Origin of the sequence: Megasphaera sp. An286 (assembly GCF_002163455.1) — a bacterium.
Lineage (GTDB): Bacteria > Bacillota > Negativicutes > Veillonellales > Megasphaeraceae > Megasphaera > Megasphaera stantonii.
The window spans coordinates 1-57,671 of sequence record NZ_NFIY01000012.1 but is presented as its reverse complement, the minus strand read 5'-3'; the positions used below and the strand labels follow the sequence as shown (position 1 = coordinate 57,671).

Below are 57,671 nucleotides of genomic sequence, written 5' to 3'. Positions count from 1 at the left end.
AAATAAAAAAACGTATAATATAATTTATTGCTACGGTTATCATCGATGTATTTTTGCCTAAAGGGGGCTGTTTCATGCATAGCATATCTTATTTCTGGCGATTGTCCCGTACCATTTACGGTCCGCGCAATTTTCAAGAAAATAAGCGGGCCGTCGTTTTTTTTGTCCGCGCCGTGACGAACCGCTCTTTATTTGAGGAACTATATTCTTTTTTTGACGCCTACGAGCCGATGAAGGGCTTTTTCGACAGGCAGGACCCGGATTTTCAGGAAGTCATGACCCGCGTGTTCCTGTTTAAAAATTCGACGATGCGCCAGCGCCTGGACGCGCTGCTTCATCATTTTACGATTTTGCGGACTATGTTTTCCGACGAAGTCATTCATGAGCTGTATTGGGGCAAGGGCTATACGCTGTGGAAATCGCCTGACGCGTCGCTGCCGCTGGAGGCACGCCTGATTTTCGATACGGGGCAGCGCAAGGAAGGCTTTTTGTCCTTGTACTTGTATCATGAAGGCGAAATGATTTACCATTTTAACTTCCGCTTTGATTACAATGCCGACGGCGCTCCGTCTATGTACATCGGCACGATTCAGGGCTCAAAGCACGGCCTGGAAACGACAAAGGCGCTGACGAAAAAGCTTTTCGGCTACCGGCCGAAGAATTTTATCCTGTATCTTATGCGCATCTTCGTCCAGACCTTGGGCATCCGCGATATGTATGCCATTACCGACGAGGGATTTTATACGAACAGCCACCTGCTGCGGGGCAACCGTTCGAAGAAGACGAATTTCGACGACTTCTGGAACGATGAAGGGGCTGTAGCTGACGGGAAGGAACAGTGGTATATTCGCCTGCCTATCGAAGAAAAGCGGCGCAAGTACGACGAAATCAAGTCGCAGAAGCGCAATCTGTTTCGGAAGCGGTATCTGCTCATGGATACGATCGTACCGGCCTATATCGAGGCGATTCGCGGCCTGTTCCGCGAAGGGTTCGCGCCCGTTCCGTCCGCCGTGGATGAGGCGGCCATCGTCGATAAGCCCGCCGATTACGACCCTATCGAAGCGCCGAAAGAATAATATATGTATATATGCTGCAAGTCGTCTGCCCAGCGGCAGAGGCTTGCAGTATTTTTTTGTCATAGCAGGCCGTAGCGGCTTGCAAAAAGTCAAAAAGACGAATATAATAAAGTCAAAAAGATGAACTAATAGACGTCTTTTGTACGACAATCAATAGAGCAGGTGATTATAATGAGTATATTAGCTGATAAGATTGAACAATTTATTTTGCATAAGCTGCTGGAAGAAGAGGAAGAAAACATCGTGCTGCGCCGCAATGAATTGGCCGACGAGCTCAACTGCGCGCCGTCGCAGATCAGCTACGTCCTGAGCACCCGCTTTTCCAACGACAAGGGATTTTTAGTCGAATCGCGGCGCGGTTCGGGCGGCTTCGTCCGCATCGTCCGCCTGCGTCCGAAACAGCAGGACCGCACGCCGGTGCTGCTGGAAGAACGGCTGCCGGCGGTGAGCATTACCTTGGACGATTTGGACGGATTTTTGTTCCAGCTCATCAAGCAGCACCGCATGACGAACCGAGAAGCTATTCTCATGCATCAGACCTTTGACGCATTGTATAAGGAAATCGATGACGAGGCGAAGCGGCTGGCTGTCATCAGCCGGATTCTCCGTCATCTGAATACCCATTAGCCCATTTTCGGAAGGAGGGTGATACCGATGCTGTGCGATATTTGCAAAAAGAGAGAGGCTGTCGTCCATATTGCGTCCTTTGAAAATGGGCGGCGCACAGATCTGCATTTGTGCGCGGCGTGTGCAAAGACACATAGCAAGTTAGCTCTGTTTCAGGACTTAAATATTATTAATAATGATTTTTTCCGCAAGATGGCTTATCCCGATTATACGGGGCAGTCGGAAGAAGAGCCGCGCTGCGCCAGCTGCGGCATGACGTACGGCGAGTTTAACCGGTCGGGGCTCTTTGGCTGCCCCGATTGCTACGAAGCGTTTAAGGAAGAGCTGCCGCCGCTGCTGCGCCGCATTCACGGCCACACGAAACACGACGGCAAGGTGCCTAACCGCGGCACGGGCGTCTTCCGCACGATGACGCATATCAAGCGCCTCCGCCAGCATCTGCAGAAGCTGGTGCAGGAAGAGCGGTACGAAGAAGCGGCGAAGGTCCGCGACGAAATACGGGCCCTGCAGAGGATGCAGCCTGACGCCGGCGGAAGGGAGGGCTGACCGATGCCGTATGACTTTCTACGCAAGCCCCTCAGTCCCTGGCAGGAACAGATTGGCGATTATGGCGACGTCGTCGTCGACAGCCGCATCCGCCTGTCCCGGAATTTAAAGAACTACGTCTTTCCCCAGCGGGCGTCCGACGCCGAATTGGCGGCTGTCTTTGCCGAAGGGCGGCGCATGACGCCTCTTTTAAGCGTTATGGGACGGGGGAGATATGCCTTTATTGATTTGGACGAGTTGACGCCTCTGCAGCGGGAGCTGATGGCAGCCAAGCATTTCGTCTCAGCCGCCCATATTACAAAGCCTGTTTCCCGGGCGGTTATCGTGCGGGACGACGGCGCTGCGGCCGTCATGGTCAACGAAACGGATCATTTCTGCATCCAGACGGCGGCGGCCGGTTTCGACCTGCAAAAGGCTTGGGACGACGCGTCTCAAATCGACGACTGCCTGGAACAGAAGCTGAATTTTGCCTATCGCGACGACTTCGGCTATTTGACGGCCAGCCCGTCGATTACTGGTACAGGACTCATTGCCGGCGTCACGGTTCACATACCGGCGCTGGTATTGATGAAGAGGCTGAACCGCATCGTCCAGGGAATTACGAAATTCGGCTTCGCCGTGTGCGGTATGTACGGCGAACGGGACGAATATATCGGCAACATATTCCAAATCAGCAACCAGATTACCCTGGGCGTGTCGGAAGAAGATATTTTAGGACAGCTGCGCAAGCTCGTCGCCCAGGTCGTGCAGGAAGAACGAAACTGCCGTCAGATTTTGTGGACCCATGATGGTGACACGATGAAGGATAAATTCTGCCGGGCCTACGGCACGCTGTCGCAGGCCTGGCTGATGAGCGAACAGGAAGGGCTGTCGCTGTTGAGCGATCTGCGCTTCGGCATCGACGCCGGCGTCATTGCAAAGCCGGCCCAGCTGTACGAGGGACTGCTGACGGCTATTACGCCGGCGTACTTGCAGGCCGAAGCCGGGCGGGAACTCGGAGACACGGAGATGGAACGAGAACGGGCGGCCGTTATCCGCCGCATGGTATCGGCAGGCGACGGAGCGGCGTCTCTTCCAGAGTCCCTATAAAAGGAAGTGAGACACATGAATAATCGATTTACGAGCGACGCGAAGAAGGTACTGCGCTATGCTCAGGAATCGGCAAAATCGTTCCGCCATGATTATGTCGGGACAGAACATATACTGCTGGGCCTGGTGCTCCATACGGACAGCATGGCCGGACAGTTTTTGGCACAGCAGGGGCTGACGTCGGAGCACGTTACCCGGGCGATTCAAAACGCCGTCGGCGTCGGCGAGAAAGCGACGTCGGCCCTGCGGCTCACGCCGCGGACGAAGCGGACCATGGAGCTGGCCGTGCGGACAGCGAACCAGCTGGGGCAGCAATATATCAGCACGGAGCACATGCTGGCCGGCGTGCTGCAGGAACAGGGCTGCATGGCCCGGCGGATTTTGGAACAGATGGACGTCAATCCAGACGAACTGCTGCAGAAAATCGTCCAGCTCATGAATAACGGCGCTGCCGGAGGCGAAGCCGACGGGCAGGCCATCGATTTATCCGAATTTGGCCGCGATTTGAACGAACTGGCCCGGGAGGATAAGATCGACCCGGTCATCGGCCGGAGCCGGGAAATCGAACGGGTCGTTCAGATTTTGTGCCGCCGTACGAAAAACAACCCCGTCCTCATCGGTGAGCCCGGCGTAGGCAAGACGGCTATTGCTGAAGGGCTGGCCCAGCGCATCGTAACGGGCGACGTGCCCGACGTACTGGCCCATAAGCGTATCTTTTCCCTAGACATGGGAAGCCTCGTCGCCGGGACGAAATACCGCGGCGAATTTGAAGACCGTATTAAGCAGGTCATCGAAGCCGTCCAGCAGGACGACGACATGATCCTATTCATCGACGAGCTTCACCAGCTCATCGGCGCCGGAGCCGTAGAGGGCTCGATGGATGCGGCCAATATCCTCAAGCCGGCCTTGTCGCGGGGCGAGCTGCAGTGCATCGGTGCGACGACGATCGACGAATATAAGAAAAATCTGGAAAAGGACGCGGCCCTGGCCCGCCGCTTTCAGACCGTCCTCGTCGGCGAGCCGTCGGAAGACGAGGCCGAACAGATCGTATTCGGCCTGCGGGATCGGTACGAAGCCTTTCACAAGGCGCGCATTACCGACGAAGCAGTCCGGGCTGCCGTCAAATTGTCGGCCCGGTACATTTCGGACCGCTATCTGCCTGACAAGGCCATCGACGTCGTCGACGAAGCGGCGGCCCGCGTGCGCATGAAGGTCTACGCGCCGTCGCAGGACGTGCAGGCCCTGGAACAGCGGCTGGCGGCGATTCGTCAGGAAAAGGACGCGGCCCTGGCTAGTGAAGAGTTTGAACGGTGCGCGTCGCTGCGTGACGAAGGCAAGAAAATCGCCGATGAAATCGCCGCGCTGAAGCAGGAAAAGAAGCGCCATGACGATGCGAAGCTCATCGTGACGGAAGAAGACGTGGCCGACGTCGTTTCGCAGTGGACCGGCGTCCCCGTACAGCAGCTGACGGAAACAGAAGCCCGTCGTCTGCTCCATCTGGAAGAAGAGCTGCATAAGCGGGTTATCAGCCAGGACGAAGCGGTGACGGCGGTGGCCAAGGCCATCCGGCGGGCCCGCGCCGGCCTGAAAGACGTCAATCGTCCCATCGGCTCGTTCTTATTCCTGGGGCCGAGCGGCGTCGGGAAGACGGAGCTGGCCCGCACGCTGGCCCGTCAGCTTTTCGGCAGCCAGGACGCGATGATACGCATCGACATGAGCGAATTCATGGAACGGTACAGCGTATCCCGCCTCGTCGGCGCGCCGCCGGGATACGTCGGGTATGAAGAAGGCGGCGAGCTGACCGACGCCGTGCGGGAAAAGCCGTACAGCGTCGTCTTATTCGACGAAGTCGAAAAAGCCAGCGGCGATTTCTTCAACCTGCTCCTGCAGGTGCTCGACGAAGGGCGGCTGACCGATTCCAAGGGCCGCACAGTCGATTTCCGCAATACGGTCATCATTATGACCAGCAATCTCGGCGCGTCCCATTTGAAGCCGAGCGCGCCGGTCATGGGCTTTGCAGCCGGGACGGGAACCGACAAGGACAAGGCGGCGTCTTTTGCTATAGCTAAGAAGGAAATCCTCGACGACGTGAAGAAGTTTTTCCGTCCGGAATTCCTCAACCGCATCGACGAAATGCTCGTCTTCAAGCCACTGGAAACAGAGGACCTGCGGCGCATCGTGGCCCTCATGCTGGAAGACCTGGGCAGACGGCTTCAGGAAAAGGGCGTGCAGATGACCTGGACGACCGAAGCCGACGACGTGCTGGTACAGGAAGGGACCGACTTTGCCTACGGCGCAAGGCCGCTGAAGCGGGCTATCCAGAAGCTGGTAGAAGATCCCATTGCCGAGATGCTGCTGGGCGGCAGCTTGAAGGAGGGCAACGTCCTTCAGGTGGACAGCCTCGATAAAAAGGAGCTCGTCTTTACGACAACATAATAGACAACATAATACATTATATATAAGAAGCCCCTTGCCGGTTCTGTGTCGGCAAGGGGCTTTGCGTCTTACGGAGTTTCCGCTTTTGAATCTAACTTCCACGTATTCTGCAATACGCGGAAATGCAGGTCGTGCCATTTTTTTTCAATATCCTGCATGGTGATTTCCGTAGAATACAGCAAGTTATTGTGTTTTTTTACAGATTGTTCCAGCTGGGCGATTCGCGTCTGCTGAATACGGGCCTGTTCCGTCAGCGTATAAAGGTTGTACTGCAGGACGGCAATCCAGACGAATTGTACGATAACCAACAGCAGGAGGACTGCCGCCGCGCCGGCGAGAAACTTTTCCGTTCCTAACAAATCGTCCCAACGCCGGCGAAGCGACCGTTTCTGTAAGTCGAATTCCGTGGCTGCATCGGTATCGCCGCCTAAGCGGCGGGAAGACAGGGAGACGACACGGCGGATGAATTTTTCCCGTACGGACAAGGAGAACACGACCTTTCGCGCTGCAATGCGCCTGAGTTATAAATTGGAAATGACGCGGGCTTTGTTGCGGACGAAGTCGAGCCACAACTGGGCTGCGTGGGAGAGGTAATGTCCCCGTTTCCAGATAACGTACAATACGTGCATGATTTCCGGCTCTACTAACGGACGGACGACGACCGATTCGGACACGCGCGGATTCGTTTCCTTCGTCGGGCAGAGGCGGCTCGGCAGGAGCGCTACGCCCAGGTTGGCCACGACGGTCTGAATCATGAGGTCGCGCTGGCTCGTTTCAAATACGATTTTCGGCTGGAAGCCGATTTTCTTGCAGTGCTGGATGATTTCGTCGTGCAGGTTGAAGTCGTCGCGATATAATACCAGCGATTCGTTGGCCAGCTTTTTCAGGGGAATGGTCTTTTCCTTGCTCAGGATGTTGTCCCGGTGGATGATGACGTTCATCGGGTCCTGGGTCAGGAAGAACGATTCGAAATCCTTTTCCTTCGGCTGGGTACAGACGATGCCCAGGTCGATGAGGCCTTCCTGCACGCTGATTTCGACCTTTTTCGAGCCGTGCTCGTACAGGTCGAGCTCAATCTGCGGGTATTCCTGCTTAAAGGCCCCTAAGAGATTGGCGAAAATCGGCGCGCCCGTAATAGGCGGCAGGCCGATGAGGACCGTCCCTTGCTCCAGCTTGAATTCGTTTTCAAAGTCGGTCTTCAAATGCTCGAACATGAAGACGACGCGCTTGGCGTGGGAGAGGAATATCGTGCCGGCGTCGGTTAATTCCACGGCCTTGGCGTTGCGCATAAACAAGACGACGCCTAATTCTTCTTCCAGGGCCTTGATCGTGCGGCTGATTGCAGATTGGGAAATATGCAGCGTCCGGGCCGCTTTGCTGAAGGATTTTTTATCGGCGACTTCTACAAAATATTTGAGATGATGAAAATCCATAATGCCACCTCCCTATAATAATACCTAAACAGTATACGTTTACAAAATGGCACAAACCAATGTTCAAAATCGCATCGCAATCCGGCATAATCCTATTGAATTTCAATTTGCTTAGGCATATAATTAACTCGTAAGGAAAAGTTACAAAGTCGTTCGGATGTGATGGTCAGAAAATACATAAAAAAGGCGTGAGTGTGCAAAACTGTAATACTATCATTATAGTATTACAAATTTGCAATAATATCAATACCTTTTTTGAATATTATCCGTACCTTCCTGTTTTTATTTTTGAAGCGGGACGCGTGTGCCTGCCTTGTGAATGGAATCACAGACTGGAAGCTGCGATGCATGCAACGCAAGGGACGCGCGAGTAAATTCGGAATGTCTTTTAACTTTGTCTGCAATATAGGAAAACCTATATTGAGGTATATATTTTTATAAGGAGCGTGTTTTATCTATGAGCAAATTCAAAACCATGGATGGCAACGAAGCAGCTGCATGGGTGTCCTATGCATTTACTGAAGTTGCCGCAATTTATCCGATCACGCCGTCTTCGCCTATGGCCGAACATGTCGATGATTGGGCTGCAGCAGGCATGAAGAACCTCTTTGGCCATCCGGTCAAAGTTTTCGAAATGCAGTCTGAAGCTGGTGCAGCTGGCGCATTCCACGGTTCTTTGCAGGCAGGCGCTTTGACGACTACATATACGGCATCCCAGGGCTTCTTGCTGATGATCCCGAATATGTACAAAGTTGCCGGCGAACTTCTCCCGGGCGTATTCCACGTTTCCGCTCGTGCGTTGGCTAACCATGCCCTGAGCATTTTCGGCGACCACCAGGACGTTATGTCCGCTCGTGCTTCCGGCTGCTGTCTCTTGGCTGAATCCAACGTACAGGAAGTTATGGACCTCGGCGGCGTAGCTCACTTATCCGCTTTGAAAGGTTCCTTGCCGTTCATCAACTTCTTCGACGGTTTCCGTACGTCTCACGAAATCCAAAAGGTTGAAGTTATGGACTTCGAAAACTTCCGTAACCTCATCGACTGGGACGCTGTAAAAGCTTTCCGCAAACGCGCTTTGAACCCGGATCATCCGGAAATCCGCGGCACTGCAGAAAACCCGGACGTTTACTTCCAGCACACAGAAGCCAGCAACAAATACTACGAAGCTATGCCTGATATCGTAGCTGGCTACATGGATGAAATCTCCAAGATCACGGGCCGCACCTACAAACCGTTCAACTACTACGGCGCTGAAGACGCTGAATATGTCGTAGTTTCCATGGGCTCCTTGTCCGACGTAGCTAAACAGGCTGTCGAATACTTGCAGAGCCAGGGCGAAAAAGTCGGCGCTATCAACGTTCACCTCTATCGTCCGTTCTCCAATAAATACCTCCTCAACGTATTGCCGAAGACGGTTAAGAAGATTGCCGTTATCGACCGTACGAAGGAACCGGGCTCCCTCGGCGAACCCCTGTACCTCGATATCGTCGGCTTCGTAAAAGAAGAAGGCCTCAATATCGACGTTATCGGCGGCCGCGCCGGCTTGGGCTCCAAAGACGTTCTGCCGGAAGACATCTTGTCCGTATTCACAGAACTCAAGAAAGAACATCCGCTCAACGGCTTCACCCTCAGCATCGAAGACGACGTTACGAACCTGTCCCTTCCGCGCGCACCGAAGATGCCGCTTGACACGACGGGCCTTACGGCTTGCAAATTCTGGGGCTTCGGCTCTGACGGCACGGTCGGCGCTAACAAGTCGGCTATCAAGATCATCGGCGACCACACGGATATGTATGCTCAGGCATACTTCGCTTATGACTCCAAGAAATCCGGCGGCGTAACGATTTCTCACCTGCGTTTCGGCACGAAACCTATCGACATGCCGTACCTCATCGACGCAGCTGACTACATCGCTTGCCATCGTCAGTCCTATGTAAAACGCTTCGACCTGCTCCGCGGCATTAAAGACGGCGGCACGTTCATGCTGAACTGCACGTGGACCGACGAAGAACTGGACAAAGAACTGCCGGCTAAGATCAAACGCGACATCGCTAAGAACCACGTTAAATTCTATACGTTGAACGGCGACGCTATCGGCCAGAAACTTGGCCTCGGCACCCGCATCAACATGGTAATGCAGGCTGCGTTCTTCGCATTGGCAAAAGTTATTCCTCTGGAAGACGCTGTTAAATACCTGAAAGACTCCATCGTTAAGAGCTACGGCAAGAAAGGCCAGAATGTCGTCGACATGAACTGGGCTGCTGTTGACGCCGGCGTAAGCGAATTCCATGAAGTCAACTATCCGGCTTCCTGGGCTGACGCTGTCGACGAAGTAGTAGAAAGCCGTCCGGCTCCGGAATACTTCACGAACGTTGCAGCTCCGATGCTCGGCCAGGTTGGCGACGACCTCGCTGTATCGGCATTCATCGGCCGTGAAGACGGCACGATGCCTTCCGGCACGTCCAAATTTGAAAAAGCAGGCCCGGCTCTCCATGTTCCGTCCTGGGATGCTGAAAAATGTATCGGCTGCATGCAGTGCTCCTTCGTCTGCCCGCACGCTACGATTCGTCCGGTATTGACGACGAAAGAAGAAACGGCTGCTGCTCCGGCTGGCTACAAAGTAGCTGCTAAAGCTAAATCCGGCAAAGAATACGACGTTGCTATCATCGTCGACCAGCTCGACTGCCTCGAATGCGGCAGCTGCGTAAACGTCTGCCCGGTTAAAGCCCTCACCATGGTTCCGAACACGGACGAAGAACGTGCTAAGATGGACTTCTGGTACTATGGCACGGAAAAGGTTGCTCCGAAAGCTAACCCGCAGAACAAATACAGCGTTATCGGCTCCCAGTTCGAAACGCCGCTCCTCGAATTCTCCGGCGCATGCGCAGGCTGCGGTGAAACACCGTATGTCAAACTCGTTACGCAGCTCTTCGGCGACCGCATGATGATCGCCAACGCTACAGGCTGCTCCTCCATTTGGGGTGCATCTGCTCCGGTTGCTCCGTACACGACGAACGCTGCCGGCCATGGTCCTGCATGGGCTAACAGCTTGTTCGAAGACGCTGCTGAATTCGGCCTCGGCATGTTCATGGGCGTCGACAAAGTCCGCATGGATTTGGTCGCTAAACTCGACGAAGCAAAAGCTGTCGCTTCGGAAGAACTCCAGGCTGCTTTGAGCGACTGGGCTGCTAACGTACACGAAGGCGAAGGCTCCCGTGAACGTGCTGACAAGCTGACGGCTCTCCTCGAAGCTGAAGCTGCAGGCAAACCGGTTCTCGAAGACTTCCTCGACAAGAAACAGTTCTTCGTAAAACGTTCTCAGTGGATCATCGGCGGCGACGGCTGGTCCTATGATATCGGTTACGGCGGCGTTGACCACGTCCTCGCTTCTGACAACGACGTAAACGTCCTCGTACTCGATACGGAAGTTTACTCCAATACGGGCGGCCAGTCCTCCAAGGCTACTCCGACGGCTGCTATCGCACAGTTCGCTGCTGCCGGCAAACGCACGAAGAAGAAGGACCTCGGCATGATGGCTATTTCCTACGGCTATGTATACGTAGCTCAGGTAGCTATGGGCGCCGACAAGAACCAGCTCATCAAAGCTCTGAAAGAAGCTGAAGCTTACCATGGCCCGTCCCTCGTCATCTGCTACGCTCCTTGCATCAACCACGGTATCCGCAAAGGCATGAGCAAGAGCCAGACAGAAGAAAAACTCGCTGTCGAATGCGGTTATTGGGATCTGTTCCGCTACAACCCGGCTCTCAAAGAAGAAGGCAAGAATCCGTTCAGCCTCGACTCCAAAGAACCGGATTACAGCAAATTCCAGGAATTCCTCCAGGGCGAAGTTCGTTATGCTTCCCTCCAGAAGGCACTCCCCGAAAAAGCTGCTGAATTGTATGCGAAGACAGAAGCCGACGCTAAGAACCGCCGCGAAACCTATGTACGTTTCCAGAAAGGTTTTGAAGCTTAATCTGCAATGTCTGAACGCTGCATAGCGTACGTATAAAGAAAACTGCTGCACCATACGGTGCGGCAGTTTTTTTTCATGAAAATAACAGTTTTTTTCATCAATGTCTTTATTTTGAGAATATAACGTGGTAGAATAAGAATATGATTATTGATAGTGATTATTTATGAGAATGCGTTGTGATGTCATGAAAAAAAGATGGCGCGTCATTCCGGCAGACGAAGGCTGCGCGCGCTCATTGTCTGAACAACTCCATATATCACCTATACTGGCGCAGCTTCTGGTACATAGAGGTATCACCTCGGCAGAATGTGGGCGCCATTTTCTCTATGATTCGCTGGAACAGAGCTGCGACCCTTTTTTGATGAAAGGGATGGAAAAGGCAGTGCAGCGCATCTGCCGGGCCATAGAAGGGAAAGAGAAGATTATCATTTACGGGGATTATGACGTAGACGGCATTACGGCTACGTCGCTTCTGTATTGGGTCTTGTCGGATTTGGGCGCCGAGCCCTCTTTTTATATACCGGAACGGCAGAGCGAAGGGTACGGCCTCAACCGGGATGCCGTACAGCATTTGAAGGACGAGCATACGAATGTGCTGATTACGGTGGACTGCGGTATTTCCTCCTACGATATTGTCGATTCCTTCCGCGGCGACATGGATATCATCGTGACGGATCACCACGAGCCGCCGGCAGACATACCGCCGGCCTACGCCGTGCTGAATCCCAAGCAGGAAGGCTGCGCCTATCCGTTTAAGGAGCTGGCCGGCGCCGGCGTGGCTTACAAGCTGTGCCAGGCCTTGTGGCTCCGCCTGTGCGGCGAGGCCCTGGCCGGGTATACGGAAATCGCCGCCTTAGGGACTATCGCCGATTTAGTTCCCTTGACGGGGGAAAACCGCATCATCGTTCGCGACGGACTGCAGCGGATGAAAGAAGGCTATAATACGGGCCTTCAGGCGCTGCTGGCCGTATCGGGCCTGACGCCAGATTCGATCAGCGCCGGCCGCATCGCCTTTACGGCGGCGCCGCGCCTCAACGCTGCCGGCCGCATCAGCCACGCCGAAAAGGGCGTGCGCCTTTTGCTGGAAACGGATCAAGAAAAGGCCGGGCGTATTGCTGAAGAGCTGAACGAGCTGAACAAGGAACGGCAGGATATAGAGCACGACATCGCCCGCCAGGCAGTGCAGCAGATTGAATCGGAGAAGAGAAGGGACGACGGCGTGCTTGTCGCCTACGGGCAGGACTGGCATGCCGGCGTTATCGGCATCGCGGCGTCGCGGCTGGTAGAAGAGTATTACCGGCCGTCGCTGGTCATCAGCGTTCACGACGGCGTCGGCAAGGGCTCGTGCCGGAGCATTGCCGGCTTTAATATGTACGAAGCGCTACAGTATGCCGACGACCTGCTGATTCAATACGGCGGCCATCCCATGGCGGCTGGATTTTCCATACAGGCCGACCGCATCGAGGAGTTCCGCCGGCGCTTGATAGACTATGCGGCGGCCCATATGAAGGAAGAAGATTATATCCCGCAGCTGGCTGTGGACGGAGAACTGCGGCCCGACGATATTACCCTGTCTCTGGTCGACGAGCTGAGCCAGCTGGAGCCCTACGGCATGGGCAACAGTCGTCCCGTCTTTTCCCTGCAGGGCTGTACGGTCGACGAAGCCCGGCCTATCGGCAGGGATAAAAAGCACCTGCGGCTGGTCCTGCGCAGCGGCAAACATACGCGGATATCCGGCGTGGGATGGTCTATGGCGGAGGCCTGCGACGAAATCATGGAAGGCGACTGCATCGACGTGGCCTTTCAGCTGGAGCGCAACGAGTTCAACGGCGTGGCGTCGCCGCAGCTCGTCGTGCAGGACCTGCGCGGCCCCGATATTCCCGTCCATTTAGACCGGGCCGTCATGATAGATATATATTTGGCCTTGAAAAAATGCATTCCCGAATGGGGGATGCCCGTATGGCAGGTGCAGCAGCGCGCCTTGGCGGCTGAAGGCGACCGGTATGAAGCCCATGCCATTTACGCGGCCATCCTCGTGCTGAAGGAAATAGGCGTTTTAAAAATACGAAGCGACGTAGACGGCCCGTCTTATTATTTTCCCGTCCTCTCCGGGAAAATGTGCCTGCATATGTCGCCGACATATCAGAAATACAGTAAGACCTAAGGGGGAATTTGTATGGAACATAAAGATGCAGCAACGGCCTTTACCGAGCCGGATAAAGCGTTTCAACATTTAATCGATACGATTCACAGCTATCTTCCCGATGCCGGCTGCGACGACGTAAAAAAGGCCTATGCCTTAGCTTCCGAAGCCCATAAGGAACAGCACCGGGCCAGCGGCGAGCCCTATATCCTCCATCCGCTGGCTGTGGCCCAGATTTTGGCGGATATGAAAATCGACACGCGGACCATTACGGCGTCTCTTCTGCACGATGTTGTCGAAGATACGGACTATACGCTGGACGATTTGAAAAATCTCTTCGGCAAGGAAGTGGCCTTCCTCGTCGACGGCGTCACGAAGTTGAGCCGTCTCAATTACCGGACCAAGGAAGACCAGCAGCTCAACAGCATGCGCAAGATGTTTCTGGCCATGGCCAAGGACGTGCGGGTCGTCGTCATCAAGCTGGCCGACCGCCTGCACAACATGCGGACCCTGCGGTACATGCGCAGCGACAAGCAAAAGCGCATCGCCCAGGAAACGCTGGAAATCTTCGCGCCCCTGGCTCATCGCCTCGGTATTTTCAATATCAAGTGGGAATTGGAAGACTTGTCCTTCCGCTATTTGGAACCCGATAAATACTACGACCTGGTAGATCAGATGAAGCAGAAGCGGCACGTCCGCGAGGAAATCATCAACGAAGCCATCGACGTACTGCGCAAAGCCCTGGAGGACGCCCATATCCAATGCGAGATCAACGGCCGGCCGAAACATTTTTACAGCATTTATAAAAAGATGAAAAAAGATAACCGCGATCTCAGCCAGGTATACGACTTGTTCGCCATCCGGGTCATCGTCGATTCCGTTCAGGACTGCTACGGTGTCCTGGGCATCGTCCACAGCTTGTGGAAGCCCCTGCCGTACCGCTTCAAGGACTACATCGCCATGCCGAAGCCGAACAACTACCAGTCCCTGCATACGACGGTCATCGGCACGAGAGGGCAGCCCGTAGAAATCCAGATTCGGACCTGGGAAATGCATCACATCGCCGAATACGGCGTCGCGGCCCATTGGCGGTATAAGGAAGGCAACGCCAACGCCGGCAAGAACGAATTCGACGAAAAGATGGGCTGGCTCCGCAACCTCCTCGAATGGCAGGATACGAGCAATCCCCAGGAATTCGTCAACGCCCTCAAGCTCGACGCCTTCTCCGACGAAGTCTTCGTCTTTACGCCGCGGGGCGACGTCATCGACCTGCCCCAGGGGGCTATTCCCATCGACTTTGCCTACCGCATCCATACGGACGTCGGCCATCGCTGCGTCGGCGCCAAGGTAAACGGCAAGATCGTGCCGCTGGATTACGCGCTGAAAAACGGCGATATCGTAGAAATCATCACGTCTAAGGTCGGGAAGCCCAGCCTGGACTGGCTGAAAATCGTCGGCAGCTCCGAAAGCCGCTCGAAAATCCGCAACTGGTTCAAGAAGGAAAATAGAGAAGACAATATCCTGAAAGGCGCCGAAGCATTGGAACGGGAATGCAAGCGCTTAGGCCACGACTGGAAGGCCATCAATACGGCCGGCCGCCTGGCCCGGGTTGCTAAGCAGATGAACGCCGGCTCGGAAGACGACCTCGTCGCCGCCGTAGGCTACGGCGGATTCGCCGTCAATACGGTCCTCATCAAGCTGCTGGAGCTGCATAAGAAGGAACTGCAGAAGCAGGAAGAAAAGAGCAGCCTGTCCATGATAGAAAAGCTCAAGCCGAAGAAGCCCGTCAAATCCAACGGCACGGGCGTGCTGGTCAAGGGCGAGCCAGGCCTTCTAGTACGGCTGGCCAAGTGCTGCAGCCCTGTGCCGGGCGACCCGATCATCGGCTTTATTACGCGGGGCCGCGGCGTTTCAGTCCATCGGGCCGACTGTCCTAATATCAGCAACAACCAGAACGACATCGACCGCCTCATCGACGTGGAATGGGAATACGGCAGCAATGAAAACTTTGAAGTCAGCATGGAAATCGTCGCCTACGACCGCACGGGCATCATGGCGGAAATCATGGCGGCCCTGGCGGAAATGAAGATTTCCGTCCTGTCTGTCAACGCGAAAGTCAACGACACAAAGAGCGTTACGATTCATATGAGCATCAGCATCAAGGATTTGGCTCAGTTTGAATTCGTCACGACGAAAATCCGGCGCTTGAAGGACGTATACCTCGTACAGCGCTATACAGGAGGACAGCAATGAGAGCAGTAGTGCAGAGAACGCTGACGTCGTCCGTGACGTCGGAAGGCGTGGAAACGGGCCGCGCAGGATTGGGCCTGACGGTCCTGCTGGGCGTGGTCCAGGACGACGACGAAAAGGACGCGCTGTACATGGCGGAAAAGATCGCCAACCTGCGTATTTTTGAAGACGACAAGGGAAAGATGAACCGGTCCCTCGTCGATATCGGCGGCGACATGCTCGTCGTGTCGCAATTCACCTTGTGCGGCGACGCCCGCCATGGCCGCCGGCCCAGCTTTACCGAAGCGGCGCCGCCGGAACTGGCCGAAGCGCTGTATGAGAAGTTCGTCTCCGCCGTGAGCGCTATGGGCATCCGCACGGCTACGGGCCGGTTTCGGACGGAAATGGTCGTTTCGCTGGAAAACCACGGCCCGGTTACGATCCTCGTAGACAGCAAAAAATTATTTTAGGAGGACACTGATATGAGCATGAAATATATGACAATGATGTTGGGGCCCGTTATGACAAACTGCTACATCGTATATGACAGCGAGACGAAAGACGCGATGGTCGTCGATCCGGCCTGGGATTACGACAAGATTAACCAGGCTTTGGAGGATCACCAGCTCCATTTAAAATTTATATTTCAGACCCACGGCCATGCCGACCACATCGGGGCGCTGCAGGAACTGCGGAACCGTAAGAACGTCCCCGTGTACATCGGCGAAGGCGATAAGGATTTGATCAGCAATTCCAGAAACAACCTGTCCCTGTTTATGGGCCATCCCATCGAATGCACGTCGCCCGATTACATTGCCCATGAAGGCGATACGATTACCTTGGGCAACCTGTCCTTTACGGTCATTGAAACGCCGGGCCACACGCCGGGCGGCCTGTGCCTGTACGGCGAAGGCGTCGTCTTTTCCGGAGACACCTTGTTCCGCTATTCCGTAGGCCGTACGGATTTATACGGCGGCTCGTCCCGCACGCTCATCAGCAGCATCAACGACAAGCTCATGGGCCTGCCTGACGATACGGTCGTCCTGCCGGGACACGGGCCGGAATCGACTATAGGGGAAGAACGGCGGGGAAACCCCTTCCTATACGGAGGCTGGTAAGCCATGTCTATGTACAAGGAATCCCAGTTCTGGCTGCGCGTCACCCTGACGGCTCTCGCCGGCGCGCTGTTCCTGCTGGTCCATTCCATCTACTGGCCCGTCGTCATATCGCTGATCCTGACGTTCATCCTGATGCCGATGCGAAATCTGTTTATGCGCCTGTGCTACAAGCTGACGAATCGGCGTCTGCCCGCGGACATAGCCATACTCCTTTCGTTTTTTACGTTTATCCTGGTCATGACCGGCCTGACGAACGTCATACTCAAGCCGCTGCTGTATCAGCTGAATTTATTGGCGGCCAACTTCAACAACCTGGTGGCCCAGACGGCGGCGCTGGTCAACCAGCTGGAAAACGAACAGACGCAGTTTTACATTCCCGAGCAGATCAAGGTCATCATCAACGACGCCTTCGTTAAGGTCGGCAATTACGGCGTAGAAGGCGTGACCAATCTCATCCGTTCCGTCTTCGTCATAGCCGGCACGGTCGTGGAATTTTTCGTCGTCCCCTTCATTACGTTTTACTTCATGAAGGACGGCGGCCGCATGGTACGGTCCTTTGTCAATATTTATCCGGAGCACTACCGGCCTCAGCTGGCGGTGGTGTTTGATGAAATACACACGGTGCTGAGCCGCTACATACGCGGCCAGCTGCTCATGAGCTGCATTATCGCCACGCTGACCTTTCTCGGCATGTGGGCTATGGGCGTTCCCTATCCCATGGTCATCGGCCTGATTGCAGCCATTACAGAATGGGTTCCTATCGTCGGACCTATCGTGGGAGCCATACCGGCTATCCTGCTGGGAGCGACTGTCGACCTGACCTTGTCGGTCAAGGTCCTCGTATTTTACGTCATCATCCAGCAGATAGACAGTCACCTCATCATGCCGCAGGTCATGGGGGCGGTTATCAGCCTCCATCCCGTCGTCATCGTCATCGCGCTGCTCATCGGCGGCACCCTGTTCGGCGTGGCCGGCATGATACTGACCGTACCCGTAACGGCGGTCCTGCAGATTTTGTGCAAGCATTTGTGGTTTTACAATACGTATAAAGAAAAGGCGATGAATACATATGGAAACTAACAACACCAGTAAAGAAGAAATCATGAATATCATGATGAAGCGCATGAAAGACAAGATAAAAGATAAGAAATGCAAGATGACGTCGCAGCGGCAGGTCATCCTGCGGGCCTTCGTCGAAAGCGATATCCGCCACATGAACGCCGAAGAAGTCTTTGAAATCGTAAAGAAGATGTCTCCGGACATCGGCCTGGCTACGGTATATCGGACGCTCGACTTGTTCACGGAAATGGATCTTCTGAAAAAGCTCGATTTTGACGACGGATGCAGCCGCTACGAATTGAACGACCGCGACAACGAAGGTCATTTCCATCATCACCTGATCTGCATGGGCTGCGGCAAGGTGTGGGAATGCCAGGACGACCTGCTGGAAACGCTGGAGTCTATTTTACAGAAGCGCCTCCATTTCCATACGGTAGATCATCAGCTCAAGGTATACGGCTATTGTGAAGAATGTGAAAAGAAACGGGAGGCTGAACAAGGCGAACATGAATAATACGCCGGACCTTCAGACCTACAGCTACAGCGGCCCCGAACGATATCATTCCCTCGTCGGCCAGGTCATGGCCTCCCTGGGCTATGTCGGCGGCCGCGAATGCCGCACTATAGGCGCAGCGGTCGTCCTGGAAGAACGGGACGGCCGTCTCCGTTTGTCCTGCGCCTTCGGCGGCGACGGCACCTGGCGGTCGGAAGCCTGGCTGTCCCGGCCGGGAGCCGAGCGGGCCGATATCAAGGACTGCCTCCTCCATTGGCACGAACAGTTCAGCGGCAAGCCCAAGAGCCAGTGGGGAACTCTCATCGGCGTGCGGCCTACCAAATTAGTCCATCGCCTGTTTGACGAAGAGATGGATGAGGAAGCAGCCCGTCGTCATCTGTGCAGCCGGTATGAGGTGGCGGAAGACACGGCGAAGTTTCTCGTCCAGATAGCGGCGGTGCAGCGGCCCTATGTGACGGGCGGCAAGAAGGATATTTCCGTATATGTCGGCATTCCCTACTGTCCCAGCCATTGCGTGTACTGTTCCTTTCCTTCGCGTCTTATCGGAGAAGAGAACGATGGCGCACTTCAGGATTTTGCCGACGCCATCGTCGCCGATATAGAAGATATGGGCCGTTTGTGCCGGCAGTACGGCCTGCGCATCCGCTCGGCTTACGTAGGCGGCGGCACGCCGACGTGCCTGCCCCTGCCAATACTGCGGCGGCTGATGATGGCCATGAGCTCCGTCTTTGCCGGCGCGGAAGAGTGGACTGTCGAAGCGGGGCGGCCCGATACGGCATCGGAAGACGTATTGGCCTTGCTGCGCTGCAGCGGCGTGACACGTATCAGCGTCAATCCCCAGACGATGCAGCAGCGCCTTCTCGACGCCATCGGACGGCGGCATACGACGGAAGATATATACGACATGTACGAGCGATGCAGACAAATGGCCTTTCCCGTCGTCAATATGGACTTTATCGCCGGCCTTCCCGGCCAAACCGTAGAGGATATGCGGGAAAATATGGAAATTGTTTGCCAACTGCACCCAGAAAATGTTACAATTCATACGTTAGCATTAAAAAAACGGGCGCCTTTATTTCATCACCCCCTGCGGGAGGACATCCCTTCTGCCGAGGAAGTGGGCGCTATGCTGGACGTGTGCTGGCAAACGCTGCAGGAAGGCGGCTACGGACCGTATTATATGTATCGGCAGACCTACATGGCCGCCAGCTTCGCCAACGTCGGCTACGCCTTGCCGGGAGCCATCAGCCCCTACAACATCGAAATGATGGAAGAACGGGGAACCGTCCTGGCCGCCGGGCCGGGGGGAGCGACGAAATTTGTCCGCAGCGACGGCCACAGTCTGGAAAAGCTGTACATGCCTAAGGACATAGACAGATACATAGAGGCTCTGCCGGAAAATATGAGGCAGCGCCGCCGTTTGTGTGCTATCATATATGGAGGAGAGGATTTGTAATGGCAATTACCGCACCCAGAGGTACGCAGGATTTCTTGCCGGAACAAACGGCAGACTGGCAGATTTTAGAGCAGAAAATCCGTCAGATCTGTTCGCTTTACGGGTTCGGCGAAATTCGTACCCCTTTGTTTGAAAGTACCGAATTGTTTTTGCGCGGCATCGGCGAGACGACCGACGTCGTTACGAAAGAAATGTACACCTTCAATGACCGCGGCGGCCGCAGCATGACCTTGCGCCCTGAAAATACGGCATCCGTCGTCCGCGCGTATTTGGAGCATAAATTATACGGCGACCCGAAGGTTCATAAGTTCTATTACATGGGGCCCATGTTCCGTCACGACCGTCCCCAGGCTGGACGGTACCGCCAGTTTAATCAGTTCGGCGTTGAAGAAATCGGCTCGAAGGACCCGGCCGTCGATGCGGAAATCATCGCGATGGCCTTTCAGCTGTTCCGCGAATTGGGACTGAACGATTTAGTCCTTCATCTCAATTCCGTCGGCTGCCCGAAATGCCGTCCCATTTACCGGCAGAAGCTCCTCGATTTCTTCGCCGACAAAAAAGATCAGCTCTGCGACGACTGCAAGGCCCGTCTGGAAAAAAATCCCCTGCGCGTCCTCGACTGCAAGGAAGAAGGCTGCAAGCAGGCCGCTGTCGGCGTTCCCGAATTGACGGACAACCTTTGCGACGACTGCAAGGAGCACTTTGCCAAGGTTCAGGAATACCTGACGAAGATCGGCATTCCTTACGAATTGGATCCGCGCCTCGTCCGCGGCTTGGATTATTATACGAATACGGCCTTTGAAATCATGTACGCTCCCTTAGGGGCTCAGAGCACGGTCTGCGGCGGCGGCCGCTATGACGGCCTCATCGAAGAAGTGGGCGGTCCGGCGACGCCGGGCATCGGCTTTGCCATCGGCATGGAACGGCTGCTCCTGACCTTGAAGGAACAAGGCCTGCTGCCGCCGGTGGAAAAGAAGCGACCCGTATTCATCGTAGCCCTCGGCGACGCGGCTAAGACGGAAGCCTTCAGCCTCCAGCAGCAGCTTCGTGCCAAGGGCATGTATGCTGAAATCGACACGATGGGCCGCAGCATGAAGGGGCAGATGAAGTCAGCCAACCGCCTGGAAGCCGATTATACAGTCATTATCGGCGAAGAAGAGCTGGCCGCCGGCCAGGCTCAGGTTCGCGATATGGCTACGAAAGAGCAAGTCAGCGTTCCGATCGACGGAATTGTTGCATATATGGAAACACATAAGAAGGGATGATTCATTCATGGATACAATGGAAGGTTTGCACCGCTCGCAATATTGCGCTGAAGTCAGCGAAGCGGACAATGGCAAAGAAGTAATTCTGTGCGGCTGGGTGGAACGCCGCCGCGACCACGGCGGATTGATTTTCATCGATCTCCGCGACCGTACGGGCATTGTACAGGTCGTAGCCTCGCCGGATTACGAAGAAGTTTCCTTTAAAAAGGCCGAACAGGTCCGTACGGAATACGTTCTGGCTGTCCGCGGCGTCGTGCGCATGCGCGATAAGGATACGGTAAACCCGAAGATGAAGACCGGCACGATTGAAATCCGTTGCGAAGAGCTGCGTATTCTCAACTCGTCCAAGACGCCGCCGTTCTACATTGAAGATAACATCGACGTCGATGAAAAGATCCGCTTGAAATACCGGTATCTCGACCTGCGCCGTCCGGAAATGCAGAACAACCTCATCATGCGCCATAAAGTAAAACACGCTATGCGCACGTTCCTGAACGAACACGGCTTTATCGATATCGAAACGCCGGAGCTGTGCAAGAGCACGCCTGAAGGCGCCCGCGACTACCTCGTACCGAGCCGCGTCAACGAAGGTAAGTTCTATGCATTGCCCCAGTCTCCGCAGATTTTCAAACAGCTGCTCATGATTTCCGGCATGGACCGCTACTATCAGATCGCCCGCTGCTTCCGCGATGAAGACCTGCGCGCCGACCGCCAGCCTGAATTCACTCAGCTGGACATGGAAATGTCCTTTATGGATCAGGAAGAAATCTTGACGCTCGTCGAAGAAATGGTTCACTATATCTTCAAGGAAACGCTGGGCCACGACGTAGAACTGCCGATTCACCGCATGACCTGGGACTACGCCATGGAAAACTACGGCTCTGATAAGCCGGACCTGCGCTTCGACATGAAGTTTACCGACATTACGGACCTCGTCCGCGATACGGAATTCAAAGTGTTCCGCTCCGTTGTCGACAACGGCGGCCAGGTCAAGGCCATCAACGTCAAGGGCGACGCCGGCATTCCGCGCCGCGAACTGGACAACCTCGTCGAATACGTATCCCGCTACGGCGCCAAGGGCCTGGCATGGATCTGCTTCATGGAAGACGGCACGCTGAAATCGCAGGTTAAGAAATTCCTCGGCGAAGATACGCTCAAAGCTATCGGCGAAAAGTGCGGCAGCGAAACGGGCGACTTGGTTCTCATGATTGCCGACAAACCGGCCGTCGTCGCGGCAGCTCTCGGCGAACTGCGTAAGGAAATGGCCCGCCGCATGAACATGATCGACGAAAGCAAATTCGCCTTCACCTGGGTCGTTGATTTCCCTATGTTCGAATACAGCGAAGAAGAAAAACGCTACGTCGCCATGCATCATCCGTTCACGGCTATCCGCGACGAAGACCTGGATAAATTGGAAACAGACCCGGCTCACGTCTATGCTAAGGCATACGACCTCGTTCTCAACGGCGTCGAACTGGGTGGCGGCTCCCTCCGTATTTACCAGCCTGATTTGCAGCAGCGCGTATTTAAGGCTATCGGCCTTACGCCGGAAGAAGCAGAACAGAAATTCGGCTTCCTGCTCCGAGCCTTCGAATACGGTGCTCCCCCTCACGGAGGCTTGGCCTTCGGCCTGGACCGCATGATCATGCTCATGCTCAAACGCAAGTCCATCCGCGACGTCATCGCCTTCCCGAAGACGCAGAACGCTATCGACCCCATGAGCGAAGCGCCGTCGGAAGTTACGAAAAAACAACTTCACGAACTTCACATTCAGGTAGAAGAAGAACTCGTCAAGAAATAAAAGTCGCATTACAGAAAAAGGTATCGGCATGGCCGGTACCTTTTTTATCAGATAGAAAGGAAGTTGAGCAACGTGAAACTGCAATATGTAAAAGCAGACCCCAGCGGTAATACGACCTTATTTGTGCTGAGCGATGTCGCGCCGGAACAGCGTAGCTTCTTGGCAGCAAAGCTCCTGAAAGATAAGGGCGTCGACGCCGAGCAGGTCGCGTATTTATCCATGACGGAAGGCCAGCCGCTGCGCGTCGACATGATGGGCGGCGAATTCTGCGGCAACGCGTCCCGCTCCGCTGCGGCCTATGCCTTGCAGCTGGCCGGTGGAGATAGGGGCGAATATGCCGTGTCCTGTTCGGGATGCGACGGCGTTCTGCAGGCTCAGGCGAAAAAACGGCCTGACGGCTCCTACGACGCCTATATCGAGATGCCCCTGCCCCTGTCCGTTGAAGCAGTTCTCCTGGACGTAGGAGGCATGCCGAGCCGCTTTTTCCGCGTCGAGCTGCCGGGCATCGTTCATTTCGTCCACTTTGCCTCTGAAGCGGAAATGGAATACAAGGACATGTTTTGGACGGCCTTGCAGGACTATGCGTCGGACGAACAGCTGGACGCGTTCGGCCTCGTCCTCTTTGACCCGGCCCATCTGCATATGGTCCCCGCCGTATACGTGACGGCGACGGATACGCTGTACTGGGAACAGAGCTGCGGCTCAGGCTCGGCGGCTGTAGCGGCGGCCCTGGCCTGCGTAGGCAAAAAGAACGTGTCCTGCACGATTCAGCAGCCTGGCGGCGCGATTGCCATCGCCGCGGCCGTAGAAGGAGAAGACAAGGAGCTGCGCAGCATTTTTATCGGCGGCCCCGTATCCTTTGGCGAGGTACAGGAAATCGACATGTAATCATACTGCGTATGGCATGTAAGCCGGTTCTCTGTGAACCGGCTTCTTTTCGTACTAGCCGACATGCGCCAGGTGATATCCCTTTTTTGATTTTTGTGGAGCCGGGCTGTATCCGGGAAGGGGCAAATGTCATTGACAGTATACGGAGAATTCTTGTATAATAAGTCCATAATCATGTGACTGACGGAAGTGGAATCAACCACGGGGAGCATGATTGACGCGAAGCCGACCGTCTGGGCAACATTTCCAGAAGTGTCGGTATTTTTTTATGCTACGAACAGGAGTGACGCAAATCATGGCACAGGTATTAAGCGATATTGAAATTGCACAGCAGACCACGCTGGAACCGATCGTAAAGATTGCGGAAAAAGTCGGATTAACTGACGATGATTTGGAATTATACGGTAAATATAAGGCAAAGATTTCCTTTGACGCTATCAAGCGCCTTTCGAAAAACGAAGACGGCAAGCTCGTCCTCGTCACGGCTATTACGCCGACGCCGGCCGGCGAAGGCAAGACGCTGACGACGATCGGCCTCGCCCAGGCGCTGAACTACATGGGGCATAAGGCCGTCGTCGCCCTGCGCGAACCGTCCCTTGGCCCCGTATTCGGCATTAAGGGCGGCGCTGCCGGCGGCGGCTACTCGCAGGTACTGCCGATGGAAGATATTAATCTCCATTTTACAGGCGACATGCACGCTATTACGGCGGCCAACAATCTTCTGGCCGCTGCCATCGACAACCACGTTCATCAGGGCAACGCCCTGCGCATCGACGTGCGCCGCGTCATCTGGAAGCGCGTCATGGACATGAACGACCGGGCCCTGCGCAACATCGTCGTCGGCATGGGCGGCAAGGTCTGCGGATTCCCGCGGGAAGACCACTTCATGATTACCGTTGCCTCGGAAATCATGGCGGCCCTGTGCCTGGCCAGCGACCTCATGGACTTGAAGAAGCGCATGGGTGACATCACCGTAGCTTATGACTTGGACGGCAACCTCGTGACGGCCCGCCAGCTCGGCGTCGAAGGCGCAATGGCTATCCTCATGAAGGACGCCATCAAGCCGAACCTCGTCCAGACGATCGAGCACACGCCGGCCCTCGTACACGGCGGCCCCTTCGCCAACATCGCGCATGGCTGCAACTCTGTCGTCGCTACGAAGCTGGCCCTCAAGATGGGCGAGATCGCCGTTACGGAAGCCGGTTTCGGCGCAGACCTCGGCGCGGAAAAATTCATGGACATTAAGTGCCGTTTCGCCGGCATCAAACCGAACGCCGTCGTCGTCGTCGCAACAGTCCGGGCTCTTAAAATGCACGGCGGCGTAGACAAGAAGAACTTGCAGGAAGAAAATATCGAAGCCTTGAAGAAGGGCTTTGCCAATTTGGCTAAGCACGTGGAAAATATGCGTACCTACGACGTTCCCGTCGTCGTCGGCATCAATAAATTTGCTACCGATACGGATGCGGAAATCGCGACGCTCCGCCAGCTCTGCGCCGATTACGGCGTCGACGCAGCCCTCAATAACTGCTGGGCCGAAGGCGGCAAGGGCGGCGTAGAATTGGGAGAAAAGGTACTGCAGCTCATCGCCCAGCCGCAGACGCCGTACAAGCCGCTGTACGACGTAAACGACACCATCGCCCAGAAGATGGAAACGATCGTCAAAAAGATTTACGGCGGCGCAGGCGTCGTCTTTGAAAGCAAAGCGCAGAAACAGGTTGCCGAGCTAGAAAAATTCGGCCTCGACAAGATGCCTCTCTGCGTAGCGAAAACGCAGTATTCCTTGTCCGATGACCCGGCTCTCCTCGGTGCACCGAAGGACTTCACCGTTACTGTCAAGGACGTGCGCGTCTGCACCGGCGCAGGCTTTATCGTCTGCCAGACCGGCGACATTATGACGATGCCGGGCTTGCCGAAGGTTCCCGCTGCTAATAGAATGGATATCGATGAAAATGGCGTTATCACAGGATTGTTCTAAGCCCGATTTCAGCCGCTTCCAGTCCATGCCCCTCGACGCCCTGCTGGAAGCGACGGCCTCTAAGGAGCCCGTTCCCGGCGGCGGCGGCATCGCGGCCATGACGGCAGCTTCGGCGGCGGCCCTCGTCGAGATGGTGGCAAACCTGACCCTCGGCAAAAAAGGGTATGAAGACGTGGCCAAGCTGATGGAGTCCATCAAGATGCAGGCCCGAGACCTGCGCATACGCTATCTGGCCGGCATTGCCGAGGACGCGGCGGCCTTTGACGGCGTAATCCGGGCCGTGCGGCTGCCTAAGGATACGCCCAATCGGAAAGACATCGTGCAGCAGGCCTTCAAGGAAGCGGCGGAAATCCCCTTTTCTCTGGGAAAGGATATTTTCGTCCTCGTGCAGCTGGCGGAGCAGACCGTGCGCTACGGCAATAAGTGGGTTATTACGGACGGAGCCATTGCGGCCATGAACGCCCGCTCTGCCATGCGGTCGGCTTTTTACAGCGTCCGCGTCAATTTACAGTCTATTACAGACGAGCAGTACGTGCGGGATATGACCGAGGCCATTCAGCGCATCGAACGCGAAGCGGCCCTGCTGGAACAGCGCGTAGAACGGGAATACGAAAGAAGATAAATATATGAAATACGGCCCTGCCATGAAAGGAGATACTTTCACGACAGGGCCGTTTCTTGTTTATGCAGTTGTTTAGAATTCGTATGTCGTTCCCGGTTCGACGACCTGGACGGGAATATTGTACTTGCTTTCCGTAAGCTGCTTATATTCCTGCGGGTCGGCGTCGATGATCGGCCACGTCTTGTAGTGGACGGGGATGACGAACTTCGGCTGAATCCACAAGGCCGCCAAGGCCGCGTCGTCTATGCCCATGGTAAAGTTGTTGCCGATGGGGAGAATGGCGCAGTCGATCTTGCCGAAGCGGTCGAGGATTTTCATGTCTGAAAACAGACCCGTATCGCCGGCGAAGTAGACGCGCTTGCCGCCGAATTCGACGATGACGCCGCAGGCCATGCCGCCTTCGACGCCCGATCCATGAAAGGCCGGCGTCAGGCGAATCGTGCCGAAGGGAAAAGAGGCACTGCCGCCGACGTGCATCGCGTGAGCCCGGCAGCCTGCAGCGGCCGCTTTGCCCGCTACTTCAGCCGTGCTGACGACTAAGGCGTCGTTTTTCTTGGCGATGGCTTCGACGTCGCCGTAGTGGTCGCCGTGGGCGTGGGTCAAGACGACGTACTGACAGTCAATGTCGGTGGGACAGACGCTTGTCCACGGATTGTCCGTAATAAACGGGTCGAAGAGAATCGTAGTCGTTTCGTCAGACAGCGAAAAGGCTGCATGACCGTAGTACGTGAATTTCATGGGAGGAGCCTCCTTATTTTTCCGGTTCCCGGTGGCTGGTGCTCCAGGTCTTCCATTCGTCGAAGAAGGGGCGCATCGCTTTAATCGGAGCGGGAGCGCACATGGTTGAGTCCAAGGCGTCGCGGAGTTTGGCTTCGTTGTCGCCTAAGGGATAGATGGTCTTGTATTCGTCGTATACGCTCCAGAAATCGCGCATGTGGAGGTTGGCGTACGTTTCGCCGTAGATTTTGAAGCACGAGTCGCACAAGGTGATGAAAACGGCTTCTTCATCGTGCTGTTTGGCGTCGTCAAAGGCGCAGCAGCGCGTGTACAGGCGGATGTTGCCGAATAATTTCCGCAGGTAATCGTACACTTCCGAAACCATGGCAGGTTCCAGCTGCATGAGGCGACAGCCGGGGGCAAAGTAGATGGGGTACTGGGCAATGTTATCAAATGTATCCATGTGAAAACACCTCTCTTTTGATTTTTGAAAATAATAATTAAAGAATAATTATTATTTATATTATACCATGCATGATAAAAAAAATCAATGAATACATGGCCGGCCTTTCCTCTTGTGCTCCTACGGGAAATCTTGTACAATATTCGTTGGAGAGTGATTGATACTATGCATATTGTAATGGTAGAGCCGGAAATTCCCGGCAATACGGGCAACGTAGCCCGGTTATGCGCGGCGAATAAGATGACGCTGCATTTGGTGAAACCATTGGGGTTTTCTATCGACGACAAGCATTTAAAGCGCGCCGGCCTTGATTATTGGCATCTCGTAGACGTACAGGTTCATGAAAACTTCGATGAAGTGCTGGAAAAATACAAGGGCCACCGCTTTTTTTATTTGACGACAAAGGCAAACCAGTGTTATGCCGATATTCAGTTTCAAGAAGACGACATGCTCGTCTTCGGCAAGGAAACGAAGGGCTTGCCGGAAGAATTGCTTAAGCAGTATCCGGACAGCTGCTTCCGCGTGCCCATGGCCGAAGAAGCGCGGAGTCTGAACCTGTCGAATACGGTCGCCATCGTTTCGTATGAAGCGCTGCGCCAGCTCGGATTTCCCGGCATGGCCAAGGGCGGCGTCGGCATCGATCATTTAACCTAAGGAAAAGGCGGGAAACAATAGTGGAATTATACGATAAAGCCAATGAGTTGGCAAAAGCGATTCAAAATTGCAAGGAATACGTAGAACTGGTAGAGGCGGGCAAGGTGCTGGCCGAAGACGAAAAGACGGCCCATTTGGTGCAGGATTTCCTCATCATGCAGGCCCAGCTGGCTTATGCCGAATCCATGGGCAATAAGCCGATCCGCAAGAAAATCGAACAGCTGAACCGCATGGCGGAACAGCTTAAAAAGAACGAAACGGCTATGGCTTACCTGCAGAAATACAACCGCTGGCAGGCGATGGCTGGAGAAGTGTATCAGGTAATTCAGAACGCAATGGCAGAAGGAATGAGCATTCTTGATAAATAAGTACGCATTGACAAGTTTTGCGGCGCAGATGAGCAAGTATACGCCGATGGACAACATCATTCTCGACGCGCCCATGAGCGAGCATACGACCTTTGCCGTCGGAGGCCCGGCTGATATTCTGGTCCTGCCGGCGTCGGTAAAGGAAATGTCCGTGGCCATCCGCATCGCCCGTTCCCTGGAACTGCCCGTGACGGTCTTGGGCGGCGGATCGAACGTCCTCGTCCGGGACGGCGGCATCCGCGGCGTCGTCATCCAGCTGAACCGCCTGAAGAAGGTCTTGTCCTGCCATGACGGCAAGATGCTGGTCAGCGCGGGCTACATGCTGAAGGATATTTGCCAATTTGCGCAGGAACAGGGATTGACGGGCATAGAATTTGCCTGCGGCATACCCGGCACGCTGGGCGGCGCCGTCTTCATGAACGCCGGCGCCTACGGCGGCGAAATGAGCCATGTCGTGTCCCGTGTCCGTACGGTCAGCAGCACCGGCGGCGTCCATACGTACAGCGCGCCGAATCTGGGCTTTGGCTATCGCCAGAGCCGGTTTCAGAAATCCCAGGAATTCGTCGTCGAAGTGGAACTGCTCCTGCGGCCCGGCGATAAGGACGAAATCCAGCGCACCATGGACGACCTCATGCAGCGGCGGCGCAGCAAGCAGCCGCTGGAAATGCACAGCGCCGGCAGCACTTTTAAGCGTCCTCCGGGATATTTTGCCGGCACTCTCATCGACCAGACCGGCCTGAAGGGCCTGTCATGCGGCGACGCGCAGGTATCGACGAAGCACGCCGGCTTCGTCGTCAATCGGGGCCATGCCTCGGCCCGCGACGTCCTGCAGGTCATTCGCGAAGTGCAGCGCCGCGTCGAACTGGCCCACGGCGTCCATTTAGAGCCGGAAGTGCGGATCATCGGCGAAGACTAGGTAAATTTCATCGTATTTTTCTGTAAAAAGCCCTGCGACGTGTAGTCAAGCGGGGCTTTTTGTGCTATACTCTATGAGTTACGAACTAACTATACTTATCATTATTTGACATAGGAGAGAGGACATTAGATGGAACGTCAAGATATTCGCAATATTGCAATTATTGCCCACGTTGACCATGGCAAAACGACATTGGTCGACGCAATGCTTAAGCAGAGCCACGTTTTCCGCACCAATGAAAAGGTTGCCGAACGAGTCATGGACTCCGGCGATATCGAACGGGAACGAGGCATTACGATCCTGTCCAAAAACACGTCCGTCATGCATGAAGGCGTCAAGATCAATATCGTCGACACGCCGGGCCATGCCGATTTCGGCGGCGAAGTAGAACGTGTTCTGAATATGGTCGACGGCGTACTGCTGCTCGTCGACGCCTTCGAAGGCCCTATGCCGCAGACGAAATACGTACTGCGCAAGGCCCTGGAACAGAATTTGAAGCCTATCGTAGTTATCAATAAAATCGACAAGCCCGAAGCCCGCGTTTCGGAAGTCGAAGACGAAGTACTGGAACTGTTCATGGAATTGGAAGCTAACGACGAACAGCTCGATTTCCCGGTTATTTACGCAAACGGCCGCGACGGCATCGCCAAGTATTCCATGGACGACGACAGCACCGATTTGGAACCGCTGTTTAAAACCATTATTAAATACTGCCCTTGCCCCAAAGGCGATATCGACGGCCCGCTGCAGTTCATGGTTACGACCCTGGATTACGACGACTACGTCGGTAAAATCGCCATCGGCCGTATCGTCCGCGGCCGCCTCCGCCCGAACCAGAACGTCGTTATTACCGACGGCGAAGGCCAGCGCCGCGCTAAAGTCGGCCGCGTATACACGTACGAAGGATTGAAGCGGACGGAAACGGAAGAAGCCGCTATGGGCGAAATCGCCTGCATCATCGGCATTCCTGACCTGAAAATCGGCGAAACCGTAGCCGACCCGCAGAATCCGGAAGCCTTGCCGAAAATCAACATCGACGAACCGACTTTGTCGATGATTTTCTACGTCAACGACAGCCCCTTCGCCGGCCAGGAAGGCGAATTCGTCACGAGCCGCCATCTTCGCGACCGCCTGTTCCGCGAAGTGCAGACCAACGTATCCCTCCGCGTCGAAGAAACGGACAGCGCCGACGCCTTTAAGGTATCGGGCCGCGGCGAACTGCACATTGCCGTCCTCATCGAAGAAATGCGCCGCGAAGGCTATGAAATGCAGATCGGCAAGCCCAGCGTCATTACGAAGGAAATTAACGGCCAGAAATGCGAACCGCTGGAAGCATTGACCATCGACGTGCCGCAGGAATTCATGGGCTCCGTCATGGAAAAGCTCGGCACCCGCAAAGCGGAAATGGTCAACATGGTCGACATTGCCGGCTACACGCGCCTGGAATTCATCATTCCGGCCCGCGGACTCATCGGCTTCCGCAGCGAATTCCTCACGGCCACGAAGGGCAACGGCATTATGTACCACGTCTTCCACGGCTATGCTCCCTGGAAGGGCGAAATCCCCGGCCGTACGCGCGGCAGCTTAGTCGCCTTTGAATCGGGCACGACGACGGGCTACGGCATTTTCAACCTGCAGGACCGCGGTGACATGTTCATCTCGCCGGCTCAGGAAATTTACCTCGGCCAGGTCGTAGGCGAAAGCAACCGCGACGTCGACATCGACGTAAACCCCTGCAAGAAAAAACACCTTACCAATACGCGTTCCTCTGCGTCGGACGAAGCGCTTCGCCTCGTTCCGCCCCGCGTCATGGGCTTGGAAAAATCGCTCGAATGGATCAACGACGACGAACTCGTCGAAGTTACGCCGAAGAGCATCCGTATCCGCAAAGCCATTTTGGATAAACACGACAGAAAGAAAGCGATGCGCAAAGCACAGCAGTAACCGCATCGTTATAGAAGCAGCCTTCCGGCAATCAGTCGGGAGGCTGCTTTTTATCAATGCTAAAGGATTTCTAAACAACTCTAAACTGCTTCTAAATAAATTTTTAACAAATAATGATTATTAAAAATATTGACAATGGGGCGGAAGTATGTAATAATTTAAGTGTAAAAACTACTGCAACTAAAAACACTAGGAGGTATTAGAGTATGAAAAAGAAAATGGGAACTATCTTAGCGGTATTAGCTGTAAGTGCAATGGGATTTTCGACGGCGTTTGCCAGCATGAGCGCGCAGGATGCAGAAAACATCGTATTGAAAGAATATCCGGGCGCTACGATTCATAGAGTAGACCGTGATTACGACGACGGCCGCAGAGTATATGAAGTAGATTTCAGAACCGACAGCATCTGGGACGGCGAATTGACCATTGACGCCGATACGGGCAAGATTTTAGAACGGAAAGAAAAATACTAAGATATAGTCTGTAGGAGGAAATGACGATGAAAAAGAAATTGAGCGCCTTGCTGGCTGTCGCAGCTGTGACGTGCATGGGCATCGTACCGGCCTTCGCTATCAGCATGCAGGATGCGGAACAGATTGTTAAAAACGAATATCCCGGCGCGGTGATCCATCGCGTAGAACGGGACTATGACAATGGCCGCAAGGTCTACGAAATTGATTTCCAGAGTGATAAAGTCTGGGACGGTGATCTTACGATTGACGCCGAAACGGGCAGAATTTTGGAACGGGATATCGATAATGACCGCGACTGTGACCGCCGCCATCGCCACAACCGTCACTGCAACGATTGGTAACAGGTGCCGGCAAGTATAAGACATAAAAAGAACGGATTCATCAGGATAGGCCTGCGGGCCTGGTCTTGATGAATCCGTTTTTTGCTGGTTAGATGCTGCTGGACGATTTTACAACGTCAGGGTATGGTACACGCTTCCGTCCATGGTTTTCCATTGGCATTCGTCGGCCGTCATGATCATATATCCAGCAGGCGTGTTTTCCTTGGGCAGGGAAATCGAGCCGGGATTCAGGTATAGGTTGCCGCTGCCGAAGGCCTCCCAGGCCGGCACGTGCGTGTGGCCGTGAAGCAGGATGTCGCCGGCGCCGAGGGGAGGCGGGGTTGTCGTGTTGAAGACGTCGCCGTGCGTTGCGAAGACCGTCCGCTTTCCTAAATAGAGGAGGGCATAGCTGGCCATGATGGGAAATTCCAGCACCATTTGATCAACGGCTGCGTCGCAGTTTCCCTGTACGCAGAGGATGCGGTCCTTTTCGGCGTTCAGCATGGCTGCTACGTCTTTGGGACAGTATTCTTCCGGCAAGTCGTTGCGCGGGCCGTGATATAACATATCGCCTAACAGGACTAATTTCTGCGCCTCCTCGCGGCGGAAGGCATCCAGCAATCTGCGGCAGCAGTATGCGGAGCCGTGTATGTCTGAAGCAATCATGAGTTTCATCGTCGTACCTCCTATGTATGGATGAGGGTATTACAGTTTAAAATTATGTTTGAAATATTCCCGGTCTTCCGACAGCATGCGGCGTAGTTGGCTGTCCTGTTCCGTGATCCTGCGTACGGGGCGGCAGGGGTTGCCGTAGGCCAGATAGCCGTCGGGAATGTCCTTGGTGACGACGCTGCCGGCGCCGATGACGACGTTGTCGCCGATGCGCACGCCGCCTAGGACGGTGACGTTGCAGGCCAGCCAGACGTTATGACCGATATGGATGTCTTCGGCGTACTCGGCCATGGTCATGCGCCCTTCGTCGTCGAGGCCGAGCCGTTCCTGCGGCAGGAGGGGATGATTCGTCGCCATAAGCGATACGTTGGGGCCGAAGCAGACGTTGTCGCCGATATAGATGCGGGCGTCGTCCATGACGGTGAGGTTGAAGTTGGCGAAGAAATTTTCGCCGATGAAGGTATGGCAGCCGTAGTTAAATTGAATGGGTCCCTGGAAGTAATACACCTTTCCAATGGCTCCGATAAACTCCCTGACGATAGGCAGGCGCTGCAGGTCGTATTCATCCATCTGGTTGAAGCGCAGGCAGGCGCTGTGGGCCTTGTGCTTCATCGCCACCAGTTCCGGCGAGCGGTTGTTGAAGATATATCCGGCGAAAATTTTTTCTTCTTCTGTCACGGCGTATCGCCTCCTTATAAGTTTAAACTGTATATATAGTATAGTACTTCATTTTCCGGCGCGAAGCAACTGCAGGCGGGCCGCCCTCTAGCACGGCAATGGCAAACATGATATAGTATATATGGTCTGATTGGAAACTATTAGGAGGTTTTGTATGTATACATCCGTTTTATTTGATTTAGACGGCACGCTGACTGATTCGAAGGAAGGAATCATCAAGTCCGTTGAATATGCCCTCATACAGATGGGCGAAACGACGGAAGGCCGGCTGGATCAGCATATTATCGTCGGGCCGCCCCTGGTCACGACGTTTCGCGATACCTTTGGATTTTCCGAGGAAAAGGCGCGGGAAACGTACGCTCATTTCCAGCAGCGCTACAGCACGATAGGCAAGTTTGAAAACCGGGCCTTCGACGGCGTCGTCCCCATGCTGCAGCGCCTGCAGGAACGGGGCGTACGCTCCTTCGTTGCCACGTCCAAACCGGAGGTTCACGCCAAGGCTATCTGTGAAAAATTCGGCATCGCGCCGTACGTCGAAATGATTGCCGGCCCGGCCGTAGGCGGCACGGACACGAAGGCTGATATTATTCGCCGCATTTTGCAGCATATCGGCCCGGACGAGGCGAAACGGGCCGTCATGGTCGGCGACAGGCAGTACGACGTCTGCGGAGCCCGCGAAACGGGCCTGCCGGTCATCGTCGTCGGCTACGGCTACGGCAACGAGGAGGAACGGCGGCAGTTTCCGCCGGATTTCTTCGTTTCTTCCGTAGCGGAGTTAGAAGCCCTTATTTTACAATAATATAGTGTTGCAATCATAACAGAGAAAAGAGGAATGTTGATGAAATTAGAAACAGGGACTGGGCTGCATGGATTTCGCGTAACCCGATCGGTCTTCGTCAAGGAGCTGGAAAGCCAGGCCTATGAAATGGAGCATCTTCAGTCGGGAGCGCGGGTGTTATATATTCAAAATGAAGATGATAACAAGGTATTTTCCATTTCCTTCCGCACGACGCCGTCGGACAGCACCGGCGTGCCCCATATCTGCGAGCACTCCGTCTTGTGCGGCTCGCGGAAATTTCCGCTGAAGGAACCCTTTGTCGAATTAGTCAAGGGCTCGCTGAATACGTTCCTGAACGCCATGACCTTTCCCGACAAGACGATGTATCCCGTAGCCAGCCGGAATGCCGTCGATTTCAAAAATCTGATGGATGTGTATCTGGACGCCGTCTTTTTCCCGAATATGCTGACGGACGAACAGGTTCTCATGCAGGAAGGCTGGCATTACGAGCTGGAATCGCCCGACGCGCCTTTGACGTACTGCGGCGTCGTATATAATGAAATGAAAGGCGTGTTCTCGTCTCCCGACTCGCAGCTCGAACGGCGGGTCATGGAGAACTTGTTCCCGGATACGACGTACGGCGTCGAATCGGGCGGCGACCCCGATGATATTCCCAACTTGACGCAGGAGGCCTTCGCAGCCTTCCATGCCAAGTATTACCATCCGTCGAACAGCTATATCTTCCTGTACGGCGACATGGATATCGACGCAACGCTGGCCTTCATAGACGGCGAATACCTGAGCAAGTTTACGAAGGAGCAGATCGACTCGGCTATCGGCCGTCAGGCCCCGGTGCCGTCCGTTGTCAAGACCTATCCGTACGGCATTGCCAAGGAAGAAAAAACGGAGCACAAGACGCTGCACAGCCTGACCTACGTCGTCGACGACGCGTTGGACCCGACGCTGGGCCTGGCCTTCAAGGTCCTGACGTACGTCCTGCTGTTGTCGCCGGCTGCGCCGTTGAAAAAAGCCCTCGTCGACGCCGGTGTAGGCAAGGATATTTCCGGCGACTTCCAGGACGGATTGCTTCAGCCCTTGTGGGGGATTTCCGTCAACGGCTCCGACCCGGACAAGCAGAATAAGATACTGCCTGTCGTCCGCCGCGTACTGGGCGATATGGTGAAGGAAGGCATCGACAAGACGCTGCTGGAGGGCGCGCTGAACCGCATCGAATTTACACTCCGCGAAGCCGATTTTGCCGGCCGTCCCAAGGGACTGATTTACGGCATCCGCTGCATGGATTCGTGGCTCTATGACGGCGATCCGTTAGCGCCGCTGGCCTATGAAGGGGCCCTGAAGGTTCTGCGCGACGGCATAGAAACGGGCTATTATGAACGTATTTTGCAGAAATACGTCTTAGATAATACATATTACGCCCTCATTTCCCTCGTGCCGGAACCGGGCTTAACGGAACGGCACGACGCCGAGCTGGCGGAAAAGCTGGCGGCCTATAAGGCGACGCTGACGGAAGACGACATTGCCGGCATCATGGCGGCGACGGAAGCCTTGAAAAAACGGCAGGCGACGCCGGATTCGCCGGAAGCGCTGCTGTCCATTCCGACTCTTTCGCGGGACGACTTGGAGCATAAGGCAGAGCAGATCGTCATGCATGAAGAAACGATGGGCTCCGTCCATCTCTGCCACGTCCCCGACGTGACGAACGGCATTACCTATGTCAACGCCTATTTTGACCTTCATGGCATTACGGCGGAAGAGCTGCCCTACGTGTACTTGCTGAGCGATATCTTAGGCGACTTGGATACGAAAGCTCACGGCTACGGCGAATTGGCATCTTTGATAGACTTGCATACGGGCGGTATCGACAGCACCGTTTCGGCCTTTTCGGATCGGGAAAACAACAAGAATTACGTTCCCGTATTCAAGTTCAAGGCGAAAGTCCTGAGCCAGCATATCGACAAACTCGTCGGCCTGCTGAAGGAAATTTCCCTCGATACGGTCTTTACGAACGAGGAACGGCTGATCGAGCTGATTGAAGAAACGAAGGCCGGCTGGGATATGGACGCCTTCCGCCGCGGCCATATCATCGTCATGCATCGTGTCTTGTCCTATACGTCGCCGGTCGAAGCGTTCTGCAATGCCGGAGAATTTTCTTATTACCAGTTTATCAGCCAGGTAGCGGCTAACATCAGCGAAACCTGTGGCGAAGTAGCCGCTAAACTGCAGGCCGTCATGAAGAAGATCTTCGTCCGCGCCGGCCTGACGATCGAAATTACCGGCAGCGACGACGAAAAGAAAGCCGCCGCAGCCGCATTGCCTCAATGGCTTGATGCCATGCCCAAGGGGGAACGCCGGACGGAACTGTGCGATTTCGTCATGGAACAAAAGAACGAAGGCATCATGACCAGCGGCACGGTGCAGTACGTCGCCAAGGGCGGCAACTTCCGCGACCACGGGTACACCTACGCCGGCTCGCTCATGGTGCTGGACACGATTCTGCAGTACGGGTATTTGTGGACGAAGATACGGGTGCAGGGCGGCGCGTACGGCGCCTTTACCCGATTCTACGACAACGGCGACATGGTATTCTGCTCCTATCGGGACCCGAATTTGGGCAGCACAGTTCAGGCTTACGACGAGCTGGCCGATTATTTGGAAACCTTCGACGTGTCTGAACGGGAAATGACGAAATACGTCATCGGCACGCTGAGCCGCATCGACGTGCCCCTTACGCCGTCCCTGCGCGGCGATAAAGCCATGAACCGCTACTTTACGGGGACGACGCCGGACGTAGCTCAGAAACGCCGGGACCAGCTGCTGGCGACGACGGCCGCCGATATCCGGGCCCTGGCTCCCCTGATTCGCTCGGTCATGGCGGACGGCAATCTCTGCGTCATGGGCGGCGAAGGGAAAATCCGCGAAGAGGCGAGCTTGTTCGGCAATCTCGTGTCGCTGCCTGATTAGGTCGTGGTCCTATGAGAGGTCGTTTTGCGCCCAGCCCGACGGGATACATGCATTTGGGAAACGCGTGGACGGCGTTTTTGTGCTGGCTCCAGGTCCGGCAGGCCGGCGGCACGCTGGTCCTGCGCATGGAAGACGTCGACGAGCAGCGGTCGAAAACAGAATTTGCCGAGGCCCTGATGCGGGACTTGCAGTGGCTGGGGCTGACCTGGGACGAAGGACCTGACAGGGGCGGCCCGGCTGGGCCGTATATGCAGCAGGAACGATATGCTCTGTACGACGGCGCGCTGTCGGCACTGCAGCGCGGCGGCCTGCTGTACCCCTGCTACTGCAGCCGGGCCAGATTGCAGGCCATCGGCGCGCCCCACGCCGGCGAACGAAGCGTGTACGACGGGCATTGCTACGGCATGACGGCGGCGGAACGGGCCGCGATGAAGAAAGACCCGTCGTGGCGCGTCCACGTGCCACCAGCCGCCGTGTCGTTCTGCGACGGCGTGTATGGCCGGCAGGAAGCGTATTTGCCGAGGGCCTGCGGCGATTTCGTCGTACGTCGTGCCGACGGCTTGTATGCCTATCAGCTGGCCGTGTCCGTCGACGACGGGATGATGGGCATTACCCACGTCCTGCGGGGCCGCGACCTGCTGTCGTCGACGGCGCAGCAGATTTGGCTCATCGAATACCTCGGCTATCCTGCGCCGCAGTACACTCACGTGCCCATGCTGATCGACGGAGAAGGCCGCCGTTTGTCGAAGCGGCAGCAGGGCATTACGATAGAGAGCCTGCGGGATGGCGGAGCCGACCGCGACAGCGTACTATCCTATTTGGCGTACAAAGGAGGCCTGGTATCCGAACGGGCTCGGTATCCGCTGGAAGAGCTGGCGCGGCGCTGCGATTTGACGGCGCTGCGGCAGGAGGACATCGTCGTAGACGACGATGTGATGCAGGCTATTTGCGCCGTATAAACCCAATATAATATGAATCTGTACCTATTCTTTTTAATCACCATGCAGCCTGCATGGTGATTTTTTATATATAGTTCCCGCGAATGGGCTGATATTTGTTGTCACGAGGTGTTGAAATGTGGTAAAATGTGGTGAAAAGTGAAAGCGACGGGAAGGAGATGACGACAAGATGTTCATGGGGGAATATTCGCATACGATCGATGCGAAGGGCCGCGTGATCCTGCCTGCGAAATTCCGCGACGAATTGGGATCTTCCTTCGTAGTCACCCGTGGACTGGAAGGTTGTCTCTCCGTGTATACGATGGAAGCGTGGATCAATTTGGCCAACGGCATGAAAAAGCTGAAGGCTTCGAAGGAAAATGTACGGGCTTTCAAGCGCTTTTTGTTCGGCAGCGCCGCTGAAGTTGAATTTGACCGGCAGGGACGCATTCTGATTCCGGGGACGCTGCGCGAGTACGCCCAGTTGAAAAAGGACGTGACCATACTGGGGACGGGCGATAAAATAGAAATCTGGGCCCAGGAGGCGTACGAAGAATATGCGGCCAAGATCGTGCCAGATATGGAAGAGATCGCCGAAAGTCTGGACGAATCTCTGGATATTGAGTTTTAGGAGGTATTATGGCGTTTCATCATGTTAGCGTTCTCCGCGAGGAAACGATTGACAATCTTATAGGAAATCCCAGCGGGGTTTACGTAGACTGTACCCTCGGCGGCGGCGGCCATTCCCATGCGCTGGCGGAGCGGCTGAACGACGACGGCTTGCTCATCGGCCTCGATCAGGACGCCGACGCCATCGCCGCGGCGACGAAGCGGCTGGAAGATACGGCTTGCCGTCATATTCTGGTGCAGCGCAATTTCAGCCAGCTGTCCGACGTCCTCGACGAGCTGGGAATCGACGCCGTCGACGGAGTCATGTTTGATTTAGGCGTATCCAGTTATCAGCTCGACACGCCGGAACGGGGCTTTTCTTACATGCAGGACGGCCCGCTGGATATGCGCATGGACCGCAGCCGCGGCAAAAGCGCCTACGACGTGGTCAATTCGTACAGCGAAGGCGAATTATACCGCATTATTAAGGAGTACGGCGAAGAACGATGGGCCAAGCGCATTGCTTCCTTTATCGCCGCCGCCCGCAAAGAAAAGGCCATTGAGCGGACTGGCGAGCTCGTCTCGATTATTAAAAAGGCTATTCCCGCCGGCGCCCGAAAGGACGGCCCCCATCCGGCCAAGCGGACCTTTCAGGCCATCCGCATCGAAGTCAACGACGAACTCGGCATTCTGCGCAATGCGCTGGAAAGCGCGGCCAACCGGCTTAAGCCCGGGGGACATATATGCGTCATCACCTTCCATTCGCTAGAAGACCGCATTACAAAGCAAACGCTGAAATTATTGGCTACGGACTGCATCTGCCCGCCCGATATTCCCGTGTGCACATGCCATCATAAGGCCATACTGAAAGCGAAGCGGCAGGCTATTTCTCCGTCTCCGGAAGAACTGGAGCAGAATCCGCGTGCCCGGAGCGCCAAGCTGCGCGTCGGAATTCGAAAATAATATTTACAAGGTACTGGTAGTAATTCGTCGAATGGATGTGATATAATATGTTGTCCAGAAAAGCAGGATACATACGGTATGCAGAGCAGAGGCAGGAGGCAGTTCCGGCCGACAGAAACTTTTCGGGCCTTATCCTGCGTACCTTGTCGGTAGTAGGGCTGATTTGCTTTTTTTTGCTGACATATATTGCCTTATCTGCGGCTAAAACTGATTATGGTTATGCGCTGATGAATGAAAAAAGACAGGTGCAGGCGCTGCAGCGTGAAAATGAGAACTTGCGCGTCGATATTGCTAAGCTGGAAGCACCTGAACGGATATATACGGTCGCTACGAAACAGCTGGGCATGGTTGCGCCGACGTATGTGCTGTACGGCGGCCAGTCGTCCGAGCCTCAGAAGGAAGCAGCCCATACAGGCCGATAATATGATGACATCAGCAGCCTTTACCCAAGGCTGCTATTGTTGTTTGCTTTAATAGAAATGATTACGTATACATAACAGATTGCGAGGAGGATGTTGAGGATGAAGACAGTAAGTGAACTTTGCAAGCAAATTAAGGGCATATACAACGTAGAAGGCAACGTAGAAACGCCGATTACGGGCATCGCCGCTGATTCGCGGGAAATCGAGCCGGGCAATTTATTCGTGTGCATTTCCGGCGTTCACGTCGACGGCGCTTCCTTTGCCGTCCAGGCTGTGGAAAAAGGCGCCGTCGCCGTCTTGACGACGAAGCATTTGGAATTGCCTAAGGGCACCGTGCAGATCCGGGTGCCGGATATCCATCATGCACTGGAAGACATGGTTCCCTATTTTTATGATTATCCCGGCCGCAAGATGCGCATGATCGGCGTAACCGGCACGAACGGCAAGACGACGACGACTCATATCATCGCCCACATTCTGCGGGCCGCCGGCCATCATGTCGGCGTTCTCGGCACGATTCACGCCCTCATCGACGACGAAGAGCTGCCTATTCACAATACGACGCCTGACGTCGTCGAGCTGCAGCGCTTCCTGGCGCTCATGTACGAAAAGGGCATGACCCACGTCGTCATGGAAGTATCGAGCCATGCCCTGGCCCTGCACCGCGTGGCCGGCATTGAATTCGATACGGCCGTATTCACGAATTTGACGCAGGATCACCTCGATTTTCACAAGACGATGGAAGACTACGTAGCCGCTAAGGCCAAGTTGTTCAAGGGCTTGTCTTTCCGCGAACATGTCAAGGACAATAAGACGGCTATCGTTAACATCGACGACCCGTGGTCCAAGGATATCCTCAAAGCCTGCCAGTGCAAGGTCCTGACCTATGGCGTAGAAAAAGAAGCCGACTTGAGAGGGTCGAATCTGAACGTCGAATTGAAGAAATCGTCCTTCGACGTAACCGGGCCCTTCGGCAGCGTCCATCTGAATATGAATATTACCGGCTTGTTCAACGTATATAATACGCTGGCGGCTATCGGCGCGGCCCATGCTGAAGGCGTCGATACGGAAATCATCGACAGCGCTATACAGACCTTCCACTCCGTAGCAGGCCGCTTCGAGCTCGTCGAAGCCGGTCAGGATTTTGCCATCGTCGTCGATTATTCCCACACGCCGGACAGCCTGGAAAAGGCCTTGACGACAGCTCGTGCCATGCATCCGAACCGTATTTTAGCCGTCTTCGGCTGCGGCGGCGACCGCGACCGGACGAAGCGCCCCATCATGGGCAAGATTGCGGCGGAACACGCCGACATTCCCATCGTCACGTCGGACAATCCCCGTTCGGAAGACCCCGATGCCATTGTCGCTGAAGTGGAAGCCGGCGTAAAGCAAGGGCTCAAGCCGGGCCAGCATCACGAAGTCATCGTCGACCGCCGGTCGGCTATCCAGAGAGCCGTCGAACTGGCGCAGACCGGCGACATCATCGTTATTGCCGGCAAGGGTCATGAAACGTATCAGATTTTAAAAGACGGCACGATTCACTTCGACGATCGCGAAGAAGCGCGCAAGGCCGTGCTGGCGTTAAAGGGGCGATAAGAAAATGGCTTCCTTTACGAAGACAGAAATACAAGAGGCGACGGGAGCGTCTGTCGCCGTCAGCGGCGAAAAGACTTTATTTTCCGGCGTGGAAACGGATACGCGGGTCATCGGCAGGGACGCGTTGTTTGTAGCCCTCAAGGGCGAGCGGTTTGACGGTCATGATTTTGTCGGCAAAGCCGTGCAGCAGGGCGCGGCCGGCGTTATCGTGTCCGAAATGCGGGACGAATACAGAGAGTACGGCATTGCTGTTTTCGTCGCAGACGATACGCTGAAGGCCTATCAGGCTTTGGCCCGCTTCCATCGCCGCCGTTTTTCCATTCCCGTCGTAGCCGTAACGGGCTCCGTCGGCAAGACGTCGACGCGAAATATGATTGCCTCCGTCCTGTCGCAGAAATATGACGTGCTGCAGACGGAAAAAAATTTCAACAACGAAATCGGCCTGCCGCGCACGCTGCTGCAGCTGACGGAACGGCACGAAGCCTGCGTCGTCGAAATGGGCATGCGCGGCTTGGGACAGATTGCCGAGCTGGCGGCCATTGCCGAGCCGACTATCGGCGTCGTGACGAACGTCGGCAAGAGCCATATTGAACTCCTGGGGTCGCAGGAAAACATCGCCAAGGCGAAGAGCGAGCTTGTTTTGGCTCTTGACGAAAAGGGCACGGCCGTATTGAATGCCGACGATTCCTTCGTAGCCCCGATGGCCGCCCTATGCCGCGGCAGCGTGCTGACCTACGGCACCGAGGCGGGCGACGATATCTGGGCCGAGCAGATAGCCGTAAGCGAGCAGGGCGTAACCTTCACCTGCCACTGCGGCAGCGATGTCTTCGCGGCGCAGATTCCGGCAATCAGCCGCCACCACGCCTATAACGGATTGGCTGCGGCTGCCGTCGGCTGCTTGACGGGCCTTTCGGCCGAAGAAATCCGGCGCGGCCTGGCGGCGTATAAAGGCGTGCCCATGCGGGAAGAGCTGATTTCCTTGGCGCCGTATACGTTTATCAACGACGCCTATAACGCCAATCCGGCTTCCATGAGCGCGGCTATCCGTTCTCTGGGCGCCTTGACGACGGGCCGGAAAATTGCCGTATTGGGCGGCATGCTGGAATTAGGCGATTGGGCCCGGGAAGAACATGAAGCCATCGGCCGGGAGATCGCCTCGTCGGGTATTGACGTCCTCATTACCATGGGCGAGCTGGCCGGATATATTGCCTGCGCGGCGAGAGAAGGCGGCATGAAGCAGGTCTACACGGCCGCGACGCATGACGAATGCGCCGCCTGCCTGAAAGAACTGCTGCAGCCGGGTGATACGGTGCTGCTGAAAGGGTCCCGCGGGTTTGCCATGGAAAAAATACTGTCATATTTCGAAAGGAAGTCATGTGAATGTTAAATACGCTGATATTTGGATTCGCCGTCAGCCTGGTCATCGCCTTAGTGCTGGGCAAGCCGGTTATCGGGCAGTTAAAGAAATTCCATGCCCGCCAATCTGAACGGGAAGAAGGCCCGCAGAGCCATAAGTATAAAGCCGGGACGCCGACGATGGGCGGCATCTTGATTCTGATCGCTTTGGTTGTCTCCTGTCTGGTATTCAATCCGTCGGATCTGCGCAAGGGCCTGGCTTTGTTTCTGACGTTCGGACACGGCGTCATCGGATTCCTCGACGACAGCATCAAAGCGGTGAAACGGCGTAATCTGGGGCTGACAGCCAAGCAGAAATTGCTCGGCCAGTTCGTTATGGCAGCCGTATTTTGCTTCATTTTAAAGGAATTCCTTCAATTTCCTACGACTCTTTGGATTCCCTTCACGTCGATTACGATCGATTTGGGATTCTTCTATTATATCTTTGTGTTTGTCATGATCGTCGGAGCCAGCAATGCCGTCAACCTGACGGACGGCTTGGACGGCCTGGCGGCCGGTTCCTGCGCGATTACGTCTGTGGCCTACGTCGTCATTGCCGTAGCGCTGGGATACGTCAATTTCGCCGTGTTCAGCGCGGCCTTGACCGGCGCCTGCCTGGGCTTTCTGTTTTATAACCAGCACCCGGCCAAGATGTTTATGGGCGATACAGGTTCGCTGGCTTTGGGCGGGGCGCTGGCGGCGATGGCTATCTTGACGAAGACGGAGCTGCTTCTCATTCTGGCAGGCGGATTATACGTCATTGAAGCCTTATCGGTTATCATTCAGGTTGTTTCCTTTAAGACGCGGGGCGTGCGCGTATTCAAAATGAGCCCTATTCATCATCATTTTGAACTGTCTGGCTGGAGCGAAGTAAAGGTAGTTACCGTTTTTTGGAGTTTTTCCGCCCTCATGGCGATATTGGCGATTATCGTCGTCTTATCGTGCAAATAGAGGGTATTCATATTATCTGAACAAAGCAGGTGTTGGCAAATGAGCATAATGGATTTTTCTGGAAAAAAAATATTGGTCATCGGCGCAGGTATCAGCGGCCGGGCCGCATCGATGGCCTTGGCCCGTCACGGCGGCGCAGTTATTCTCAATGACAAAAAGGACATCGACTGCACGGAAGAGCCGTGGCCGGCGCTGCAGCGTGCCGGCGTCAAGTTCGTATTCGGCAGCCAGGAAAATTCGCTGCTGGACGGCGTGGACATCGTCGTGCCGTCGCCGGTTATTTCTCCGGAAATTCCCATTATGAAAGAAGCGCTGTCGCGCCGTTTGCCCGTTTGGAGTGAAGTAGAAACAGCCTGCCGCGTAACCGATGCCGACATATTGGGCGTGACGGGTACGAACGGGAAGACGACGACGACGACCCTGCTGGGGGAAATCATGAAGGCCTCAGGCCGTCAGACTGTCGTCGGCGGCAATATCGGCATCGGCCTTTCCGAGCAGGCGGCAGATTTGCCGAAGGAAGCCGTCGTCGTAGCGGAATTGTCCAGCTTCCAGCTGGAATTTACGCAGACGATGAAGGCTAAAGCGGCCGTCGTCCTGAATATTACGCCGGACCACCTAGACCGCCATCATACGATGGAAGCCTACGCCGAAGCGAAGAAGCGCATTTTCCGCAATCAGGATGGGGACGATACGGCTGTGCTGAATTACGACGACCCGCTGGTCAGGGCCATGGCTCCGGACATGACGGGCCGCGTCGTCTGGTTTTCCACGCAGGGCGAAGTGCCTGTTGGTGCGTTTTATCAGGACGGGCAGCTTATCCTCCGCATGGACGGCCAGGATACGCTCATTTGCCGGGAAGACGAACTTCATTTATTCGGCAAGCATAATATTCAAAATTGTTTGGCTGCGTCGCTGCTGGCTTACGCCGCCGGCGTGCCTCTCGACGTGATCTCTGGCGTATTGAAATCGTTCCGGGGCGTAGAGCACCGTCTGGAAAAAGTGCGCACAATTCACGGCGTCACCTATTACAATGATTCAAAAGGAACGAATACCGACGCGTCTATCAAAGCGCTGGAAGCGTTTTCGGGACACTTGGTCTTGATTGCCGGCGGCTACGATAAGATGACGCCTCTCGACGAGTTTATGAAATTGGCCGCAGAAAAGGTCGATACGATCATATTGATCGGCGCGGCGGCAGATCGGTTTGAACAGGAAGCGAAGAAGGCCGGCGTCAAGGATATTCGCCGGGCCGGATACAGCATGGAACGGGCGATTATGATGGCCCGTAAGATTGCCAAAGCGCCGCAGGCCGTACTGTTGTCTCCGGCATGCTCGAGCTTTGACATGTACGATAATTTTGAGCAGCGCGGACGGGTCTTCAAGGGAATCGTCAACGCGATATAGCCATAGAATTTATTTTTGACTGGTAGGGGGCAAAAACATGGGTCGAGTAATTATTTCAGGAGGCGGAACAGGCGGCCATATCTATCCGGCAATAACAATTGCCCGCGCTATTGCCGATATCGAGCCGACGGAGTTTCTCTACGTAGGCTCGAAGATAGGGTTGGAAAATACGCTGATTCCTAAAGAAGGACTGCCTTTTGTGACCATAGACGTACGGGGATTGGAACGCCGCATTTCCTTCCGCAACGTAGTGACTCTGGGAAAGACGGCGGGAAGCGTATTTAAGGCCGAACGCATTATTCATCGGTTTAAGCCGGAAGTCGTCATCGGTACGGGCGGATTCGTCTGCGGCCCCGTGCTGCTGGCGGCCAGCCTGAGCGGCATTCCGACGCTCGTGCAGGAGCAAAACGTCATCCCCGGCGTGACCAATTTGATTTTGAGCAAGTTTGCCAACCGCGTCGCCCTGGGATATAGGGAAGCGGCCGGCCGGTTTAAGAAAAAAGAAAATCTCGTGTATACGGGAAATCCTGTCCGTAAGGATATTTTGACGGTAAGCAAGGAAGAAGGGCGCAGCCTGCTGGGGCTGGACTCGCATAAATTTACGCTCCTCGTCGCCGGCGGCAGCCGCGGGGCGCGCAGCATCAACTCGGCCATGATTGAAGTGCATCGGTATTTTAAGGATGTCAAGGACATACAGATTCTCCATATTACGGGAGACCACGAGTACGACCGCGTCGTCAAGCAGCTCGAAGGCATCGACGGCAAAGGGCGGTACGGCGAGGGAAGCCGTATTATACCGTACCTGCATCAGATGCCGGAAGCGTTGGCGGCGGCTGATTTGGCCGTATATCGTGCCGGCGCCGTGGGGTTGGCTGAATTGACAGTGCGGGGCGTTCCTTCGATTTTGATTCCTTACCCCTATGCGGCGGAAGATCATCAGCGGTACAACGCCCAAGCCCTGGTCATGTGCGGCGCGGCTAAGATGATCCTGGACAAGATGCTGACCGGTAAGGATTTGCTGGAAGAAATCCTTCATTTAAAAGAAGATCCGGAAGCGTTAGCTTCCATGGCCAAGGCCAGCAAGGCTCTGGGCCGGCCTCAGGCCGCTCACGACATTGCGAAGCTGGCGTTATCGATTGCGCGCCGACGCACGGGAAGCAGCGCAAAGTAAGGATGTGTAAGACCATGGTCAATCTCAACGACGTACGAAAAGTACATTTTATCGGCATTGCCGGCGCAGGCATGCGGGCAATAGCCAACGTTTTCATAGAAAAAGGATATATCGTATCGGGGTCGGACCTCAAGCGGTCGGCCATTACGGATAAATTTGCCGAACAGGGCGCGCGCATCTGCATCGGCCAGAAGGCGGAAAATCTGCAGGATGCCGAAGTCGTCGTCATCTCTTCGGCAATTCGCGAAACGAATGCAGAAGTAGTAGAAGCGCGGCGGAGGCATATCCCGGTGATACATCGGTCCGACGCGCTGGTACATATCATGACCTGGGGCAAGGGCATATCCGTCGCCGGAGCGCACGGCAAGACGACGACGTCGTCCATGCTCGGCCAGGTCTTTGAAGAAAGCCATCTGGAACCGACTATCGTCATCGGCGGTGAAGTCGATTACCTGCACAGCAATTCGATTTTAGGCAAAGGCGAATACGTCATTGCCGAAGCCGACGAAAGCGACGGGACCTTCCTGAAGCAGTCGCCGTATATCGCTGTCGTAACCAATATCGACGCCGATCACATGGATCATTACGGCTCCATGGACAACGTCGTCGAAGCCTTTAAGGAGTTTATACAGAAGCTGGACGCCGAGCAGGGGCTGGCCGTCCTGTGCTTTGAAAACGAATACATCCGCCGTCTGGCGCCGTCTCTGCAGCGCCGGTATCTGACGTACGGTATCGAGGCTGAGGCGGATTATCAGGCTCGGAATCTCCATTATGCCAAGGGCAAGCTGTATTTTGACGTGCTGTTTCACGGCGAGACGCTGGGCGAACTGATGCTGAACGTGCCGGGACGGCACAATGTCCTGAACGCGCTGGCGACGACGGCTGTGGCGCTGCGCTGCGGCATTTCCTTCAGTCAGGTAGCTTCAGCGTTGTCCCATTTTCACGGCGCAAAGCGGCGCTTTCAAACGAAAGGCTTTGCCGGCGACGTATGGGTCGTCGACGATTATGCCCATCACCCGACGGAAATCAACGCCACCCTCACGGCGGCCCGCGACATGGGCACGCACCGCGTCGTCTGCCTGTTTCAGCCGCACCGCTATACGCGGACGCAGCTCCTTCTTGAAGATTACGGCTCGGCCTTTGCTAAAGCCGACGTCCTCATTGTGACCGACGTATACAGCGCCGGCGAAGATCCTATTCCGGGCGTGACGGGCCGGCTTATTGCCGATAAGGTTCGCGAAAAGACCGGACAGGACGTCATCTACATTCCCCATACGGAAGACGTCGTCACATATTTGAAAGAACATGCCCGGCCGCTGGATTTAATCATTACCATGGGAGCCGGAGACATTTATAAAGTGGGAGAACAATACTTGGCGGAAGCAAAAGGATAAGATTAAAAACATGAACACTACTATAGAAACGATGAAACAGAAAAAAATTGCCGTCGTCGTCGGCGGCCCGTCGTCGGAAGCAGAAGTATCGCGCAATACCGGCGCGGCTATTGCCAAAGCGTTGACGACGAAAGGCTACGCTGTAGAGACGATTGAACTGGTGCCGGAGCGGCTGGTAGAGACGCTTAAGGAAAAAAATATTGACGTCGTATTCAACGCCCTGCACGGCCGGTACGGCGAAGACGGCGTGCTGCAGGGGCTTTGCGAAATGATGGGCCTTCCCTATACGGGTCCCGGCGTCATGGCCAGCGCCGTCGGCATGAGTAAGGTCGTGAGCAAATGCGCTTTTCAGGGCGCCGGTATTCCGACGGCTCCCTTCGCCTATTATTTCTCGGCCCAGGGCTTGGACTATATAGCTGACGATATTGGGCGTCGCTTTTCGCTGCCCGTGGTCATCAAGTCGTCGGCCCAGGGGTCGACGATCGGGACGGTCATCGTCAGCGACGCGTCGGATATTCGGGCGGCTCTGGATGAAGCCTTCCGTTACGGTCCGGCCATCATCGCCGAAGCCTTTCTCGACGGAGAAGAATTTACCGTCGCCGTCATGGACGACATGGCTATGCCGGTCATTCAAATCGTTCCCAGCACGGGGCGGTATGATTACTATTCGAAATATACGCCCGGCGTGACGAAGCATCTCTGCCCGGCGCCGATTTCGCCGGAACTGACGAAGAAAATGCAGGATTTAGCCCTGCAGGTCTTCCACCTGTGCCAGTGCAGCGGCGTCGCCCGCGTCGACATCATGACGAACAGCCAGGGAGAACCGTTCGTCCTGGAAATCAACACCGTGCCCGGCATGACGGCGACGAGCCTCGTGCCTGACGCGGCTATCGCGATGGGATTGTCCTTTGAAGACTTGTGCGAAAAAATTTTATTGGAAGCCTCTGTCGGCAAGTTTTAACTGCACAGTACGTTAGGATGTAGCATGAAGAAAGAAAACTATCGTAATTACCAATTTACATCGGATACAACTTCGCGGCGGAAGCCGGACAACGCGGCAGCGTTTAAGCATACGAGCGACGTGTTCGTGCCGCCCCATTTGGCGCATGATCCGCTGGACGATTTGTACGGAAACCGGCGCGAAGCCGAACGGCGGCAGCAGCTGCAGGAAGAAGAAACACGCCGTCGGAAGCGGCGCATAAAGCGCGAGAAGATAAAGAAAAAGCGGAAGCAGAAGCGCAAGGGACGCCTGACGGCTGTCGGCATCGTCCTGTTCGTCCTGCTGCTGTGGGTCTTTCTGCGCTTCGCCGCCGTTCCCTTCGGCACACTGGTCATTCAGGGAAATGAAACGCTGACGACGGATGATATATACCGGGCCGGCGGCGTTCCGGGCTACGTCAACGTCGTGCAGCTGTCGCCGGACGAGCTGAAGAATCGGCTGGAAAAAGATCTGCGCATCAGCAGCGCCGTCGTAGAACGGCAGTTCCCTGCGACGATACAGGTGACGCTGACCGAGCGGAAGGCGGCTGCTATCGTCATGACGATGTACGGCTTTGCCTACGTGGATAAGGACGGCGTCGTCATAGAGCTGGAGCCGCAGATAGAAGGCGTATCCGTGCCGATTATGACTGGGAAAAAGGTCGATACGCTGCTGCTGGGGGATACCATAGCCGATCCCGCCCTCCGGGCCGGCCTGGAATATTTGCAGAATTTGCCGCCGGACGTATTGAAACATATGGCTGAAATTAACGTAGGCAATCCGGACAATATCATTGCCTATACGACGGACTCGCTGCCCGTTCACTTGGGCAAGGGCGATAAGCCCGTCGAACGGGCGGCCATTACCGACGAGCTGCTGCGGGAAGTAGACAGCAACCATTTGCTGGTTCAATATATCGACACGACGCCCGGCGCTCCGTCCGTCAAGAGTAAGTAACCAGACGCCGGATTGCTCCGGCAAGGGGGGCTGACGACAGGCGAAAGCCCGTAACTGAGCCGTTGAGCGGCCCGAAAGATTTAAAAAAAGATGTAGATAATTTTTCCGATATAGTGTAAAATAATATAGAATCCTATCTATATATAGCAGTGCTGACGAATTTGAAGGAGGAAACAGAAGTATGGCAGAGTTTGCAAATATAAAAGTAATTGGTGTCGGCGGCGGCGGAAACAACGCCGTCAACCGTATGATAGAAAGCGGTCTGCAGGGCGTGCAGTTCATTTCCGTGAATACGGAAGATCAGGTATTGGAAGTATCGCAGGCCGACGTTAAGCTCCAGATTGGCGAAAAATTGACGCGCGGCCTCGGCGCCGGCGCTAATCCTCAGGTCGGCGAACAGGCAGCTTTGGAAAGCAAGGAAGAAATCATCAAAGCCCTTCAGGGTGCCGATATGGTCTTCATCACGGCCGGCATGGGCGGCGGCACCGGCACGGGTGCGGCTCCTATCGTAGCGGAATGTGCCAAGGAAATGGGCGCGCTGACCGTCGCCGTCGTAACGAAGCCCTTTGCTTTTGAAGGTAAGCGCCGTAAGGAACAGGCTGAAAAGGGCGCGGCCTATCTGAAGGAAAAGGTCGATACGATCATCACGATTCCGAACGATAAGCTGCTCCAGATTATCGATAAAAAGACGCCGCTCAAAGACGCGTTCCTCGTAGCCGACGACGTTCTCCGTCAGGGCGTGCAGGGCATTTCCGATTTGATTACGACGACAGGCCTCATCAACCTGGACTTTGCCGACGTCAAGACGATTATGTCCGATCAGGGCGAAGCGATTATGGGCATCGGCGTAGGCTCCGGCGAAAACAGAGCCGTCGAAGCCGTCGACAGCGCGATTCACAGCCCGCTCCTGGAAATGGGCATCGACGGCGCGCAGAGCATCCTGCTCAACGTCACGGGCGGCCCGGATATCAGCTTGTATGAAATCAATGAAGCAGCGGAAAAAGTTGCCGAAGCTGTTGATCCTGATGCCAATATCATCTTCGGTTCCGTTATTGACCCGGATATGGAAGATTCGATTCGCATTACTGTCGTTGCGACTGGATTTGGCAAAGAACCGTCTTCGATTCCTTCCTTCGGACAGGCGGGCGGACTTAAAGCCGGAGATTCCAAAGATGCCGGCGGCGTAGAAATTCCTACGTGGATGAGATAAGCAGTACAGTAAAAAGCGGATCCTTAGGGACCCGCTTTTTTTCAAAATTCCCCGCGCAGCGCGCGCGTTAGGAGGAATACATCATGAAATGTCCTTTTTGCAAGCATGACGATACCAAAGTAACCGATTCGCGGGCTACGGACGACGGCAGAGCCATTCGCCGCCGCCGGGAGTGCCAGAGCTGCGGCCGGCGGTTTACGACGTACGAGATGGTGGAAGAATCGCCGCTCATCGTCATTAAGCGCAACGGCAGCCGCGAGCTCTTCGACCGCAGCAAGATATTGAACGGTCTGCTGCGGGCCAGCAATAAGCGGATGATAACGCGGCAGCAGCTGGAAGACATCGTTTCTCACGTAGAACGGGATATACGGAATTCTCTGGCTCAGGAAGTCACGAGCGAGAAAATCGGCGAAATGGTCTTGGACGAACTCAAGTCTATCGATGAAGTCGCCTATATCCGCTTCGCGTCGGTATACCGGAAATTTGCCGATTTGGAAAGCTTTATGGCCGAGCTGGAGCATTTGATGGGAACGAAAAAGAAGGAAGCCGTAGAAGAACAGCATGACATTGAGGAGTAAGTATGACTGAAGGGTATATTGATAACTTTTTAAACGATGCATTGCCGAAGCTGCGAATCGCCGTCGTCGGCGATATCATGGTCGACCGTTACGTCTTCGGCAGCGTGGACCGCATTTCTCCGGAAGCGCCCGTGCCGGTTAATAAGGTCAACCGCATTTCGTCGGTCCTGGGAGGCGCGGCGAACGTTGCCGCCAACCTGGCGAATTTAGACTGCCGCGTATATTTAGCCGGCTTAGTCGGCGACGATGAAAACGCCGCTCTTCTGCGCGGTCTGCTGAATGACGCCGGCATCGACGGCACGGGGATGGTCGTGCGCAAGGGCCACGTGACGACGACGAAAGTGCGGGTCCTCGGCTCGCGTCAGCAAATGGTACGGCTGGATTTTGAAGACGCCGTCCCCTTTGAAAGGGAAGAAGAAGACGCCTTGGCGGCCTGGCTGGATCAGCGCATCGCGCAGGGCTTAGACGGCATGATTTTGTCGGATTATAAAAAAGGCGTTCTGACGGATCGCATGTCCCAGCTGGTTATCGAACGGGCCCGCAGGGCGGGAATTCCCATACTCGTCGACCCGAAGGGCAGCGACTGGCACAAGTACAACGGCGCTGATTTTGTGACGCCTAATATTAAGGAGCTGGGAGACTGCTGCGGCGAGAAGATACCTAACGAAGGCCAGGCCGTCGTGGATGCGGCGCGCAGGCTCCATGAGCAGTATGATTTCGCCCATATCATGGTCACGCGGTCGGAAAAGGGGATTACGGTCATCCGCAAGGATGGCAAGGTATGGAACAATCCGGCGACGGCTCAGGAAGTGTTCGACGTATCAGGCGCCGGCGATACTGTCGCCGCGGCGTTTTTGGCGGCTGTAGCCAGTCATTTGTCGATTCGCACGAGCCTGCAGGTTGCCAATGCGGCGGCAGGCATCGTCGTCACGAAGGTCGGGACCTATCCGATTCACCGCAGCGAGCTGCTGAAGCTGTGGCAGGAATGGCATCCTAATCGCTGGGCTCCGTACAAGGCCCTGAGTAGGGAAGAAACGGCGGAAAAAATACGGCAGTGGCAGAAGCAGGGCGAAACGGTTGTCTTTACGAACGGCTGCTTCGATATCCTGCACCGCGGCCACGTCCTGTATCTGCAGCAGGCGGCCATGCTGGGACAGCATCTCGTCGTCGGCTTGAATTCCGATGCGTCGGTGCGTCGGCTGAAAGGCGAAACGCGCCCTCTCGTCCACGAGGAGGACCGGGCCGTATTGCTGAGCGCCCTCGGCTGCGTCGACGAAGTCGTCATTTTTACGGAAGATACGCCGGCAGAGCTGCTCAGCGTGCTGCGGCCGGATATCCTCGTAAAGGGCGGCGACTATAAGGCCGAAGAGGTCGTCGGCAGGGAATATGTAAAGCGCGTAGAAATCATATCCTTTGAAGAAGGATATTCTACGACGGGATTAGTACAGAAAATCGCCTCTTTGGCGAAGGAGGGTAAACTATGAAAATCGTAACAGGCGGCGCCGGATTTATCGGCAGCAATATAGTAAAACAACTGAATAACCGGGGAATCGACGATATCCTCATCGTCGACGATTTGACGGACGGACGCAAATGCCGCAATCTTCAGGGCCTTTCGTTCTACGATTACATGGACTATGAAGATTTCGACATGCAGATGGCCGACGATACCTTTGACTGCGGCTATATTGACGTCGTATTCCATGAAGGAGCCTGCTCCGATACGATGAACTACGACGGCCGCTATATGATGAAGAACAATTACGAAGGCAGCAAGAACCTGCTGCGCTACTGCATGCAGCGCAAGATTCCCTTCCTGTATGCATCGTCGGCGTCGACCTACGGCAGCGGCAAGAACGGCTTCCGCGAAGAACCGCAGTGCGAGCAGGCTCTCAATCCCTACGCCTATTCCAAGCTGCAGTTCGACCGCTTCGTCCGCCGCGTCATGCCCTTGGCGAAGAGCCAGATCGTAGGCTTCCGGTACTTCAACGTCTTTGGGCCTCAGGAAAATCACAAGGACCGCATGGCGTCCCTCATTTTCCAAAAATACAACGAACTGCAGGAAACGGGCAAAATCACCTTGTTTGCCGGTACGGCGGGCTATGAGGACGGCGGCCAGATTCGCGATTTTATCTACGTCAAAGACGTCGTCAACGTCGTATTTTATTTCTGGGAACATCCGGAGCTGTCGGGCATTTACAACTGCGGCACCGGCGTAGGCCATACGTTCAACGAATTTGTCCAGGGCATCATCGATTACTGCGGCAAAGGGCATATCGAGTACGTTCCTTTCCCGGAAGTCCTCAAAGGAAAATATCAGAGCTATACCCAGGCTGATACGCAGAAGCTGATGAAAGCTGGCTACGACAGGGGCTTTACCCTTCTCGACGAAGCAGTAAAGGAATACTGCAGCATCCTCGAAAAGAGCGGCGGGTACTACGAATGAGAAAGGCCGTGTTTTTGGACCGCGACGGCGTCCTCAACGTCGACAAGGGCTATTTAAGCCGCGTAGAAGATTTTGAATGGATGGACGGGGCGAAGGAAGCCGTCGCCTGGCTGACGAAGGAAGGCTACGACGTCGTCGTCGTGACGAACCAGAGCGGCGTCGCCCGCGGCTACTATACGGAAGAAGACGTGCGGCGCCTTCACGACTGGATGTGCCGGCAGATAGAAGAAGCCGGCGGCAAGGTCACGGCCGTGTATTACTGCCCGTATCTGGAAGGCGCGCCGGTCAAGGCCTACGATAAACAGAGCGATTGGCGCAAGCCTGCGCCGGGCATGATTTTGCAGGCGGCAGCCGATTGGGATATTGACCTGGCTTCGTCGGTTATGATCGGCGATATGCCCCGCGACGTGGAGTGCGGCGAACGTGCCGGCGTGCCGTCGTATTTATTTGAAGGCGGTTCTCTGCTCGATTTTGTCCGAAAGGTCGTAAAAGAAGGGAAATGCCGTGAAACCATATAAGAATATCCTCATCGTCAAAATGAGTTCTCTCGGCGACGTGCTGCACGCCCTGCCGACGCTGTACGCCCTGCGGGAAAACTGCCCCGACGCGCGCATCGTCTGGGCTGTGCACAAGCAGTTTTCCGCCGTTTTGCCGGGCAAACCTTATATCGACGACATCGTGTATATCGATAAGAAGGGGCTGAAATCGCTGTCCTATTTGAAAGAGCTGCGCCGGACCTTGCACGAGTATCATTTTGATATGTGCCTCGATTTGCAGGGGCTGGCCAAAAGCGCGATCGTCGCCTTCTGCAGCGGCGCGAAGGAAAAGTACGGCTACTGGGAAATGCGCGAAGGCAGCTTTCTGGTCAGCAAAGGGCTGACGGGGACGCATAAATTCGATCACGTCATCGAACGGTATTTGGATACGGTACGCGCTTTAGGCGGCGCTGTAGACGGCGTCGAATTTCCTCTTCCGTCTGTCGACGCGGAAAAAGCGTCGCTTTCAGGGCGATTTGCTGCCGATGGCATGACGGGCCCTTATATTGCCGTCGTGCCCGGCGCGCGGTGGGACGTAAAGGAATGGCCTGTTCCGTATTGGCAGGCGTTTCTGCGCCGCGTTGTCCAAGGTGGCATGAACGTCGTCCTGTTGGGCAGCGGCGACGATGTGCCGAAGGGGAGGGCCATTGCCGAAGGCGTTGCGTCGCCGCGTCTGTTTGATTATACAGGAAAGACCAGTTTACGCGAGCTCATGGCGGCTATTGGCATGTCCCGCTTGTACATCAGTGCCGATACGGGGCCGCTGCATATTGCCAATGCCCTGAAGAAGGAGCTGATCGCCCTGTTTGGCCCGACCTGTCCGGATCGGACGGGGCCGTACGGCGGCGCCCGCAGCGAATACATCCATATGATTATTTCGCCTACGTCGGCGGCGACGCAGGAGCAGCCCCTCGTCGACGACCCGGACTGCATGAAACAGATATCCGTCGACAGGGTCTGGGAGACATATACGGACATCGTAAAGGAGGCAGATAATGATTAATTTGCGTCACAAACGAATTATCGTAACCTTCTTAATGCATTTAGGCGATTTGGTGCTGATTACGCCCTTTCTGCAGGTACTGCGCCGTCATGCTCACGGATCGGATATCACCCTCGTCGTTGACGAAAAAGTGGCCGACGTCGTGCGCTACAATCCGAACGTGGATCATATCGTGACTGTCGACAAAAAAGGCAAGGACAATTCAGTCGGCGCGCTGTGGCGGATTGGACGGGAGCTGCACAAAAATCATTACGACATTTTGATAAATCTCCATCCTAACGAACGGACATCGTTTTTAGCGGCGGCCATCCAGGCGAAGCAGTTCGTCGGCATGAGTCATTTTTTGTTTCGGCCGTTCATGGATACCTATACGCGGCTGGACCGCCTCCATTTTCATGCCGCCGATATGTATCTCAACGTGCTGGTTCAACTGGGCATCGACGATTACCGGAACGACGGCCTGCAGCTCGTTACCTGCCCTGCATGGGATAAAGCGGCCGATGATTTCTATGCGTCCCAGGGCGTAGGGCCGGGCGATAAGCTCGTCGGCTTCAACATCGGCAGCGCCGTGCCCCAGAAACGCTGGCCTCCTGACCGGTTCGCCGCTGTCGCTGATTACTTTGCCGATAAAGGCTATACGTGCGTATTCTTTGGCGGCACGATGGACGAAGAGATGGTCGGCGAAGCCGTGTCGCTGATGCGGCACAAACCTGTCGTAGGGACGGGGAAATTTTCGATCGGCGAGCTGGCCGCTGCGATTAGGCGCTGCTCCCTGTTTATTACGAACGACAGCGGGCCCATGCACATTGCCGTAAGCCAGCGCGTGCCCCTCGTCGCTTTATACGGGCCGAGCAATCCTAAATTTTACGGGCCTTATACGGATCGGGCTATCGTATTGGAGTCGACGACTCATTACGAAGTAGGCAAGAGCATGAAAAAAATTATTAAAGAAGGCAAATACAAGGGCATTTCCGTTATCCCTCTAAGCCAGGTCATCCAGGCCGGAGAAGAATTGCTGGAGCGCTATAAAGAAGAATGAGGATTTCTCTTTCTTCTTTTTGCCTTTTCGTGACAAATAGAGTATAATATAAATAATATGATGAAGTATGTGAGTACACGATGGAGGTGTTTCCCGTGAAAAAGATAGTGTTGGCCAGCGTATTAGCGGCCCTTGTTTCTGTCAGCGCCGTTTCGTTCGCCGCGCCTATACGAAATCCTGAAGCCGGCGATTTTAAGGTAAACGTCAACTATGGATTCGACCAGGAAGAAGGCGGCCGCAGTGCGGAAAGCCGTTTTGTCGGCGGCGATTTGACCTATGTCCTTAATGATAAATGGGATATTCAATATATTAATAACTATACGAAAGGCGATAACGGAAATAAGATCAACGAACATTATGTAGTTGGCAACTATCGCCTGGCGCCATATTTATCCATTTATGGCGGCGGCTCCTATGTCGACACGGATACGTGGCATTCGGGTAAGAATTCGTATGGTTATCAGTTCGGTCTCCGCGGCCAGCTGCCTCTTACAGACCGCCTGCAGGGCTTTGCTTCTGTCGGCGTCGGCGATGACGTTAATTCTTATGAAATCGGCGTCGGCTACGATATTACGTCGAGCTGGGACGCTCATGTAAAATACCGCAGCGCCAGCGTAGACGTGGATAACTACGATGATGACGTAGAAGGCTGGCAGGTCGGTATGGGCTACAAATTCTAAATTTCATTTCATCAACAAAAGCGCTGCGTCGGACTGACGCGGCGCTTTTTAGTGCGCGCCGCAGGGCCGCATCTTGGGTTAGTGTAAAATAATTGTGGGAAAACTTTACTGCACAAAAGTGAAGAACATATAAAAAGAGAAGGAACTTCTTTGGTATAATGAAATCACCACAATCTCACGCAAAG

Annotated in this window: 52 protein-coding genes and 1 riboswitch; of the genes, 46 read left to right on the top strand and 6 right to left on the bottom strand. The window is 55.0% G+C overall.

Annotation, left to right across the window (positions count from 1 at the left end):
- Positions 1-74 precede the first annotated feature (74 nt).
- The 5 genes from B5F80_RS06970 to B5F80_RS06950 all read left to right on the top strand — a co-directional run bounded on the left by B5F80_RS06970 (position 75) and on the right by B5F80_RS06950 (position 5,774).
- Positions 75-1,076: a VirK/YbjX family protein gene (locus B5F80_RS06970; protein WP_087478101.1), complete on the top strand. Its 1,002-nt coding sequence runs from the start codon at positions 75-77 to the stop codon at positions 1,074-1,076.
- 171 nt (positions 1,077-1,247) lie between these two features.
- The gene (locus B5F80_RS06965) at positions 1,248-1,703 is read left to right on the top strand and encodes a CtsR family transcriptional regulator (protein WP_087478100.1); all 456 of its coding nucleotides are present in this window, start codon (positions 1,248-1,250) and stop codon (positions 1,701-1,703) included.
- Positions 1,704-1,730: 27 nt separating this feature from the next.
- Entirely contained in the window at positions 1,731-2,249 is a 519-nt protein-coding gene (locus B5F80_RS06960; protein ID WP_087478099.1) for a UvrB/UvrC motif-containing protein, read from the top strand.
- A gap of 3 nt (positions 2,250-2,252) precedes the next feature.
- The gene (locus B5F80_RS06955; RefSeq protein WP_087478098.1) at positions 2,253-3,338 is read left to right on the top strand and encodes an ATP--guanido phosphotransferase; all 1,086 of its coding nucleotides are present in this window, start codon (positions 2,253-2,255) and stop codon (positions 3,336-3,338) included.
- A gap of 15 nt (positions 3,339-3,353) precedes the next feature.
- A complete protein-coding gene (locus B5F80_RS06950; RefSeq protein WP_087478097.1) occupies positions 3,354-5,774 on the top strand; it encodes an ATP-dependent Clp protease ATP-binding subunit in 2,421 nt (806 codons plus the stop codon).
- A 68-nt stretch (positions 5,775-5,842) separates the two neighbouring features.
- On the opposite strand, the gene B5F80_RS06945 is transcribed toward B5F80_RS06950, so the two are convergent.
- Positions 5,843-6,259 carry a hypothetical protein gene (locus B5F80_RS06945; RefSeq protein ID WP_087478096.1) on the bottom strand — a complete coding sequence of 139 codons (417 nt, stop codon included), beginning with the start codon at positions 6,257-6,259 and terminating at the stop codon, positions 5,843-5,845.
- Positions 6,260-6,295: 36 nt separating this feature from the next.
- Complete coding sequence (locus B5F80_RS06940) at positions 6,296-7,207, bottom strand: LysR family transcriptional regulator (RefSeq protein ID WP_014016983.1); 912 nt, start codon at positions 7,205-7,207, stop codon at positions 6,296-6,298.
- Between the two features lie 457 nt (positions 7,208-7,664).
- Here B5F80_RS06940 and nifJ point away from each other — a divergent pair, with 457 nt between their 5' ends.
- The 13 genes from nifJ to B5F80_RS06875 all read left to right on the top strand — a co-directional run bounded on the left by nifJ (position 7,665) and on the right by B5F80_RS06875 (position 26,250).
- Positions 7,665-11,180 carry a pyruvate:ferredoxin (flavodoxin) oxidoreductase gene (gene nifJ / locus B5F80_RS06935; protein ID WP_087478095.1) on the top strand — a complete coding sequence of 1,172 codons (3,516 nt, stop codon included), beginning with the start codon at positions 7,665-7,667 and terminating at the stop codon, positions 11,178-11,180.
- A gap of 184 nt (positions 11,181-11,364) precedes the next feature.
- On the top strand, positions 11,365-13,344 hold the full coding sequence (recJ, locus tag B5F80_RS06930; protein ID WP_087478094.1) for a single-stranded-DNA-specific exonuclease RecJ: 1,980 nt from the start codon (positions 11,365-11,367) through the stop codon (positions 13,342-13,344).
- Between the two features lie 12 nt (positions 13,345-13,356).
- Complete coding sequence (locus B5F80_RS06925) at positions 13,357-15,576, top strand: bifunctional (p)ppGpp synthetase/guanosine-3',5'-bis(diphosphate) 3'-pyrophosphohydrolase (RefSeq protein ID WP_087478093.1); 2,220 nt, start codon at positions 13,357-13,359, stop codon at positions 15,574-15,576.
- On the top strand, positions 15,573-16,022 hold the full coding sequence (gene dtd, locus B5F80_RS06920) for a D-aminoacyl-tRNA deacylase (RefSeq protein ID WP_087478092.1): 450 nt from the start codon (positions 15,573-15,575) through the stop codon (positions 16,020-16,022). The genes B5F80_RS06925 and dtd overlap by 4 nt, the downstream gene beginning before the upstream one ends.
- Before the next feature lie 12 nt (positions 16,023-16,034).
- Positions 16,035-16,670, top strand: a complete 636-nt coding sequence (locus B5F80_RS06915) for an MBL fold metallo-hydrolase (RefSeq protein ID WP_087478091.1) — start codon at positions 16,035-16,037, stop codon at positions 16,668-16,670.
- Positions 16,671-16,673: 3 nt separating this feature from the next.
- Positions 16,674-17,750, top strand: coding sequence for an AI-2E family transporter (locus B5F80_RS06910; protein WP_087478090.1), 1,077 nt, complete (start codon positions 16,674-16,676; stop codon positions 17,748-17,750).
- Positions 17,751-17,772: 22 nt separating this feature from the next.
- Positions 17,773-18,243: a transcriptional repressor gene (locus B5F80_RS06905; RefSeq protein ID WP_087478117.1), complete on the top strand. Its 471-nt coding sequence runs from the start codon at positions 17,773-17,775 to the stop codon at positions 18,241-18,243.
- On the top strand, positions 18,236-19,699 hold the full coding sequence (hemZ, locus tag B5F80_RS06900; protein WP_087478089.1) for a coproporphyrinogen dehydrogenase HemZ: 1,464 nt from the start codon (positions 18,236-18,238) through the stop codon (positions 19,697-19,699). The genes B5F80_RS06905 and hemZ overlap by 8 nt, the downstream gene beginning before the upstream one ends.
- Positions 19,699-20,964 carry a histidine--tRNA ligase gene (gene hisS / locus B5F80_RS06895; RefSeq protein WP_087478088.1) on the top strand — a complete coding sequence of 422 codons (1,266 nt, stop codon included), beginning with the start codon at positions 19,699-19,701 and terminating at the stop codon, positions 20,962-20,964. The genes hemZ and hisS overlap by 1 nt, the downstream gene beginning before the upstream one ends.
- A gap of 7 nt (positions 20,965-20,971) precedes the next feature.
- On the top strand, positions 20,972-22,765 hold the full coding sequence (aspS, locus tag B5F80_RS06890) for an aspartate--tRNA ligase (protein WP_087478087.1): 1,794 nt from the start codon (positions 20,972-20,974) through the stop codon (positions 22,763-22,765).
- Positions 22,766-22,837: 72 nt separating this feature from the next.
- On the top strand, positions 22,838-23,653 hold the full coding sequence (locus B5F80_RS06885) for a hypothetical protein (RefSeq protein WP_087478086.1): 816 nt from the start codon (positions 22,838-22,840) through the stop codon (positions 23,651-23,653).
- 166 nt (positions 23,654-23,819) lie between these two features.
- A riboswitch (ZMP/ZTP riboswitch) is annotated at positions 23,820-23,899 on the top strand.
- Positions 23,900-23,948: 49 nt separating this feature from the next.
- The gene (locus tag B5F80_RS06880; protein ID WP_087478085.1) at positions 23,949-25,628 is read left to right on the top strand and encodes a formate--tetrahydrofolate ligase; all 1,680 of its coding nucleotides are present in this window, start codon (positions 23,949-23,951) and stop codon (positions 25,626-25,628) included.
- On the top strand, positions 25,597-26,250 hold the full coding sequence (locus B5F80_RS06875; RefSeq protein ID WP_239386319.1) for a cyclodeaminase/cyclohydrolase family protein: 654 nt from the start codon (positions 25,597-25,599) through the stop codon (positions 26,248-26,250). Before B5F80_RS06880 ends, B5F80_RS06875 begins: the two co-directional genes overlap by 32 nt.
- A 72-nt stretch (positions 26,251-26,322) precedes the next feature.
- Here B5F80_RS06875 and B5F80_RS06870 read toward each other — a convergent pair whose 3' ends face one another.
- Together B5F80_RS06870 and B5F80_RS06865 are read right to left on the bottom strand one after the other, a co-directional pair.
- Positions 26,323-26,988 carry a metal-dependent hydrolase gene (locus B5F80_RS06870; protein WP_087478084.1) on the bottom strand — a complete coding sequence of 222 codons (666 nt, stop codon included), beginning with the start codon at positions 26,986-26,988 and terminating at the stop codon, positions 26,323-26,325.
- A gap of 13 nt (positions 26,989-27,001) precedes the next feature.
- Positions 27,002-27,430: a hypothetical protein gene (locus tag B5F80_RS06865; RefSeq protein WP_087478083.1), complete on the bottom strand. Its 429-nt coding sequence runs from the start codon at positions 27,428-27,430 to the stop codon at positions 27,002-27,004.
- Positions 27,431-27,595: 165 nt separating this feature from the next.
- Between B5F80_RS06865 and trmL the strand changes: the two genes are divergently transcribed.
- From trmL to B5F80_RS06835, 6 genes are all read left to right on the top strand, one after another.
- Positions 27,596-28,084 carry a tRNA (uridine(34)/cytosine(34)/5-carboxymethylaminomethyluridine(34)-2'-O)-methyltransferase TrmL gene (gene trmL / locus B5F80_RS06860; protein ID WP_087478082.1) on the top strand — a complete coding sequence of 163 codons (489 nt, stop codon included), beginning with the start codon at positions 27,596-27,598 and terminating at the stop codon, positions 28,082-28,084.
- 20 nt (positions 28,085-28,104) lie between these two features.
- Positions 28,105-28,452: a YlbF family regulator gene (locus B5F80_RS06855; RefSeq protein WP_087478081.1), complete on the top strand. Its 348-nt coding sequence runs from the start codon at positions 28,105-28,107 to the stop codon at positions 28,450-28,452.
- A 28-nt stretch (positions 28,453-28,480) separates the two neighbouring features.
- The gene (murB, locus tag B5F80_RS06850) at positions 28,481-29,368 is read left to right on the top strand and encodes a UDP-N-acetylmuramate dehydrogenase (RefSeq protein WP_198643466.1); all 888 of its coding nucleotides are present in this window, start codon (positions 28,481-28,483) and stop codon (positions 29,366-29,368) included.
- A 129-nt stretch (positions 29,369-29,497) separates the two neighbouring features.
- Positions 29,498-31,312, top strand: a complete 1,815-nt coding sequence (gene typA / locus B5F80_RS06845; RefSeq protein WP_087478079.1) for a translational GTPase TypA — start codon at positions 29,498-29,500, stop codon at positions 31,310-31,312.
- Between the two features lie 206 nt (positions 31,313-31,518).
- Positions 31,519-31,785, top strand: coding sequence for a PepSY domain-containing protein (locus B5F80_RS06840; RefSeq protein WP_087478078.1), 267 nt, complete (start codon positions 31,519-31,521; stop codon positions 31,783-31,785).
- A gap of 26 nt (positions 31,786-31,811) precedes the next feature.
- Complete coding sequence (locus B5F80_RS06835; protein ID WP_158099963.1) at positions 31,812-32,126, top strand: PepSY domain-containing protein; 315 nt, start codon at positions 31,812-31,814, stop codon at positions 32,124-32,126.
- Between the two features lie 108 nt (positions 32,127-32,234).
- Here B5F80_RS06835 and yfcE read toward each other — a convergent pair whose 3' ends face one another.
- Both yfcE and B5F80_RS06825 read right to left on the bottom strand, forming a co-directional pair.
- Positions 32,235-32,780, bottom strand: coding sequence for a phosphodiesterase (gene yfcE, locus B5F80_RS06830; protein ID WP_087478076.1), 546 nt, complete (start codon positions 32,778-32,780; stop codon positions 32,235-32,237).
- A gap of 30 nt (positions 32,781-32,810) precedes the next feature.
- A complete protein-coding gene (locus tag B5F80_RS06825) occupies positions 32,811-33,455 on the bottom strand; it encodes a sugar O-acetyltransferase (RefSeq protein WP_087478075.1) in 645 nt (214 codons plus the stop codon).
- Positions 33,456-33,609: 154 nt separating this feature from the next.
- Between B5F80_RS06825 and B5F80_RS06820 the strand changes: the two genes are divergently transcribed.
- The 22 genes from B5F80_RS06820 to B5F80_RS06715 all read left to right on the top strand — a co-directional run bounded on the left by B5F80_RS06820 (position 33,610) and on the right by B5F80_RS06715 (position 57,486).
- Positions 33,610-34,254, top strand: coding sequence for an HAD hydrolase-like protein (locus B5F80_RS06820; protein ID WP_087478074.1), 645 nt, complete (start codon positions 33,610-33,612; stop codon positions 34,252-34,254).
- A gap of 39 nt (positions 34,255-34,293) precedes the next feature.
- Positions 34,294-37,215, top strand: coding sequence for an insulinase family protein (locus tag B5F80_RS06815; RefSeq protein ID WP_087478073.1), 2,922 nt, complete (start codon positions 34,294-34,296; stop codon positions 37,213-37,215).
- An 11-nt stretch (positions 37,216-37,226) separates the two neighbouring features.
- Positions 37,227-38,174 (top strand): tRNA glutamyl-Q(34) synthetase GluQRS, encoded by a 948-nt coding sequence (gluQRS, locus tag B5F80_RS06810; protein WP_087478072.1) that lies wholly within the window; start codon positions 37,227-37,229, stop codon positions 38,172-38,174.
- A gap of 169 nt (positions 38,175-38,343) precedes the next feature.
- Positions 38,344-38,784: a division/cell wall cluster transcriptional repressor MraZ gene (gene mraZ / locus B5F80_RS06805; RefSeq protein WP_087478071.1), complete on the top strand. Its 441-nt coding sequence runs from the start codon at positions 38,344-38,346 to the stop codon at positions 38,782-38,784.
- A gap of 8 nt (positions 38,785-38,792) precedes the next feature.
- Complete coding sequence (gene rsmH, locus B5F80_RS06800) at positions 38,793-39,725, top strand: 16S rRNA (cytosine(1402)-N(4))-methyltransferase RsmH (protein WP_087478070.1); 933 nt, start codon at positions 38,793-38,795, stop codon at positions 39,723-39,725.
- Positions 39,726-39,952: 227 nt separating this feature from the next.
- Positions 39,953-40,147, top strand: coding sequence for a cell division protein FtsL (locus tag B5F80_RS11405; RefSeq protein WP_239386318.1), 195 nt, complete (start codon positions 39,953-39,955; stop codon positions 40,145-40,147).
- 99 nt (positions 40,148-40,246) lie between these two features.
- Entirely contained in the window at positions 40,247-41,743 is a 1,497-nt protein-coding gene (locus B5F80_RS06790) for a UDP-N-acetylmuramoyl-L-alanyl-D-glutamate--2,6-diaminopimelate ligase (protein ID WP_087478068.1), read from the top strand.
- 4 nt (positions 41,744-41,747) lie between these two features.
- Complete coding sequence (murF, locus tag B5F80_RS06785; protein WP_087478067.1) at positions 41,748-43,130, top strand: UDP-N-acetylmuramoyl-tripeptide--D-alanyl-D-alanine ligase; 1,383 nt, start codon at positions 41,748-41,750, stop codon at positions 43,128-43,130.
- On the top strand, positions 43,124-44,089 hold the full coding sequence (mraY, locus tag B5F80_RS06780) for a phospho-N-acetylmuramoyl-pentapeptide-transferase (RefSeq protein WP_087478066.1): 966 nt from the start codon (positions 43,124-43,126) through the stop codon (positions 44,087-44,089). The genes murF and mraY overlap by 7 nt, the downstream gene beginning before the upstream one ends.
- Before the next feature lie 39 nt (positions 44,090-44,128).
- The gene (gene murD, locus B5F80_RS06775; RefSeq protein WP_087478065.1) at positions 44,129-45,493 is read left to right on the top strand and encodes a UDP-N-acetylmuramoyl-L-alanine--D-glutamate ligase; all 1,365 of its coding nucleotides are present in this window, start codon (positions 44,129-44,131) and stop codon (positions 45,491-45,493) included.
- A 37-nt stretch (positions 45,494-45,530) separates the two neighbouring features.
- On the top strand, positions 45,531-46,664 hold the full coding sequence (gene murG / locus B5F80_RS06770) for an undecaprenyldiphospho-muramoylpentapeptide beta-N-acetylglucosaminyltransferase (protein WP_087478064.1): 1,134 nt from the start codon (positions 45,531-45,533) through the stop codon (positions 46,662-46,664).
- Between the two features lie 14 nt (positions 46,665-46,678).
- Complete coding sequence (gene murC / locus B5F80_RS06765) at positions 46,679-48,058, top strand: UDP-N-acetylmuramate--L-alanine ligase (RefSeq protein ID WP_087478063.1); 1,380 nt, start codon at positions 46,679-46,681, stop codon at positions 48,056-48,058.
- A gap of 31 nt (positions 48,059-48,089) precedes the next feature.
- Positions 48,090-49,019, top strand: a complete 930-nt coding sequence (locus B5F80_RS06760) for a D-alanine--D-alanine ligase (RefSeq protein WP_162860322.1) — start codon at positions 48,090-48,092, stop codon at positions 49,017-49,019.
- Positions 49,020-49,043: 24 nt separating this feature from the next.
- Positions 49,044-49,994: an FtsQ-type POTRA domain-containing protein gene (locus B5F80_RS06755; RefSeq protein WP_087478062.1), complete on the top strand. Its 951-nt coding sequence runs from the start codon at positions 49,044-49,046 to the stop codon at positions 49,992-49,994.
- A 181-nt stretch (positions 49,995-50,175) separates the two neighbouring features.
- On the top strand, positions 50,176-51,204 hold the full coding sequence (gene ftsZ / locus B5F80_RS06750) for a cell division protein FtsZ (protein WP_087478061.1): 1,029 nt from the start codon (positions 50,176-50,178) through the stop codon (positions 51,202-51,204).
- 83 nt (positions 51,205-51,287) lie between these two features.
- A complete protein-coding gene (nrdR, locus tag B5F80_RS06745) occupies positions 51,288-51,782 on the top strand; it encodes a transcriptional regulator NrdR (protein WP_087478060.1) in 495 nt (164 codons plus the stop codon).
- A gap of 2 nt (positions 51,783-51,784) precedes the next feature.
- Positions 51,785-53,266, top strand: coding sequence for a D-glycero-beta-D-manno-heptose-7-phosphate kinase (rfaE1, locus tag B5F80_RS06740; RefSeq protein WP_087478059.1), 1,482 nt, complete (start codon positions 51,785-51,787; stop codon positions 53,264-53,266).
- Positions 53,263-54,228 (top strand): ADP-glyceromanno-heptose 6-epimerase, encoded by a 966-nt coding sequence (gene rfaD, locus B5F80_RS06735; RefSeq protein ID WP_087478058.1) that lies wholly within the window; start codon positions 53,263-53,265, stop codon positions 54,226-54,228. The genes rfaE1 and rfaD overlap by 4 nt, the downstream gene beginning before the upstream one ends.
- Positions 54,225-54,746, top strand: a complete 522-nt coding sequence (locus tag B5F80_RS06730; RefSeq protein WP_087478057.1) for an HAD family hydrolase — start codon at positions 54,225-54,227, stop codon at positions 54,744-54,746. Before rfaD ends, B5F80_RS06730 begins: the two co-directional genes overlap by 4 nt.
- Positions 54,733-55,767, top strand: coding sequence for a glycosyltransferase family 9 protein (locus tag B5F80_RS06725; protein ID WP_087478056.1), 1,035 nt, complete (start codon positions 54,733-54,735; stop codon positions 55,765-55,767). Before B5F80_RS06730 ends, B5F80_RS06725 begins: the two co-directional genes overlap by 14 nt.
- Positions 55,760-56,806 carry a glycosyltransferase family 9 protein gene (locus B5F80_RS06720; RefSeq protein ID WP_087478055.1) on the top strand — a complete coding sequence of 349 codons (1,047 nt, stop codon included), beginning with the start codon at positions 55,760-55,762 and terminating at the stop codon, positions 56,804-56,806. Before B5F80_RS06725 ends, B5F80_RS06720 begins: the two co-directional genes overlap by 8 nt.
- Positions 56,807-56,901: 95 nt before the next feature.
- Positions 56,902-57,486 (top strand): porin, encoded by a 585-nt coding sequence (locus B5F80_RS06715; RefSeq protein ID WP_087478054.1) that lies wholly within the window; start codon positions 56,902-56,904, stop codon positions 57,484-57,486.
- Positions 57,487-57,671 lie beyond the last annotated feature (185 nt).

Bases quoted from the DNA above. Each gene is read 5' to 3' on its own strand.
- murG (WP_087478064.1), top strand. From the start codon at position 45,531: ATGGGTCGAGTAATTATTTCAGGAGGCGGAACAGGCGGCCATATCTAT.
- B5F80_RS06965 (WP_087478100.1), top strand. From the start codon at position 1,248: ATGAGTATATTAGCTGATAAGATTGAACAATTTATTTTGCATAAGCTG.
- mraZ (WP_087478071.1), top strand. From the start codon at position 38,344: ATGTTCATGGGGGAATATTCGCATACGATCGATGCGAAGGGCCGCGTG.
- B5F80_RS06720 (WP_087478055.1), top strand. From the start codon at position 55,760: ATGATTAATTTGCGTCACAAACGAATTATCGTAACCTTCTTAATGCAT.
- rsmH (WP_087478070.1), top strand. From the start codon at position 38,793: ATGGCGTTTCATCATGTTAGCGTTCTCCGCGAGGAAACGATTGACAAT.
- dtd (WP_087478092.1), top strand. From the start codon at position 15,573: ATGAGAGCAGTAGTGCAGAGAACGCTGACGTCGTCCGTGACGTCGGAA.
- mraY (WP_087478066.1), top strand. From the start codon at position 43,124: ATGTTAAATACGCTGATATTTGGATTCGCCGTCAGCCTGGTCATCGCC.
- B5F80_RS06760 (WP_162860322.1), top strand. From the start codon at position 48,090: ATGAAACAGAAAAAAATTGCCGTCGTCGTCGGCGGCCCGTCGTCGGAA.
- B5F80_RS06960 (WP_087478099.1), top strand. From the start codon at position 1,731: ATGCTGTGCGATATTTGCAAAAAGAGAGAGGCTGTCGTCCATATTGCG.
- B5F80_RS06875 (WP_239386319.1), top strand. From the start codon at position 25,597: ATGAAAATGGCGTTATCACAGGATTGTTCTAAGCCCGATTTCAGCCGC.
- B5F80_RS06970 (WP_087478101.1), top strand. From the start codon at position 75: ATGCATAGCATATCTTATTTCTGGCGATTGTCCCGTACCATTTACGGT.
- rfaD (WP_087478058.1), top strand. From the start codon at position 53,263: ATGAAAATCGTAACAGGCGGCGCCGGATTTATCGGCAGCAATATAGTA.
- B5F80_RS06755 (WP_087478062.1), top strand. From the start codon at position 49,044: ATGAAGAAAGAAAACTATCGTAATTACCAATTTACATCGGATACAACT.
- B5F80_RS06950 (WP_087478097.1), top strand. From the start codon at position 3,354: ATGAATAATCGATTTACGAGCGACGCGAAGAAGGTACTGCGCTATGCT.
- gluQRS (WP_087478072.1), top strand. From the start codon at position 37,227: ATGAGAGGTCGTTTTGCGCCCAGCCCGACGGGATACATGCATTTGGGA.
- murF (WP_087478067.1), top strand. From the start codon at position 41,748: ATGGCTTCCTTTACGAAGACAGAAATACAAGAGGCGACGGGAGCGTCT.
- B5F80_RS06790 (WP_087478068.1), top strand. From the start codon at position 40,247: ATGAAGACAGTAAGTGAACTTTGCAAGCAAATTAAGGGCATATACAAC.
- recJ (WP_087478094.1), top strand. From the start codon at position 11,365: ATGAAAAAAAGATGGCGCGTCATTCCGGCAGACGAAGGCTGCGCGCGC.
- hemZ (WP_087478089.1), top strand. From the start codon at position 18,236: ATGAATAATACGCCGGACCTTCAGACCTACAGCTACAGCGGCCCCGAA.
- murD (WP_087478065.1), top strand. From the start codon at position 44,129: ATGAGCATAATGGATTTTTCTGGAAAAAAAATATTGGTCATCGGCGCA.
- hisS (WP_087478088.1), top strand. From the start codon at position 19,699: ATGGCAATTACCGCACCCAGAGGTACGCAGGATTTCTTGCCGGAACAA.
- B5F80_RS06940 (WP_014016983.1), bottom strand. From the start codon at position 7,207: ATGGATTTTCATCATCTCAAATATTTTGTAGAAGTCGCCGATAAAAAA.
- trmL (WP_087478082.1), top strand. From the start codon at position 27,596: ATGCATATTGTAATGGTAGAGCCGGAAATTCCCGGCAATACGGGCAAC.
- B5F80_RS06835 (WP_158099963.1), top strand. From the start codon at position 31,812: ATGAAAAAGAAATTGAGCGCCTTGCTGGCTGTCGCAGCTGTGACGTGC.
- B5F80_RS06925 (WP_087478093.1), top strand. From the start codon at position 13,357: ATGGAACATAAAGATGCAGCAACGGCCTTTACCGAGCCGGATAAAGCG.
- B5F80_RS06915 (WP_087478091.1), top strand. From the start codon at position 16,035: ATGAGCATGAAATATATGACAATGATGTTGGGGCCCGTTATGACAAAC.
- nrdR (WP_087478060.1), top strand. From the start codon at position 51,288: ATGAAATGTCCTTTTTGCAAGCATGACGATACCAAAGTAACCGATTCG.
- murB (WP_198643466.1), top strand. From the start codon at position 28,481: ATGAGCAAGTATACGCCGATGGACAACATCATTCTCGACGCGCCCATG.
- B5F80_RS06730 (WP_087478057.1), top strand. From the start codon at position 54,225: ATGAGAAAGGCCGTGTTTTTGGACCGCGACGGCGTCCTCAACGTCGAC.
- B5F80_RS06840 (WP_087478078.1), top strand. From the start codon at position 31,519: ATGAAAAAGAAAATGGGAACTATCTTAGCGGTATTAGCTGTAAGTGCA.
- yfcE (WP_087478076.1), bottom strand. From the start codon at position 32,780: ATGAAACTCATGATTGCTTCAGACATACACGGCTCCGCATACTGCTGC.
- nifJ (WP_087478095.1), top strand. From the start codon at position 7,665: ATGAGCAAATTCAAAACCATGGATGGCAACGAAGCAGCTGCATGGGTG.
- murC (WP_087478063.1), top strand. From the start codon at position 46,679: ATGGTCAATCTCAACGACGTACGAAAAGTACATTTTATCGGCATTGCC.
- B5F80_RS06815 (WP_087478073.1), top strand. From the start codon at position 34,294: ATGAAATTAGAAACAGGGACTGGGCTGCATGGATTTCGCGTAACCCGA.
- aspS (WP_087478087.1), top strand. From the start codon at position 20,972: ATGGATACAATGGAAGGTTTGCACCGCTCGCAATATTGCGCTGAAGTC.
- ftsZ (WP_087478061.1), top strand. From the start codon at position 50,176: ATGGCAGAGTTTGCAAATATAAAAGTAATTGGTGTCGGCGGCGGCGGA.
- typA (WP_087478079.1), top strand. From the start codon at position 29,498: ATGGAACGTCAAGATATTCGCAATATTGCAATTATTGCCCACGTTGAC.
- rfaE1 (WP_087478059.1), top strand. From the start codon at position 51,785: ATGACTGAAGGGTATATTGATAACTTTTTAAACGATGCATTGCCGAAG.
- B5F80_RS06910 (WP_087478090.1), top strand. From the start codon at position 16,674: ATGTCTATGTACAAGGAATCCCAGTTCTGGCTGCGCGTCACCCTGACG.
- B5F80_RS06865 (WP_087478083.1), bottom strand. From the start codon at position 27,430: ATGGATACATTTGATAACATTGCCCAGTACCCCATCTACTTTGCCCCC.
- B5F80_RS06905 (WP_087478117.1), top strand. From the start codon at position 17,773: ATGAATATCATGATGAAGCGCATGAAAGACAAGATAAAAGATAAGAAA.
- B5F80_RS06955 (WP_087478098.1), top strand. From the start codon at position 2,253: ATGCCGTATGACTTTCTACGCAAGCCCCTCAGTCCCTGGCAGGAACAG.
- B5F80_RS06880 (WP_087478085.1), top strand. From the start codon at position 23,949: ATGGCACAGGTATTAAGCGATATTGAAATTGCACAGCAGACCACGCTG.
- B5F80_RS06870 (WP_087478084.1), bottom strand. From the start codon at position 26,988: ATGAAATTCACGTACTACGGTCATGCAGCCTTTTCGCTGTCTGACGAA.
- B5F80_RS11405 (WP_239386318.1), top strand. From the start codon at position 39,953: ATGAATGAAAAAAGACAGGTGCAGGCGCTGCAGCGTGAAAATGAGAAC.
- B5F80_RS06820 (WP_087478074.1), top strand. From the start codon at position 33,610: ATGTATACATCCGTTTTATTTGATTTAGACGGCACGCTGACTGATTCG.